Raw genomic sequence first — 56,989 nt, 5'->3', positions numbered from 1 at the left:
CAGATGATGGGCCCCCGCCCCTTCGCGTGGTGGCTTGGTCCTAACGGACCAAGCCACCACGCTCCGACAGGCCCGATGCCACTCCCGGGGCCCATCATCTGCTTCGCGCTGTTTCTCAACTCACTTTAGGCGAGCAACACGCTGGCGCGGAGGCCGGATAGGGGGCGGCGGTGTGGAGGGCACCGCGAAGCGGGCACCGCCCCCTATCCGGCGGAGCGCCAGAGGCAACCTACGCCGGTACCGCCACGATCACCTGGGCCGCGCGGAGGACTCGGTCGCCGGACTTGTAGCCCGAGCGGAGCACCTGGCTGACGGTGTCGATTTCGATGTCCGTGCCCGGCTGCTGGATGAGGGCCTCGTGGATGGTCGGATCGAACTCCACGCCGGTCTCGTCGATGCGGACCAGTCCGTACGTCTTCAGCGCAGCCTCCAGCTTGGCGGCGATCGCGGCGAACGGGCCGTCCGCGAGGTCACCGTGCTGGCGGGCGGCGTCGACGTCGTCCAGTACCGGCAGCAGGGCGTTCAGGACGCCGATGACGGCCATCTCGCCCGCCACGGCCCGGTCGCGCTCGACCCGCTTGCGGTAGTTGACGTACTCGGCCTGCAGGCGGCGGAGGTCATTCCTGAGCTCCTCCGCCTCGGCAGTGGGAGCGCCCTGGGCTACAGATTCCGCGGCGGGCACCTCAACACTGTTGAGGATGTCCTCCGCCTGGGACAGGGCATCCCCGGAGCCGGAGTCCGCCGCGGCGGCAGCGCGCTCCTGGTCAGGGTGGCGGGCCTGGCCGGTCTTCGGATCAACCTTGCGGTTGTCGTGGATCACCGGCTTCTGCGGGTCGTTCTCTTGCTCGTTCCCGCGGCTCGGGTTCCCGGAAGAACCGTGTTCTTCTTCGTTACCGTGGTGCGGCATGATTACTTCTTCTCGTCTTCGTCAACGATTTCGGCGTCGACGATGTCCTCGTCGGAGCCGGCTGCCGGCTCGCCTGCGGGGGCACCCTGAGCACCGGCGTGGCCGTCGGGGGAACCGGCCTGGGCGTAGATGGCTTCGCCGAGCTTGGTCTGGGAAGCCTGCAGCTTCTCGAACGCGGTCTTCACGGCGGCGTCATCGGTGCCTTCGAGGGCCTTCTTGAGGGCGTCGACGTCGGCCTTGACCTCGGTCTTGACCTCTTCGGGCAGCTTGTCGGCGTTGTCAGCGATCAGCTTGTCCACGGAGTAGGCGAGCTGCTCGGCCGTGTTGCGGGTGTCGGTTGCCTCGCGGCGGGCCTTGTCCTCGGCTGCGTGCTCTTCGGCGTCGCGGACCATGCGGTCGATGTCTTCCTTGGACAGCGCGGTGCCGCCGGTGATGGTCATGGACTGTTCCTTGCCGGTGCCCTTGTCCTTCGCCGAAACGTGCACGATGCCGTTGGCGTCGATGTCGAAGGTCACCTCGACCTGCGGAACGCCGCGGGGGGCCGGCGCGATGCCGGTCAGCTCGAACGTGCCCAGCGGCTTGTTGTCGCGGGTGAACTCACGCTCGCCCTGGAAGACCTGGATGGCCACGGACGGCTGGTTGTCATCCGCGGTGGTGAAGGTCTCGCTCCGCTTGGTGGGGATGGCGGTGTTGCGCTCGATCAGGTGCGTCATGATGCCGCCCTTGGTTTCGATGCCAAGGGACAACGGGGTGACGTCGATCAGCAGCACGTCCTTGCGCTCGCCCTTGAGGACACCGGCCTGCAGGGCTGCGCCGACGGCGACGACCTCATCGGGGTTGACGCCCTTGTTGGGCTCCTTGCCGCCGGCCAGTTCCTTCACGAGGTCGTAGACGGCCGGCATGCGGGTGGAGCCGCCGACGAGCACGATGTGGTCGATCTCGGAGAGCTTGATGCCGGCTTCCTTGATGACGTCCTGGAAGGGCTTCTTGGTGCGGTCCAGCAGGTCCTTGGTGAGGTCCTGGAACTTGGCGCGGGTCAGCTGCTCGTCCAGGTGGACCGGGCCGTCGGGGGTGACGGACAGGTACTGGAGGGAGACGTTGGTGCTGGAGGAGGAGGAGAGTTCCTTCTTGGCCTGCTCCGCGGCTTCGCGGAGACGCTGCAGGGCAATCTTGTCCTTCGTGAGGTCGATGCCCTTGACCTTGAGCTGGTTCAGCAGGTATTCCACGACGCGCTGGTCCCAGTCGTCGCCGCCGAGGTGGTTGTCACCGGCGGTGGCGCGGACCTGGATGGTGGAGAAGTTGTCCTCATCCTTGCCGACCTCGAGGAGGGAGACGTCGAAGGTTCCGCCACCGAGGTCGAAGACCAGGATGAGTTCGTCTTCCTTGCCCTTGTCCAGGCCGTAGGCCAGGGCGGCCGCGGTGGGCTCGTTGACGATGCGCAGGACGTTCAGGCCGGCGATTTCGCCGGCCTCCTTGGTGGCCTGGCGCTGGGCGTCGTTGAAGTAGGCCGGCACGGTGACGACGGCGTCGGTGACCTTTTCACCGAGGTAGGACTCGGCGTCGTTCTTGAGCTTCATGAGGATACGGGCGGAAATTTCCTGCGCCGTGTACTTCTTGTCGTCAATGGCGACGGTCCAGTCAGTGCCCATGTGGCGCTTGACGGACGCGATGGTGCGGTCAATGTTGTTGACCGCCTGGCGCTTGGCGATCTCGCCGACCAGGACCTCGCCGGACTTGGAGAAGGCAACAACCGACGGCGTGGTGCGGCCACCCTCGGCGTTGGCAATGACGGTGGGCTCGCCACCTTCGAGAACGGAGACGACGGAGTTAGTGGTTCCGAGGTCGATACCTACTGCACGTGACATGGATTGCTTCCTTACTTCCTTGGAATCTTGCGGAGATGGCCGCGGACCCGCAGTGGCTCTAAACCGCAGCCGGTCCGACCGTTATTGAGCGATCTACACTCAACTTTACCCAGAGGCGGACATAAGTCAATTCAAAGTTGAGCGACATTGACTCAACTTTGTTTTCCCGCCCGGGCCGCGGCAACTCATCGCCGCCTAAATCCCCCGGATTCCAGCCCTTCTAGCGCCTCCCGGGCAGCGTTTCGCCCTGCGCGAACCTTCACCGTGAGCGCCGGCGCGCAGACCCGGGCAGGGGACCAGCCGGCGCCCGCGCCGGCTGGTCCCGCCGTTTTCCTTGGCGTTAGTTGTCGTCCCGGGCGGCGTCGCCGTCGGCAGGCTCTCCCGCTGCCGGCCGGGCGGATCGCTCGGGACGGGACGTACCGGCGCTCCCGTAGTCCCCTTCGGGGTATTCACCTTCCTCGGCGACGTCGGCCGACTCACCGGCGACACCGGCGGGCTCAGCGGAGACCCCGCCCTCGCCGTAGTCACCCTCGGGATAGTCGCCTTCCACGTCGCCGACGACGGCTGCTCCGGCCACGCCGGCCTCGCCGTAGTCCCCCGCCGCGTACTCCCCCTCGACGGCCGTGGGCGGGACTTGGCCTGCCGCGCCGGCGGAGCCGTAGTCGCCCTCGACATACTGCCCCTCGGGCGCCGCGGCCTCTGCTTCACGTTCCGCGGGACCGGCATCGACGTTCTGGGGCGCTGCTTTTCCGGGGACGTTCTCTTCAGGCGTGTTCTCAGCAGGCCTGTTCTCTTCAGGCCTGTTCTCTTCAGACATGGATGGATCCTTCCTGGACGCATCTGGCGCGCCCGTGCGGGCGCAGGGGCAGTCTATCGAGCACCACGGCGGGGCAACAGGGGAAGCTCGTTTACGGGGCAGCGCCGGCCGCCGGCAGCCCCGCGACGTCCGCCAGCACCGCGAGGTGGTGGCCGAAGAGCTCCTCCGGGGCAGTGAATGTGCCGGCGCCGTACTGGCCGAAAACTTCGAAGCTGACGGCGCCGAAGAGTGCGGTCCAGGCAAGCGCGCCGCGGGCCAGGAGGTCATCCGGCACCGCCAGGCCAAACTCGGCGCGGATCTTCGCCAGGTCCCCGGCCAGTCCGGCGGCCACGGCAGGGCCCTGCCGGCCGGCCTCGGCCAGCCGCCCGGCCCGGAAGGCGCCGTCGAGGATGCCGATGAGGGCCGTAATCACCCTGGTTCCCGGGCCGGTGGTCCGCTCCGCCGGGGCCCGGTAACCAGGCACCGGACTGCCAAAGAGCAGGGCGTAGCGGGACGGCTCGCGCAGCGCCCAGCCCCGCACCGCGCCCCCCAGCGCCGCGAAGCGCCCGCCGAAGTCAGCCTCCGGCACGGCCCCGACGGCGGCATCCACCGCGTCGCCGAGGTCGTTGTACGCATCAATCAGCAGAAGGGTCAGCAGCTCCTCGCGGCTCTCCACGTAGCGGTACACCGCCGACGAGACGACGCCGAGATCACGGGCCACGGCACGGAGGGACAGCGCGGCGGCCCCGTGCAGCGCCAGATGCTCGCGGCCCAGCCGGACGATATCGGCGACGGTCTGGGCCCGGGCACGCTCGCGTGGGGTGCGCGGCCGCACAGCCGCGGCGGCCGCTCCGGCCTGGCTGGCTGCAACGCCGGCGCCTATCGCGCCCGCAGTCCTGTCCTCTGGCATGAGTCCAGCATTCCACATCCAAGAGCACTGTCAACAAATGTGAGCACCGCTCTTGACTTGGTGGACCCGGCGTCGCATCCTGAATGGGAGAGCACTGCTCTCGATAGTTCAAAGGAGATCGGAATGTCCCAACCTGCAGCCTCCGGGCACCAATCGTCCAGGCTCTATGTCGTCACAGGGGCCGGCCCGGTGGGCTGGACCGTCGCGGAACAGTTGGCTGCAGCGGGCCACCGGGTGCGCCTCCTGACGAGGTCCGGCAGCGGACCCGCCCATCCGCTGGTGGAAAAACTGTCCATCGACGTTTCCGAGCCCGCCCGGCTCGGCGAGGCCTTCCGGGGCGCCGCGGCCGTTTTTCACTGCATCCACGGCTCGCGGTACAACGCCGAAGTGTGGGCCAGGGAACTGCCGGCCGCCGAGCTGAACGTGCTCGCTGCGGCGGGCGCGGCGGGCGCCGTCGTCGTCTTTCCGGAAAGCCTGTACTCCTACAGCACCCCGGAAAACATCATGACCGAAGACAGCCCCCGGCAGGCGCAGGGCGGCAAGCGCGGCGTCCGGACCGCGCTGCTCGCTGCCCGCGCGGCGTCCCCCACCGCTACCGTGAGCATGGTGGCCGGCGACTTCTTCGGCCCGCGGGTCCGCAACTCGCACGCCGGCGAGCGCATGGTCCGGCCCGTCGCGGCCGGCAAGCCAATGCAGGTGATCGGGCGGACGGACCAGCCGCATTCCTTCACGTACGTCCCGGACCTCGCGGCCGCCATGATTGCCGCGGCAGGCAGGGCTGAGGTGTGGAACCGGGTGTGGCATGCGCCCACCGGACCTGCGCTTACCCAGCGCGAGATCGCGGGGGCATTCGCCAAGGCGGCCGGCGCCCGGGCACCGCGGGTCACCGGCGTACCCGGGTGGGCAGTGAAGGCAATGGGCTTCTTTTCCCCGGATATGCGGGAGCTGGCCGAGACCATGTACCAGTTCGAGCACCCCTTCGTCATGGATTCCACGGCGAGCCAGGCCGCCCTGGGGCTGACGCCAACCCCGCTGCATGAGGCAGCCGCCGCCACCGTCGCCTGGTGGGGCGACGGTGGACGGTGACTGGGGGACAGTGACGGCGGCCGCGGTGCTCGGTCCCGCCTAGCGGACCCCTGCCTCCTCATTTTCTGCCGGATTTTCGGCAGACAGAGAGGACCGGTCGCCGTCGCGGGCCGCGGCTCCGCTCCCGGGCCGGCCGAGCTTGCCGGGCCACCAAAGCCGCGGGCCGATGTCGTAGGCCAGCGCGGGCACCAGCAGGGAGCGGACCAGCACCGTGTCCAGCAAGACGCCGAACGCGACAATGAAGGCGAGCTGGACCAGGAACATGATCGGGATGACGCCGAGGGCCGCAAAGGTGGCCGCCAGGACCACCCCGGCAGAGGTGATGACCCCGCCCGTCACGCCGAGGCCGCGCAGGATGCCGGCCCGGGTGCCGTGCTTGAGGGATTCCTCCCGGACCCGGCTCATCAGGAAGATGTTGTAGTCGACGCCCAGTGCCACGAGGAACACGAAGCCGAACAGTGGCACTGTTGCGTCCGCTCCGGGGAAGCCGAAGACATTGTTCAACACGAAGGCGGAGACGCCCATCGCTGCGGCGTATGACAGGACCACGGAGGCGACCAGCAGGACCGGGGCGAGCACCGAGCGCAGCAGCAGCATGAGGATGACCAGGATGACACCCAGGACCACCGGGATGATGGTGACGAGGTCACGCTGGGCCGTGGTGTTCGTATCCAGGGCCGTGGCTGTCACTCCGCCGACCAAAACCCCGGCGTCGATCTTCTTCAGTTCCTGGCGGAGCGATAGCACGGCGTTTTCGGCGTCGGTGGAGTCGGCGGCGTGGTCCAGTGTCGCGTTGATCAGGACTTTCCCGTCCCTGACGGCCGGGGCAGCCGGCGCGCCCGGCGCGCCGGTGATGACCGGGGCACCGCCGTCGGCCAGCAGATAGGCGTCCCCGACGCCGTCGCTGGCCTTGACCTTCGCCAGCACGTTCTGGGCCTTTGCCTCGTCGGCCACGATCACCGCGGGGCTGCCGGACCCGGCGTCGAAGTGCCGGCCCAGGGCTTCTTGGCCGTCCACGGCGTTGGAGGCGGTGAGGATGACGTCAGTCTGGGCCACGCCGTTGGCCTTGAGCTGCAGGAGACCGGCACCGGCCACAAGGAGCAACAGGACGGAGGCGACCCAGACCGTGCGCGGCCGGCGGGCAACGAGCGATCCGGTGGCCCGCCACAGCCCCTTCTGGCCCTCCAGCCCGGTGACCAGTTCCGGTTCCCGCTGGGTTTCCGGCAGCAGCTTGGGCCGGAACGGCCAGAACGCCGCCCGGCCCAGCAGCGCCATCAGGGCCGGCAGCAGGGTCAGTGCCGCGAACAGCGCGCAAAGGATGCCCGCCGCCGCCACCGGGCCGAGGGCCTTGTTGGAGTTGAGGTCGGAGAAGAGCAGGCAGAGCAGTGCGATGATCACGGTGGCACCGGAGGCCAGGATCGGCTCCCAGGCGGCCTTCCACGCGGTGAGCGCGGCGGCCGTCCGGTCGGTGGTGTGGGTCAGGGCCTCGCGGAACCGTGCCACGTACAGCAGGGCGTAGTCGGTGGCAGCGCCGATCACCAGGATGGACAGGATGCCCTGGCTTTGGCCGTTCAGCTGGATCCAGCCGGCCTTGGCCATGCCGAACACCAGCAGGATCGCGGCGCACAGCGCGAAGACCGAAGTGAAGAGCACCATGACGGGCAGCAGCAGCGACCGGTAGACGATCAGCAGGATAAGGAACACAGCGCCGAGGGCCACGAGCAGCAGGATGCCGTCGATGCCGGCGAAGGCACTCACCAGGTCCGCTGTGAGTCCGGCCGGCCCGGTCACGAAAGTCCGCATTCCTGCCGGCGCGGACGCCTGGACCTCGTTGCGCAGTTCCTTGACCACCGTCTTCACTTCCGCCGAGGAATCGATGGGCACGACGAACTGGACCGCCTTGGCGTCCTCGGACGGGATGGGTCCGATCACCGTACTTCCGGCTTGCAGGGCCTCCAGCGTGCCCTTGAGGGCCGCGGCCTCGCGGAGCTGGGCCGGGGTGAAGGCGGAGTCGCTTTCCACCACGATCACGGCGGGGATCTCCTTGGAGTCCCTGAACTTGGCCTGCCAATCCGCGGCTTCGGTGGCCTCGGCACCGGCGGGAAGGAATGATGCCTGGTCGTTGGATGACACCTCGCTCAGGCGGCCGAATGTCGGGCCGCCGATGCCGGCGATCGCCAGCCAGGCCAGGACGAGCACTGCGGGAACCAGCCAGCGCAGCCAGAGGGGGGCGCGCGTCGTAGCGGGCGAAGTGGTTTTCATGTTTCCTTCCAGGGTGCGCTTCGGAGTAGGACCTGAGATAAACTCCATAGTAGACTATCTCCATCATAGAGATAAGACGGCGGCGCAAGCTACCGGAGGAGAATGGGAAGGACAACCGGCGTCGGGCCGCTCCGCAGACCCTGCAGTAGACTCCCGAAGGCGCCGTCGACAGCGCCGACCTGCCGCGGTCAGACCGCCGGGGCAGGATCAAGGGACGAAGGAGGTCTGCCGTGTCAGCCGAATCCCCGGGCCTATCCGATAACGCGGGCCCATCTGAAGACGCGGTCCCGCCCAAGAACACAGTCCCGCCCGAAGCCGCCGGCCCGCCGCCCCTGGTCCGGATCCTGCAGGAATTCACCCTCGAAGCCAACCGCTATGTGGACTCCGCCGGCGGCCGCAACGACATGCACCGCACGGACCTCAACGCCCTCGCCGTCATCATGCGGCACGCGGCGCGGGACCAGATTGTCACTCCAGGGGTGCTGAGGAAAGAGCTGAACCTCAGCTCTCCGGCCACTACGGCCCTGATCGACCGGCTCTACAGTTCCGGCCACGTGGTCCGTGAGCGCGAGGGCGCGGACCGCCGCCAGGTACAGCTGCGCATGACCCCCAAGGCCTACCGGGACGGCGGCGCAATGTTCCTCCCGCTGGCCCGCCACATGGGTGCAGCCATGGCGAACTTCACGCCGGAGGAATTGGAGATCGTCACCCGGTTCATGAACTCCATGATCGATGCCACCGTCCGGGCCGGTGAGGAAGCGGCCCGCGGGCCCGGGCCAGAGCAGGAGCCGGGGCAGCGCCCCGGCTGATTCGCGGCCCGTTGCGTCACGAATAAACGGCAGCCCGTTGCGTCACGGGTGGGCGGCGGCGCGTTGCGTCAGTACGGAAGGCGTCGTCTCCGGTTCCGGGGTCCGGCCAAAGCGCCTGCCGACGCCGACGGCGGCCGCTGCCAGTGCCAGCGGGACCCCCAGCGCCCAGCCGCTGAAAAGCAGCACCGCCACCATGACCCCGGCCGCCAGGATCACGCCGTACCAGGCCGCCGTGCGCGGCTGCAGCAGCCGGATGCCGGCAGCGAGCCCAAACGCGGTGACGGCCGTGAAACACGCCGAGGCGGCGCCGATCTGGAATTGCATGTCGGTGAGTCCGGCGATGGCCGCGGCGAAGGACAGCAGCGTCAGGACGGCCAGGGTTGCCAGGCTTCCGGCGGGCACCTGTCCCCGCCCGGCGCCGCGGGCAAGGGCGGGCGGCAGCACGCCGTCGGACGCCAGGGCGGCCCCGAGCCGGCTGGCTCCGGCCACGAAGGTGTTGATGGGGCCGAACGTCAACACGGCGGCGGCAACCGCGGTGAGCGGGGCCGCCAGTGAGCCCAATCCCTTCTCCAGCAACGCCGCGACGGGCACCGCCGTAGCAGGCAGCTCCGGGCCGAGGACGGCCACCGAGGCGGCCACAACGCCGATGTAGACCGCACCCACCACAATCAGCGTGAGCCACGTGGCCCGCCGGAGATCGCGCCCGGGATTCCGGAACTCCCCGGCAAGGTGGGAGACGGCTTCCCAGCCGGCGAAGCAGAAGAACAGCAGGCTCGCGGCGCCGCCGACCGACCAGTAGCCGTGCGGGGCGAAGGGCTGGAAATTCTCCGCCTTTGCGTGGGGCGCCGCGAGCACGACGGCGAGCGCGAGCAGTCCCACCAGCAGCACCATGAGCGCCAGCTGCACGCGGCTGGAAACCCTGATGCCGACGGCGTTGCTCGCGAAGGCGGCCAACAGGATCACTGCCGCCGCGAGGACCGCGGTGTTCCGGCCGCCGCCGACCGCGTAGGCGATGTAGTTGCCGCCGATCACTGCCGTTGCCGGGGCGCCGAAGGGGATCGAAAAGTAGAAGAGGTACCCGGCCACCACCGAGGCGCGGCGCCCGAAGGCACGCTTGACGAAGTGGGCGATCCCCCCGGCGTCGGGCTGCTGGCGGCTCATCTCGGCGAAGCTGAAGGCAACCGGAATGCAGAACACCAGCAGGACGGCCCAGGCCAGGAGCGACGCCGGGCCGGCCTCCTTGGCTGCGATGGCGGGGAGCACCAGGACGCCCGAGCCGAGGATCGCCCCGACATAGATTCCGGTGGCCCGGAAAAGGCCCAGTCCATTGCCGGCGGCGCTGTTGCTGTTGCTGTTGCCCTTGTTGATCTCCACCCCTCCATTCATCCGCAGAATCCCCGGCGCCGGAAGCGGCAAAACTGACGGCCAGCCGCAAAAAACTGCCTGCCGGCGCGAGCCTGCTGACCCGCAGTTGAGGGGTCCGCCCTTTTCCGGGCGCGGGAGGGTAGCGTTCCATTATGAGTGCGCAGCAGCCTGACGATGTGTACACGCACGGCCACCACGAGTCGGTGGTCCGTGCCCATGCCTCCCGTACGGCGGAAAACTCGGCAGCGTTCGTGATCCCGCATCTCACGCCCGGGACGTCCGTCCTCGACGTCGGCTGCGGGCCGGGCAGCATCACATGCGACTTCGCAGAGCTGGTGGCGCCGGGCAGGGTCACGGGCCTGGACCGCTCCCCCGACATCATCGCCCAGGCCGCGGCCCTCGGCGTCGAGCGCGGCGTGGACAATGTCAGCTTTGCCGCCGGCAACATCTACGACCTCGACTTCCCGGACGAATCCTTCGACGTCGTCCACGCCCATCAGGTCCTCCAGCACCTCACGGACCCGGTCGCGGCCCTGCGGGAGATGCGCCGGGCGGCCAAGGCCGGCGGGATCGTGGCGGTGCGCGACGCCGATTTCCACGGCATGAGCTGGTACCCGGCCATCCCCGAGCTCGACGACTGGATGGAGCTCTACCAGCGGATCGCCCGCCGCAACGGCGCCGAGCCCGACGCCGGCCGCCGGCTCGTGTCCTGGGCCCAGGCCGCCGGGTTCACGGACGTGGCGCCGTCCAGCAGCAACTGGCTCTACGCCACCGGGCATGAGCGGCGCTGGCAGGCCCGGGTATGGGGTGAGCGAGTGCTGCATTCATCCTTTGCCGACCAGGCGCTCGAGTACGGCTTGGCCAGCGAGGCGGACCTGGCCCGGATATCCGCGGGCTGGCACCGGTGGGGCTCCACCGACGACGGCTGGTTCCTGATTCCGAACGGAGAGGTCATCGCCCGGGCGTGAGCGGCGGCCAGCGGTCACAGCACCGGCACAGCCTGCCGAAAGTGCAGCCATAACTCCGCGCCTGAGGCTGGGTACAGGCCGAAACCTCGGCCGGCCCGGAAGCCCGGGCCCCAGCAAAGGAGTTTCACCATGGCAAAGATCAACAAGACCACCGCGGGCATCATGCTCGCTGCGGTGATCGGCGGCGGCGCCATTGGCGCGTCGGCCATCCCCGCGATGGCTGCCGATTCCACCGGCAGCTCGTCCTCGACCCAGGCCACCGACGGCTATGGCACCGGGGGCCAGCGCGGCCCGCATCAGGCGAACGGAAAGACGGAGGAGGTCCTCACCGGCGACACCGCCACGAAGGTCGAGGCGGCGGTAAAGGCCGCCCAGCCGGATGCGACGATCGAGCGGATGGAGACCGACGCCGACGGCGCCACCTACGAAGCCCACATCACGAAGGCGGACGGCACGCGCGCCACTGTCCTGCTGGATGCGAACTTCACGGTGACCGCAACCGAGGAAGGCCGGGGCGGACCCGGCGGCGGCCATGGCGGACCCGGTGACACCGCCACGGATGGCTACACGTCCAACGGCTAACCCTTAGCGGGTCTTGGGCGCGCCCCGGGCACGCCCAAGACCCGCGATCCTGGCGGCACAGCCGGCCTCCGGGGCGTTCGCCGTCGCGTTGCCGGCAGCCATTCCCTGCGGCCGGGTCTGCGGATAGGGTGCATTAGATATCTGCACCGGAGACCCACGGCAAGGAGAACCCCATGCGCAAATTGACGGCCGGCCTTTTCTGCTCTGTAGACGGCGTGGTTGAAGACCCGTTCAAGTGGCAGTTCGACAGCTTCGACGAAGAACTGGGTGCCGGGATGGGCGAGATGATGGGCCGGATCGACACCGCACTCCTCGGCCGCGTGGGCTACCAGCAATGGGCAGACTACTGGCCCAACGCCGAAAGCGACGCCGACTTCGCCGGATTCATCAATCCGCTGCCGAAATTTGTCGCGTCCCGGACCCTGACCGGGGAGCTGGAATGGCAAAATTCGCGCCTGATCGAGGGCCCGCTGGAGGACTTCGTCGCGGCCCTGAAGAACAGCGACGGCGGCGAGATTGGGATCTTCAGCAGCATTTCCTTGGTCCACCAATTGCTGTTCGCCGGGCTGCTCGACACCTTGATGCTGATCGTTCATCCCGTGATCGCGGGCAGCGGGCGGCGGCTGTTCAACGACGGCGATCCTCTCACCCGGCTGGAGCTGCAGCGGTCCCAGCAGACCAGCAAAGGCAACATGATTCTCAGCTACGGCCTCCGCGGCGACTGACTCCCGTCATCAAACCGGGCCGGCCACGGCCGGGACCGTAAACTTACCTGGTGCAACCTTCCCTTTGGCTCGCCCTGGCCGGCGCCGGCGTCCTGATCAGCTTCACTCCCGGCGCGGGCGCCATCAACACCATGAGCAACTCCCTGAACTCGGGATTCCGCCGGTCCCTCTGGGGCATCCTGGGCCAGCAGGCCGCCCTCGTGGTGCACATCCTGATCGTGGCCCTCGGCGTCGGGGTGCTCGTGGCGAGCTCACCGGTTGCCTTCAACGTGATCCGCTACGCCGGCGCCGCCTACCTGGTCTACCTTGGCATCCGGCAGTTCCTGCGCAAGCCGGACCTGGACCAGGAGAAGGCCGCCGCCCTGCGCAACGAGCCGGGCCTGTCCATGTTCCGCCGTGGCCTCTGGGTCAATCTGCTCAACCCCAAAGCCGTGGTCTTCTTCCTGGCCTTCATGCCGCAGTTCATCCGCCCGGAGCAGCCGCTGCTGCCGCAGTACGTGGTCCTGGCTGTCACCGTGATCGTGATCGACGTCCTGGTCATGTGGTTCTTCTTCGCGGCAGCGGCCAGGTCCTTCCAGCGCTTCACCCACGACGCCCGTGGACAAAAGGTTCTGAACCGGACGTTTGGCGGGCTCTTCGTCGGCGTCGGCGTCCTGCTGGCCGCGATCCACTAAGCGCCGCGGCCGCCGGCGTCCCGGCACCGGCGGAACGGTCAGCCGGGCCCCGGGCTGCGTGCTGGGCCATGTTGCAGGCTGGGGCTTCCGCGCTCCCCCGTCAGACGTGGCCGGACGTGAGCTTCCGCAGATCAGCCTTCCGGATCTTGCCGCTCGCGGTCCGGGGCATCTCGTCCACGAAGACGACGGATTTGGGGATCTTGTACCGCGCCAGCCGGCCCTCCAGGTGGGAGCGCAGCTGCTCTTCCGTGAGCCGGGCCCCGTCCCGCAGCAGCACCACGGCCCGCGGCACCTCGCCCCACTTCTCATCCGGCACGCCGATCACCGCGACGCTTCCGACGGCGTCGAGCTCGGCGATCGCCTGCTCCACCTCGGCCGGGTAGATATTCTCCCCGCCGGAGATGATCATGTCCTTGAGCCGGTCGGAGATGTACACGAAGCCGTCCGGGTCCTTGTAGCCCATGTCACCGGACTTGAACCAGCCGTCCCCTGTGTAGAAGTCCGCGGAGGCCTCGGGCCGGTTCCAGTACTGGTGGATGACGTTGGGACCCTTGATCTGGATCTCCCCCACCGTTCCGGGCGCGGCGGGCCCGGACGCCGGGTCGAGGGGATCGGCCACCCGGACATCGGTGAAGAAATGCGGCAGTCCCGAGGACCCGGCCTTGTCCCGGGACCGGGCCGCCGGCAGCGTCGTGGCGCCCGGGGCCGTCTCGGTCATGCCGTAGCCGTTGGAGAAGCGCAGACCGCGGCGTTCGTAGGCTTCCAGGACCCGCATCGGCACCGCGGACCCGCCGCACGTCAGTTTGTTCAACGAACTCAGGTCCGTGGCGTCCCAGTCCGGGTGCTCGCAGAGCATCTGGTAGGTGGTAGGCACCCCGCTGATGGTGGTTGCGCGGTGCTGCTGGATCAGCTCGAGCGTCCGGCGGGGATCGAACTTGGCCTCCAGGACCACGGTGCCGCCTTTGAGGAGCGTGGGCAGGACACCCATGTCCAGGGAGGCGACGTGGAACATCGGGGAGATCATGAGGGCCACGTCGGTGGAGGCGAAGTCGAAGTCGACCAGCACGTTGATGCAGTTCCACGTGATGTTGCCGTGGGTCAGGAGCGCGCCTTTGGGGTTTCCGGTGGTTCCGGAGGTGTAGAGGATCATGGCGCCGTCGTCCAGACCCACAGGTTCGTCCGGCGGCAGCGCCGCGCCGGAGGCGATCACGGCTTCAAACGCCTCCACGGCGCTTCCCCGGCCAGCACCGCCGCCGTCGGACACTGTTTTGGCTGGCGCTGGTGCTGTCGAATCGTCGACGACGATCCGCGACCCCACGGAGGTCTCCACAGAGCCAAGTTCCGCGAGCACCGCGAGCGCCGCCGAGTGGACCAGCACGACCGCGCCGCTGTCCCGGAGCTGGAACTGGATTTCGGGCGGGGCGAGCCGGGTGTTCAGTGGGACGAAGACCGCCCCGGCCAGGCCGGCGGCGAAGAGGGTCTCCAGGAAGGAGGGATCGTTTTCGCCCAGGTAGGCCACCCTGTCGCCTTTGACTACGCCGCGGTCCCGGAGTGCGTTGGCGAGCCGGGCGGAACGTTCCGAGAGCTCAATGTAGCTGAGCTCCCGGTCCCCTGCGATCACGGCGGTCTTGGTGTCCGACTTCGGGCGGCGCCGTTGCAGCCACGAGCCGATGCCAAAATTCTCCACGGAAAATCCTTTCTACTTAGACGGTAGCGCCAGCGGGCCGGGTTAGGACCCGACAGTCTGCAGATCGTTGTTCTTGGGCTCTCGGGTCAGCAGGATGAAGACGATCGACACGACCGACATGATGGCCAGGTACCAGACCACGGCGGCGGTGTCCTGTCCGGAATCCTTGAAGATCTGCGCCACGATGCCCGGGGTGAACCCCGCGCCGAGAAGGGTGGCGAGCTGGTAGCCCAGTGAGGCGCCGGTGTAGCGCGAGGTGGTGCCGAACTGCTCGGACACGAACGCAGCGAGCGGGCCGAACAGGGTGGAGTGGATCATGAGGCCGATTGCGAAGGCCACGAAGATCAGCCCGATGTTGTTGGAGGACAGGAGCTGGAACATCGGGGTGAGGTAAAGGATGAAGAGCACCAGGCCGCCGATCATGACGGGCCGCCGGCCCAGCTTGTCGGAGAGCCGGCCGCCCATGATCACGAAGGCGATGGACACGAAGGAGGCTGCCGCGAAGGCGTAGAGCACGCCCTGCCGGTCCGCCCCCTTGGACACGGCGTAGGTCACGGAGAACGTGGCCAGCACCACCTGGAGCGCGAACCCGGCCGCGCCGGCCAGCATGGTGAAGATCAGGGTCTTGGGCCGGCGCAGGACCTGCAGGAGCGGAATCTCGAGGCGCGCCGGCGCACTGCCCGGCACCGTCCGCCGGGTGTTGTCCCGTTCGGCCTGTTCCCGCTCGGCTTGCTCTTGTTCCAGTGCCGCCTTGAAGATGGGGCTTTCGGAGACCTTGAGTCGGACGAACATGCCGATGCCCAGGAGGACGAAGGACAGCAGGAAGGGCACGCGCCAGCCCCAGGCCAGGAACTGCTCGTTGGGCAGGGCCGCGAACGCGCCCATGACCAGGGTGCCCAGCACCGCTCCGGTGGGGGCGCCGGCGTTGACGAACGAGGCCGCGAAGCCGCGCTTGCCCGATTCGGAGTGTTCAAGCGCCATGAGGGCGGCGCCGCCCCACTCCCCACCCACGGCAATGCCCTGGCAGACGCGAAGGATCACCAGCATCACGGCGCCCCAGGCTCCGGCCACCGCGGCGCCGGGCACCAGCCCGATCAGGGTGGAGGCGATGCCCATCACCAGCATCGAGACAATCAGCATGTTCTTGCGTCCAAGCCTGTCGCCGAAGTGGCCGAAGATGATGCCGCCGAGGGGCCGCGCCACATAGCCGGCGGCGAATGTCCCGTACGCGGCCACCACCCCCACCCACTCGTCCGCGCCGGAGAAGAACACCTTGGGAAAGACCACGGCGGCGGCCGTTGCATAGAGCAGGAAGTCGTAATACTCGATGGTGCTGCCGAGATAGCTGGAGGCAATGACGGTCCGTGCTTCACGGCGACGCGTACCCGCGTCCATGGCCTGCAACTGCGAAATTTGGGACATCGTTGTTCCTTATGGCAGAAGGGATGGTGAAGGGGCTGTGGCGGTTTACTTGTAGAAGCGGGCGAGGAACTCGGCCACGACGGCGGGGCGTTCCTGGCCTTCGATCTCGATCGTGTTGGCCACCTTGATCTGGGCGCCGCCTTTGACCTCGGTGACCTCTGCAATGGTGGCCCGCATGCGGATGCGCGAACCCACTTTCACCGGGGAGGTGAAACGGACCTTGTCGAGGCCGTAGTTGACCTTGGTGGTTACGCCGTCGACGTCGAACAGTTCGCCCCAGAACGGGATGATGAGCGAGAGGGTCAGGAAGCCGTGGGCGATCGGGGCGCCGAAGGGACCGTCCTTGGCCCGTTCCGGGTCCACATGGATCCACTGGTCATCGCCCGTGGCATCGGCGAATTTGTTGATCTGCTCCTGGGTGATTTCGCGGTAGTCGGTGACACCGAGATCGGTGCCGGCGAGGGTAAGCAGTTTGTCGAAGTCGACGACGAGGTTGGGCATCTTTGGCTCCTGGAGTGGTCGGGTTGGGTTGAACGACGACGGCGGCGCGCCGTAGTCAGTGGGTGAAGGGCGTCAGTGGGTGAAGGCGCTGTGGCCAGTGAGGGCCCGGCCGACGATCAGGGCATTGATCTCATGGGTGCCCTCGTAGGAGTAGACGGCCTCGGCATCGGCGTGGAACCGGGCGACGTCGGAGTCCAGCGTGATCCCGTTCCCGCCCACCACTTCGCGGGCCTGTGCGACGGTCTCGCGCATCAGCAGGGACGTCTGCATCTTGGCCAGAGCCGAGTCCTGGTCCCGGTAGATGCCCTTCTCCTGCTGCTCGGTCAGCCGGACCACCAGGGACAGCGCCGCGGTGACGTTCCCGAGCATCCGGGCCAGCTTTTCCTGGACAAGCTGGAAGGACGCGAGCGGGCGGCCGAACTGCTGCCGCGCGGTGACATACTTCAGCGCCGCCTCAAAGGCCCCGGCCGCGATGCCCGTGGCGATCCACGCGACGTCCGAGCGCATGGCCCGCAGCATCGCGGCCACGTCCCGGAACGAGTTCACGTTGTGGAGCCGCCGGGATTCCGGCACCCGGACGGCGTCGAGCGTGATGTGGGCATTCTGCATCATCCGCAGGGCCGTCTTGCCGTGGATCTTCGCCAGGGTCACGCCCGCGGCCTCACGGTCCACGAGGAAGGCCTTGACCTGCCCGTCGGCCGTGTCGCGGGCGAATACGGCCAGGACGTCGGCCGTTGCCGCGCCGCCGATCCAGCGCTTTTCGCCGTCCAGGACCCAGGTGCCGCCGTCCGGGCCACCCTCAGGCCCCTTTTCCCTGCGGGCGGTGGTGGACAGGCCGCCGGCGATGTCCGAGCCGGACTCGGGTTCGGTCAGCGAAAAGACGCCCTTGAGTGAGAAGTCGATGACCCTGGGCATCCACTCGGCCTGCTGTTCCGCGGAGGCCCCGACCCGGATGGCGGTCCGGAACAGTCCGGCCTGGGCCGTGTACCAGGTGGCCAGCGAGGCGTCCGTGCGGGCGAGTTCGAAGATCCGGAACCCCTGGTAGATGCCCCGGGCCGGTGCCTGGCCCGCCCCCGGGGAGCCTGTCAGTTCCGCCGGTTCCATGAGGTCCAGATCGATCAGCGGCCGGGCGAGCTGGTCCGGGAACTCGCCGCGCTCCCAGTAGTCGGCCAGGAGCGGGCGGGCCTGGGTGTCCAGGAACTCCCGCAGCCGCCCCAGCACCCTCCGCTCCCCGCCGGTGAGGAGGGACTCGGCGTCGTAGTAGTCGCAGACGCTGTAGAGGCGCTCCTGCGTTGTTTTCTGGGTCGCGGTTTCAACGCTCACCTCAGCCACCGAGCCCGAGCAGGCGGACGGCGTTGTCCTTGAGGATCTTGGGCCGGACCTCGTCCTTCAGCGGCAGGTCCGCGAAGGCGCCCAGCCATTTCTGCGGGGTGATGAGCGGGAAGTCCGTGCCGAACAGCACCTTGTCCTGCAGCACCGAGTTGGCCATCCGGACCAGGGACTCCGGGAAGTACTTCGGGGACCAGCCGGAGAGGTCGATGAACACGTTGGACTTGTGCGTGGCGATCGAATTCGCCTCGTCCTGCCAGGGCACCGAGGGGTGGGCCATGATGATCTGCAGCTCCGGGAAGTCCGCGGCCACGGCGTCAAGCAGGAGCGGGTTGGAGTAGGCCAGCTTGATGCCGTACCCGCCTGGGAGCCCGGCCCCCATGCCGTTCTGTCCCGTGTGGAAGATGGCCGGCAGCCCCAGGTCCTGCAGTGTTTCCCAGAGCGGGTAGAACTGCTCGTTTGAGGGGTCGAAGCCCTGCAGGCTCGGGTGGAACTTGAACCCGCGCGCGCCGAGGTCGATCGCCTGGTGCTTGGCACCCTGGATGGCGTCGGCCCCGGTGCGGGGGTCCACGCTCCCGAAGGGGATCAGGACGTCGTTGTTTCGCGCCGCCCCGGCAATGAGGTCCGCGATGCTGTTGGGCTCGTGCTTGAGCTGGGTCCGGGCGTCGACTGTGAAGACGACGGCGGCCATGTTCAGCTCCCGGTAGATCTCGGCGATCCGGTCCAGCGACGGGCTGCGGTCCTCGGCCTTGAAGTACTTGGCTGAGGCCTCGGTCAGCGCCGCCGGTAGGGACTCATGGCCGTGGCCGTCCACTTCGAGGTGGACGTGCATGTCGATCGCATCGAGCGAGGCGGCGTCGATGCCGAGTTCGTAGCGCTGCGCGGACATGTCAGCGAACCTCCGCCGGTTCGGGCTGCAGTTCTTCCGGCAGCGGCAGGAAGTCCTCGCCTACACTTTGCAGCTTGTCCCCGAAGAGCGCGCCGAAGTCGTCCACGAGATCCTGGTAGCCCCAGCCGCCCTCGCGGTATTCGGTGGCGGCGGCCTCGGGGTGGGTCCAGAGCTGCAGCCGGTCACCGCCAGCGCCGATGGCCTGGCCGGTGACGCCGGCGGCAGCGTCGGAGGCGAGGAAGGCCACCAGTCCGGCGACGTCGTCGGCCGTACCAAAGCCGAGGTCGTGGCGGAAGAAGGCCGGCATGGCCTCGCCGCGCTCGTCGGCCTCGACGGCCTTCTGGAAGTACGGGACGGTCTTGGTCATGGCGGTGGCGGCCACGGGAATGACGGCGTTGGCGGTGACGCCGGCCTTCTTCATTTCCAGCGCCCAGGTGCGGACCATGCCCACGATTCCGGCCTTCGCGGCGGCGTAGTTGGTCTGGCCGAAGTTGCCGCACTGGCCGGTCGGGGAGCCGATGGTGATGATGCGGCCGGCAATGCCGTGCTCCTTGAAGTAGCCGAAGGCCTCCCGTGCACAGGTGAAGGTGCCGCGCAGGTGGACGTTGATCACGGCGTCGAAGTCCTCGTCCGTCATCTTCAGCAGGCTCTTGTCCCGCAGGATGCCGGCGTTGGTGACCAGAATGTCCAGCCGACCAAACTCCGTGACGGCTGCCTGCACGAGCTGCTTGGCGACGTCGGAGCTGCCCACCGGGGCAACGACGGCGGCTGCGCGGCCGCCGTCGGACTGAATCGTCCGGACGGCGTCTGCGGCGACCTCGGCGTCCACATCGTTGACGACGACGGCGGCGCCCTGCCGGGCCAGTTCCCGGGCGTAGGCCAGGCCGAGGCCCCGGCCGCTTCCGGTGACGATTGCTACTTTTCCTGACAGGCTCATTGCCGCTCCTTTGCTAGCTGCCGTGTGCATCCGTCCTTGCGGCATGGGATGCTGTTCTGCATCCATGAAAATATGGATAGTTGAAAAAGTCAATGATTTATTTTTTGGACTATTGGAGTTGGGCATGCCGACCGAAGCAGACGAACAGCTGGACATCGTGCCGACCGAGAAGCTTGTGGCGGCGACCATCAGCCAGGACGCGGGCTTCCTGCTGGCCAAACTTCATGCCTCCGGCTCGGTCCTGAACAACCGCGCGCTGGCCGACTTTGGCCTCAAGGAGCGCTCCTATTCGGTGCTGGCCCTGGCCAATAGCGAGCTGGAGCCCACCCAGCGGGAGATGGCTGAATTCCTCAGCCTGGACCCCAGCCAGATCGTCGCTCTGATTGACGAGCTCGAGAAGCGCGGACTGGTGATCCGCGCGCCCGGGAAGCAGGATCGTCGCGCCAAGATCGTCTCGGCGACCGCGGAAGGGGCAGCCGTCTTCCGGCAGGCCGAGGCCGCGGCGCGGGAAGCGGAAGCCGCAGCGCTGGCCGGCCTTAACGGCACCGAAATCGCGGCCCTCAAAGGACTGCTGCGCAAGGCACTGTGGGGACCGGCGGCTTGAATGCGGGGCAGCGGGGCATGGCCGCGGAATAGCCGCGGGAATTGGAGAAGGAGGAACCGTGACCGTTCGGAGCGCCGGCATTCTGCTGTACCGCCTGGGGAGCGCGTCCCCGCCCGTCGGGGCGCCCCAGTCGGGCAGCACACCGCAGCTTGAGGTCTGGATAGCCCACATGGGCGGACCGTTCTGGGCCCGCAAGGACGCCCACGGCTGGTCCATCCCCAAGGGTGAATACGCCGCCGACGAGGACCCCCTGGCGGCCGCGCACCGCGAGTTCGCGGAGGAAATCGGCACGCCGGCACCGGCCGCCGAGTACCACCGGCTCGGCGACTTCCGCCAGCCCTCCGGGAAGATCATCACGGTCTTCACGGCCGAAGCGGACTTTCAGCCCGAACGAATCCTGAGCAACACCTTCGAGCTGGAGTGGCCGAGGGGATCCGGTGCGGTCAGCAGCTTCCCGGAGATCGACCGCGCCGAATGGACCGCCGAGCCCGCAGCCCGGTCCAGGCTGGTCAAGGGCCAGCTGCCCGTCCTCGACGCGCTGGTCCGGCACCTTGGGCTAAACCCGGCCGCACCCAAGCCCGGGCATGACAATAACTAAGAATCGGTTGACACCTTTTGTCATACACGGCGGGGGTCAGCTAGCCAAGAGGGCCCGGATCGTTCATGCTTAGCTATGACCTCAATGTCGAGCCAGTACCGGATCATCGCGGTCTGCACCGGAAACATCTGCCGGTCGCCGATGGCCGAACTCATGCTGGCGGAGGCATTCCGGGCCGAGCGCCTGACTGGGGCCGTGATCGATTCCGCCGGCACCACCGCCTATGAGGCCGGCCGGCCCATCGATCCCCGGGCCGCGCGCAAACTCACGGCGCAGAACATCGCTTCGGACCGCCACGTGGCGCGCGAATGGCGGCCCGAATGGTTCGCCAGCCGGGAGCTGATCCTGGCCCTCGACGTGGACCACTACGGCTGGCTCCGGCAGGCAGCACCGGACCGGGAATCCCTGGCCAAGATCCGCATGCTCCGCAGCTTCGACCCCGCCGTGGCGGACAAGGACCCGCTGGAGCAGGGCATCGAGGACCCGTGGTATGGCGGCCACACCGACTTCGACACCACCTGGAACCTCATCCGGGCCTCCCTTCCGGGGATCGTGCAGCACGTGCGCACCGAGCTTGAGCGGCAGGACGGGCAACATCACGGCAGTGACCAACCCAAGGCACAGCAGCCGGTACGCTCTATTTCATGAGCCCCGCACCCGTCATCATCGCAATCGACGGGCGCTCCGGCTCCGGCAAGACCACCCTGGCCATCGAACTGGCGGCGCGGCTGAGGGAGCACCACAAGGTCTCGCTCTTCCACCTCGAGGACATCTATCCCGGCTGGAACGGGCTGGCGGCGGGGATCGAACGCTACGTCACCACCGTGCTTTCACCCTTGCGGCGCGGGGAGAATGCGGAATGGGTCAGCTGGGACTGGGAACGGCACTACGACGGCGAGGCCCGCACCACACGCCCGGCCGAAATCGTCCTCGTGGAGGGCGTCGGTGCCGCCGCGGCGGCCGCGGCACCCCTGCTGGACGCCGTGATCTGGGCGGACTCCTCCGACGCGGACCGCCGGGCCCGGGCGCTGGCCCGGGACGGCGACACCTACGAACCGTTTTGGGACCAGTGGGCTGCCCAGGAAGCGGAGTGGCTGGCGGCCGATGACGTCCCGGCCCGCGCGGATGTGCACGTGCTCAACCTGGCGGACGGCACCGCCCCGGACGACGTCCTGCAGGCCCTTCAGTACCTTCCCGCCGTCGCCTCCTCCCTGCTGCCCGAACTCGCCGCCCGGCGCGGGCTGCAATTGCTGGCAGAACGGGTCCAGGCCCAGCCCGAGCCCGCGCAACTGTTTGCGGCGCTCTTTGGCGGTTCAACCAACGCCGTGTGGCTCGACTCCTCCCTGGACCCGGCAGGCCTGGCCCCGGAGGCTGCGGAGCGCAGCCGCTTCAGCATCCTGGCCGACGACGGCGGCCGCTTCGGCCAGTCCGTCCAGCACAGTTCCGGACGGACCCGCGTCAGTACGGGCCAGGCCACCGTGACCACCGATGGCCCGTTCTTCCGCTGGCTCGACGGCGTGTGGGGCCGCCGCGCGCTCCGTGCACCCGAGGCCTACCCGTGCGAGTTCACCCTGGGCTGGCTCGGGTACCTCGGCTATGAGCTCAAACGCGAAACCGGCGGCAACGACGTCACCGCCGCCACCCCGGACGCCTGCCTGATCTTCGCCGGCCGCGCCGTGGTCCTCGACCATGCCGAGGGCACAGCCTGGCTGCTGACCCTGGACGCGCCCGACGCCGGGGCCTGGCTTGGGGCGGCCCGCACGGCCGTCACCGCGGCCGCGTCGGCGCCTGAGGCCGTGCCCGCGGCCCCGGCCCAGCGTGTCAGTGCCCCGCAGCCCGCCGCTCCGCGCTTCGCCGCCCGGGACACGGAAGCCGGTTACAAGGCCAAAGTCACCGAGGCCCAGCGTGAGATCGCGGAAGGAAACACCTATGAGGTCTGCCTGACCACGGCGCTTACCGCTGCCCCGCCCGCGGGGCCTCGGGGCATGGATCCGTGGCCGGCCTACCTGGACCTGCGGCGCCGCAACCCGGCCCCCTTCGCCAGTTTTCTGCGGTTCGGCGAGCTCGCCGTGGCCAGCACGTCGCCGGAGCGGTTCCTGCAGATTGCCGCGGACGGCAGGATGCGGGCAGAGCCGATCAAGGGCACCCGCCGCCGCGATCCGGAACCGGGGACGGATGCGGCCCTGCGGGAGGAGCTGGAATCGTCGGCCAAGGACCGCGCGGAAAACATCATGATCGTGGACCTGTTGCGCAATGACTTGAGCCATTTCGCCGTCCCGGGTTCGGTGGCCGTCAGCCGGCTGTGCGCGATCGAGAGCTACGCCACCGTGCACCAAATGGTGAGCACCATCGATGCCCGGCTGCGGCCCGGGATGCCGCGGGCCGAGGCTGTCGCGGCCTGCTTCCCCGCCGGTTCGATGACCGGCGCCCCGAAGGTCAGCACCATGGCCATCCTGGACCGGCTGGAGGCCGCACCGCGCGGCGTGTACTCCGGGGCGATCGGCTACTTCTCCCTGAACGGGGCCGCCGACCTCGCCGTGGCAATCCGGACCCTCGTGGTCAGGGCCCTGGGCGAGGGTGCCGCGGAACTGAGCCTCGGCGTCGGGGGAGCCGTCACCGCCGACTCGACGCCGCAGGAGGAGTACGAGGAAATCCGGACCAAAGCGTTCGGCGTCCTCTCGGCGCTCGGCGCCGAGTTTCCCCAAGGCTGAGCCGGCTCCCCCGCCGGTGCCCCCGGCTACTGCAGGGTGGCCGTCAGCCGTGCGACGTTGTCCACGTATTTGACCCCCATCGGACGTTTCATCCAGTCCTCGAGGGTAAGTTCGCGCGAAATGCCCCGGTAGGTGTCCTCCACGGCGCTGATCCGCCGCACGATGTCCTCCCCCAGGAGCATCACCGAGACCTCCAGGTTCAGCGAGAAGGAGCGCATGTCCATGTTGCTGGAACCCAGCACGGCAACGTCGTCGTCGATCGTGAAGTGCTTGGCGTGCAGCACGAAGGGGGCCTTGTAGAGGTAGATCCGCACCCCGGCTTCAAGCAGAGCCTCATAGTAGGACTGCTGGGCGTGGTGGACCAGGAACTGGTCGCCCTTTTCCGAGACGAAGAGTTCGACGTCGACGCCGCGCTGCGCCGCCGTCGTCACCGCATACAGCAGCGAGTCGTCCGGGACGAAGTACGGGCTGCAGATCGAGATCTTGCGCTGCGCCGAGTAGATCAGCGTGTTGAAGAGCCGCAGATTGTTTTCGGTGATGAAGCCGGGGCCGCTGGGCACCACCTGGGCGGTGATGTTGCCGGCGTGCAGTTCGGGCCGGTGCGCGAGCTGTTCCTCAATGGATTCGTCGGTCTCGCTGAGCCAGTCGGTGGCGAACACGACGTTGAGCGTGGTGACGATCGGTCCACGCAGGCAGGCCATCAGCTCGACCCATTCGCGGCCGATTTTGCGGTGCTTGGGGTTGTTGTAGGAGGGCTCGATCAGGTTCTGCGATCCGGTGAAGGCGATCTCGCCGTCGATCACCATGATCTTGCGGTGGTTGCGCAAGTCCGGCCGGCGCCACTGCCCCTGCATCGGGTTGAGCGGCAGCATGGGCCGCCAGCGGATCTTGCTGGCCTTGAGCCGGGCGATCAGCTTGCGATAGCCCTTGATGCGAAGCGTGCCAAGGTGATCGAACAGGACACGGACCTCGACGCCGCGCTCGGCGGCCTCTTCCAGCGCGGTCAGCAGATCGTCCGTGACGTGGTCCGAGCTCATGATGTAGAACTCGGCGTTGACGAAAGACTTTGCGCCGCGGACCGCCTTGGCCATCGCCTTGATGGAGTCGGGGTAGCCGGGCAGCAGTTCCACTTGGTTACCGTCCACCATCGGCAGCGAGCCGAGCGTCTTGTTCAGTTCCGCGGCGGAAGCCACCCATTCGGGTCCGGCGTAGCGGCTCTCCAGCATCGCCAGTTCCGAGGTCCCGGCGCGCACCCGGGTATTGACCGCGTCCTGCTGCGCGCGGCGCTTGCGGGAGAGCCGGAAATTGCCGAACAGCAGGAACAAGGCCAGGCCGATGATGGGCACAATGAAGATGCCCAGCAGCCACGCCATCGCGGTGGTGGGCCGCCGGTTTCCGGGGATGATGCCCAGGGCCAGCACGCGGATGGCGAAGTCGATCACGGTCAAAATCAGAATCGCCCAGGACGGTAAAGTTTCCGCCAGCGGAAATGGCCACAGCACAGGCGAACCCCTCAAGCTACAGGCCCGCGGAACAGTTCCGGAACGGGCAACGTGCAAATCCTATCCCGGGACCGCCGAGACTAAGCTGTAGCCATGACCACTCCTGCCCCCGTTCCTGCGCCCGCGACCGTGCTGGTCTTCCTCGACCCGGCATTCGACGGCGGCCGCGTTGCCGACGCGTCCCAGCCGCAACTGATGGCCACGGACCTGGGCGCCACCCGCGGCGACGGCGTATTCGAATCCCTGCTGGCCGTCGGCGGCCGGCCCCGCAAGATCCAGGCGCACCTGACCCGGCTGGCGGGCTCGGCCCGGCTGCTGGAGCTGGACATCCCGGCCGAGGACGCATGGCGGCGGGCGGTGGAAACCGCCATCCGCGAGTTCCGGGGGCAGGAACCTGCCGCGGCTGCAGCGGGCGGCACGGGGCAGGACGAGGTGGTGGTGAAGCTGATTGTCACCCGCGGGCCGGAGGGCGCGGCTTCGCCTACATGCTGGGTCCAGGCCTCCGCGCCAGCGGCCGCGGGCCGCCGGCAGCGCGAGACCGGGATCGACGTCATCCTGCTGGACCGCGGCTACGACAGTGAAGTCGGCGAGCGCGCCCCGTGGCTCCTGCTCGGCGCCAAGACCCTTTCCTACGCCGTGAACATGGCGGCGTTGCGCTACGCCCACCGGCAGGGCGCCGACGACGTCATCTTCACGTCCGCGGACGGCCGGGTGCTGGAGGGTCCGACGTCGACCGTTCTGCTGGCCCACCTGGAAACCTCGGACGACGGCGCCGGCGGCGTCCGCACCGTCCGGCGGCTCATCACCCCCCAGCTGGACAGCGGCATCCTGCCCGGCACGTCACAGGGCGCCCTGTTCACCGCCGCCAAGGCTGCCGGCTGGGAACTGGGCTACGGCCCGCTGGAGCCGAAGGACCTGCTGGACGCCGACGCGGTCTGGCTGATCTCCAGCATCCGGCTCCTGGCCCCGGTGAACCACATCGACGGCCAGGAAATCGGCACCCCGGAACTGCGGCGCCAGCTCACGGCCGAACTCAACGCCCTCTTCGCCACCATCGAATAGCAGCGCGGGATCACCCCAGGGCGTCCGCTGGCACCGCCGGGCACCGGCGGAAGGAGGCCGGGTTGAACGCCGGGAGCGTGAACGTTGCCAGCACGGCGTCGAGCATTTCCGGGGCCCACGTGCTGTTCTCCCCCAGGGTCGCGCAGACACCCAGCACCACGGGCGTTCCGTCGGTGCGGCGGCGGATCTGGACCTGGACCGGCCCGGTCAGCCCGAGCGTGCGGACGGCGGCCAGACCCAGCTTGCGCACATCCCCGGCCTGATCCGCCGGCACCCTCCGGCTGACTTCGTCGCTGCCGGCGCGTCCATACGGAGTCCTGGTCTTCTCGAGGACCACCGCCACCGGGGCCATCGCGTTGCGCGCCGGGGTACCGAACACCAGGCACACGTAGTCGGCGCCCGGGATGAATTCCTGGACCAGTTGCCCCGCCGGCAGGTTCTTCCAGCTAACGGAGGCGGTCCCGGCCAGCAAGTGGACACCATGGGAGCCTTTGAAGACCCGCGGCTTGACCACCACGGGACCGCTGAGGCCGGCGAGGGATGCCGGCGCGGCGGCGAGGTCGCCCGGAACCGCGAACCGGGGCACCGGAATGCCGGCTGCCTGCAGCGCCCAGGTGGTGAACAGCTGATCGTTGGCGAGGGCCACCGCGGCAGGATCACCCACGATGATCCGCACGTCCTGGGCGAATCCGGCGCGGGCCGCGGCCAGGACCGGGAGTTCCACGGTGAGGGTCGGAATGATGACGTTGATGGCTTCGCGGTCCACCAGCCGGCGCAGGTCCAGGATCATGTCCGGGTCCGTCGCCGGCAGGAGCCTGACCGCGGCGGCGGCGGGGGCCTCGCCGCCCTGGCGGGTGTCGGCGCGGGTGTCGGCGCGGGCATCGGAGCCGAGGTACGGGAGACCCCGGGCTTCGAGCTGGGCCGCGACGGCCCGTCCGGCGGCGCTGGTAATCCCGGTAACGAGTATGCGCGGGCCCACGATTGCTCCATTCCGCCGTCACCGGCCGGACCGCGGCTGCGGCTCCGACCGTTCCAGCCACCGATTCTCAGACAGCCTGTTGATGGACAGACGAGTCGTTTCACGGACTGCTCGATTCACAAACTGCCAGAATCACCTGCAGCGCCAGCCGACGCGTCGGACCTAATCCCTCCAGTAGACGGCGAAACGTCCCGGCAGACACGAGTGGGCAGTACCCGAAACTGCAGCCCGCCACTACTCGCCCGGGCCACGGTCCGGTTACGGAACATGACGAGGGCGGCGGTGCGGGCCGGCGTCGCAGGTGTTACGTTTTTGGGGAGTAATGAGAACCGGCGCCAAGCCCTGACTGGCCGGTCGGCAACCCTCCCTTTTCGCGGCGGGGTGCCTCAGGTGAATACTCGGCATATCGACCATTCGAGCTGCAAGCGTGAAAGAGGAGATCCGTCGTGCCCGACACGTCAACACCCACACCAGCCACCAGTACAGTCCCCGCCGCAGCCCCCAGCGCGGCCGCCGGCGAGGAAAGGCTGGCCTACCGCCTGTTCACCGGCGCGGATGACCGCGCCTTTTGCGAGCGGGTGTCAGCCGCCCTGGCCGAGGGCTATGTGCTGCACGGAAGCCCCGCCGCCAGCTTCAACGGAAGCACCGTGATCGTGGCGCAGGCGCTGGTCCTGCCGGCCGCGATTGCAAGTGCGGACGCCGCCGTGGCCAATGCGGTTGATGAGCTCGACGCCGACGAGTTTGGCGCCGACGGGGCCTTCGCGGGCCACGCATGAGCTACGCCGGAGACCTCAGCCCGGCTGAGGCGTGGGCCAAGCTGGAGGCCGGAGCCATCCTGGTGGATGTCCGAACCGAGGGCGAATGGGCCCACATCGGTATCCCGGACACCGCGGCTGCGGGCGAAAGCCGCAACGATCCGCTCTTCATCCAGTGGAACCTCGCCGGCGGCACGCCGAACCCGCACTTCGTGGAACAGCTAAGGCAGCAGGCGCCGGAGGACACCGCCGTCGAACTGGTGTTCCTTTGCCGCTCCGGTGCCCGGTCGATCGCCGCCGCGACGGCCGCGACGGCAGCCGGCTTCACCTCCTACAACGTCCTTGAGGGCTTCGAAGGCGAGACCGACCGCTTCGGCGAACGCACCGTCAACGGCTGGAAGAACCGCGGCCTGCCCACCAACCTCGGAAAGATTTAAGTGACTTTCAATCCCGACGCCGCCGGCTGGGCGGCCGACACCCAGGCTGTCCGCGGCGGCCTTGACCGCACCGGCTTCCAGGAAACCACCGAGCCGATCTTCCTCAACTCAGGATTCGTCTACGAGTCCGCGGCTGCCGCCGAGCGCGCCTTCACCGGGGAGGACGAGCGCTTCGTCTACTCCCGCTACGGCAACCCCTCCGTCGCCACCTTCCAGGAGCGGCTCCGGCTGCTCGAGGGAACGGAGGCGTGTTTTGCGACGGCGTCCGGCATGTCCGCCGTTTTCACCGCCCTGGGCGCGCTGTTGGCGGCCGGCGACCGGGTGGTCGCGGCCCGCTCGCTGTTCGGCTCGTGCTTCGTGATCCTCAACGAGATCCTGCCGCGCTGGGGTGTCGAGACGGTCTTCGTGGACGGCCCGGACCTGGAGCAGTGGCAAGCCGCGCTGTCCGAGCCGACCACCGCGGTGTTCTTCGAGTCGCCGTCGAACCCCATGCAGGAAATCGTGGACATCGCCGCCGTGAGCAAACTGGCGCATGCGGCCGGCGCCACGGTGGTGGTAGACAACGTCTTCGCCACCCCGCTGCTGCAGCGCTGCGGCGACCTCGGCGCGGACGTGGTGGTCTACTCCGGCACCAAGCACATCGACGGCCAGGGCCGGGTCCTGGGCGGGGCCATCCTGGGCACCAGGGAATTCATCGACGGGCCCGTCAAACAGCTCATGCGGCACACCGGTCCGGCGCTTTCGGCGTTCAATGCCTGGGTGCTCACCAAGGGCCTGGAGACCATGGCCTTGCGCGTCAACCATTCCTCGGCCTCGGCGCTGCGGCTGGCCGAATGGCTCGAGGAACAGCCTGCGGTCGGCTGGGTAAAGTACCCGCTGCTGCCGTCCCACCCGCAGTACCGGCTGGCGGTGCAGCAGATGAAGGCCGGCGGGACCGTGCTCACCCTGGAGCTGCAGCCCTCCCCCGGCCGCACGGCGAAGCAGGCCGCGTTCGCACTCCTGGACGCGCTGCGGATCATCGACATCTCCAACAACCTCGGCGACGCCAAGACGCTCATCACGCACCCGGCCACCACCACGCACCGCGCGATGGGTCCGGAAGGCCGCGCGGCGATCGGGCTCAGCGACGGTGTGGTCCGGCTTTCGGTGGGCCTGGAGGACGTCGAGGACCTCATCCGCGACCTCGGCCAGGCACTCAAGCAGGTCTAGGGCTCAAGCAGTTTAAGGCTGTTGCCGCTCAGGCCCACGCCGCCTTGAGCGACCGCCAGGCGTCGTCGTCGAGCATGCTGGATGGTGTGACGGCGACGGCGGCCGCCCCGCCGGAGACGGCCGCCTCCAGCCCGGCCGCCAGGTCCGCGGCGGAGATACGCCCCTCCTTGGCCCACATCCCGACCGAGATCGCGAACTTGCCGGACCGCTTCGCCATGGCCGCGGCCAGCTCGGCGGAGTAGGACGGAGCGGCGTCGTTGAGCCCAAAATAGTCCCATAAGACCAGCCGGTCCGCGGCCGCGGCGAGCAGCCCGTAGTCATGGCCGCTCTCCGGCCGGTCGCCGGCAGGATCGTGCCACGGCGCCCGGACGTCCATGTCGAGCGTGGCACCGTTCGCGTGCGCGGCCGCCGCCGCCCTGGCCACGACGGCTGCCACCGCCTTCGACCGCCAGGCCCCAAGACTGGGATGTCCGACGTCGATGTCCCCGTTCGCGAGCCGCGGCCAGTCCGTCCCGCCGCTGGCCAGCATGTACGAGTCGCGGTCGTCGCCGCCGTAGGTGTTGTTGTCGAACATCAGTTCCGTCAAGGCCACGGCGTCCGGCTGGTACCGCCTGGTCACTTCGGCCACGAAGTCGACGAGCCGCTCCCCGACGGGTCCCGTTGTGAGTGCGGTGACGCTGGCGAAGTCCGTGGAGCGGGTGCCGTCGAAGTTGATGCCGGCCAGGCCCGGGTTGGTGCTGATCCAGCCGGGGATCAGCAAGTCGATGGTCAGTGTGATCCTGCGTTTCCTGCCATCGCCGCCGGTCCCCAGTACCTTGACCGCTTCGGCCACGTGGTCGCGGCCCGGGACGGCCTCAATCCCGGGGTGGGCGTCCCAAGGGAACGCCGTCCAGTCCAGCCGCCCCACGCTGATGGTGACGCTGTTGGCGTTGACCTCATCGAGCCGTCTGGCCAGTTCCGGCAACGTCGAGGCGGCATCGACCACGGTTTCGTAGCCGACACCGACTGTGCGCTCCGCGGCGGGCGCCGTGGGGCCCTGCGGCCCGCCGCACCCAGAGGCAGCAAGCGCCAGCACCGACAGGAACACCAGAGCAGGGGAGGCAGCCGGTCTGCGCCTCAAACGCTGGCCTCCGGGCGCACCGCCGGGGCGGTGACGCTGACCACACCGGTCCGCGTCAGCTTATTCCAGTGCGCCTCCTTGCCGCGGAGTTCCTGCACCAGCGCCGCCACCATGGTCAGGCTCGTAAACACGGAATAGAGCGGGATGAGCGGGAGCGCCCAGAGGTGCCGCAGGTCCTTCCACGCCCTGTTCATGGCCAGGGCAAACACCGTGAGCAGCAAGGTGATGAACAGCCCCACCCAGCCAAGGATTGCCCAGACGTCCGCGCCGAACGGGCTGCGGCCCAGCGCCACGAGGAAGACCAGATCCACGAGCACGAGAATCTGGAGCACCGGGAGCACCACCATGGTGATGGTGTTGAACAGCAGGTACGCGCCGAACTGGCCGTGCCGCAGGTTGCCGATCATGCGCTTGTGCACACCCATGGTCTGCAGCAGCCCGCGGGCCCAGCGGACGCGCTGGCGCCAGAGCGCCCGGACGGTTGACGGCGACTCGGCATAGACCAGCGCCTCCGGGGCGAAGACCACCCGGTACCCTGCCTTGTGCACCCGCCAGGTGAGTTCCAGGTCCTCGCCTACCGTGTCTTCGCGGAACGGCCCGATCTCCTCCAGGACCCGGCGGGGGAACGCCCCAATGTTGCCGGAGACGATCGGGAGGCAGCCGATCATGGTCAGGGCGCGCCTGACCATCCCGGTGCCGACATGGCTGATGAAGGCCAGCATCCGGGTCTGGACCCGGTCCAGGTTTACCGGCCGGTCATCGCCGCACACGGCCCCGGTGCGCTGGTCGGTGAAACCCTGGAGCATCCGCTTGACCGTGTTCTGGGAGAAGATCCCGTCCGCGTCGACAAACATGAGGACCTCGCCCGTGGCCTGGCGGATGCCCAGATTCAGGGCCGCCCCCTTGCCGGCATTGGCCTGGGTCAGGACCGTGATCCGGGGATCCGACCCGGCGAGAGCATGCATGAGCGCGGCCGTGTTGTCAGTGGAACCGTCATCCACGAGCACCACCTCGTACCGGTCGTACAGGGTGAGCTGAATGGAGCGGACGCAGTTCTCGATGACGGTCGCCTCGTTGAAAGCCGGGACAATGATCGACACGCTGGGCCCCTCATCCAGCAGGGTGGGCGTTGCGCGGCGGCGGCGGCGCCCCGCCCGGAGTTCAAACCAGATGGACAGCGGCAGTACGAGCAGCTTCACGAGCCCGAACACCAGAATCGGCAGGCCGATCAGGAGCAGGAGGTACTCGGCCCCGGGGACGGCAGAGGCGGAGGCGGAACTAAACCAGGACATGGGCGTACGCTCCTGTGCTGTGCCGGAACGAGGCCGGGTTGAAGGAGGAAAGGTCAAACGACGCCAGGACGGCGTCGAGCAGTTCCGGGGCCCGCCCGCTGTTCGCGCCGAACCGTGCGTTCACTTCAAGGACCACCGGGGTCCCGTCGGCACGCCGGCGGACGTCGACGTCGACCGGGCCCGTGAGCCCCAGTGAGCGGACGGCGGCCATCGCCAGATTTCCGACGTCCATGGCCTCGCCGGCTTCGGCGCGGCGGGTGGTCACGGCGTTGCCCACGATGCCCTGCGCCAGTTCCGTCTTCTCCACGACGACGACGAACGGCGCGGCCCCGTTGTGCGCCGGGGTGCCGAAAACCATGGGGCCGTATTCGGTGCCCGGGATGAACTCCTGGACAATCTGGCCCTCCGGCAGGCGGTGCCAGTCCACCTGTTTGCTTCCGTCGATGACCATCACGCCGCGTCCGCCGCGGGAGACCCGCGGCTTGAGAACTATGGGGCCGCCGAGCGCGGCCATGGCGGCGCCGGCATTGGCGAAGTCCCTGGGCACGCCGAACCTCGGCACGGGGACCCCGGCCGTCTGCAGCTGCCAGGCCGTGAAGAGCTTGTCGTTGGCGAGAGCCACCGGACCGGGATCGCCGATGATGACCCGGACGTCGGTCCCGAAGGCGGCACGGTATCCCGCCAGCTGCGGGAGTTCCTCGCTCACCGTGGGAATGACCAGGTTGATGCCCTCCTGGACGACGAGCCGGCGCAGCGCCGAGACCATATCGGGGTCCGAGGCCGGCGGCACCGGAACGACGGTGACGCCCGCCCCGGCGGGCAGCTCGCGGATGTCCGTGCCCAGGACGGGAACGCCACGGGACTTCAGCTGGGCCGCTATGGCGCGGCCCGCGGGGCCTCCGGCACCGGTGACCAGCACCCGGGGCCTCACAGTTTTTCCATTTCCGTGCTCAGCAGACGGACGGGTTCGTAGGCTTCGGCGACCCGGCGCCTCGCCTGTCCGCCGCGGAACGAGGCGATGCCGCGTACCCGCTCGGGCGTCATGTACGGCTTGGCGCGCTGGTCGCTGTGCATCCTCACGGCCTGGACCTTGGCGTCAAGGTAGTCGTCGATGTCAATGAAGACGCTCGGGCTGAAGTCCCGCGTTGCCGACGGGCTCTCATAGCAGAGGATTGAGTGGTGCTGGCGGGCGGCCCGCAGCGTCGCCATGTGGACGGCCTGATGGTCCTGGTGCTGGTCGTGGTTGGAATGCGTGAGGATGATGTCCGGGTTGTACCGGGCAATCGCGGCTTCGATGACACCCACCATTTCCTGGCTGTGCCGGAACAGGTCCGTGTCTGTGAAGTTGTAGTGGGTCATTCCGGTGAGGCCCATGAACGCCGCGCCGCGCTGCGCGTCGAGGGAGCGTTCCAGGGGATCCCCGCCACGGGTGCCATCGCTCATGACGAGCCCCTGCACCTCATGTCCGGAGTCTACGAACTTCGCCAGGGTACCGCCGCAAGCAAGTTCAAGGTCGTCGGGGTGGGCGCCGATGGCCAGCACTCTGCGGGGCTGGCGGGCCGGGGCTCCCCCGGTGCGCAGGGCCGTCAAAGCAACGCCCAGGGACGCGAGCCCGCCCAGCGTAAGCGTGAGGTCGGCAGTCCGCCACAACTCGGGCGCCTCGAGGAAAACGCTGGCCAGATTTGCCACCAGCAGCGTTGAGCCGGCAACAAGGCAAATCCTGCGGAGCAGTTCGGGACGGCGCAAGCGGCGATGGAACCAGGACCGGCCAAGGGCGGCGGCGACCACAAAAGTAATCAGGAAAACGATGAGCAAGACATAAATCGAGACCATATGAATTCAATTCCTAGGTTGAAATTCGGCACCCCAGTGCCGGGCCGGATTAAGCGGTCTGATCTTCAGGCCCGTTCGCATAAGCGAACCGGGCTCTGGGAAGTGAGCGGGGCCATTTTCTGAATCTGCTCGCGGCACCCCCTGGCAGGGTGCCCGCCGGCGAAAGGTGCAGCCACTGCCGGCTGTACGAGCACTGCAGGACGTTGACCAGCGCGTATGTGGCACAGCACAACCGCCCCCCGGCGTGTTACGTGACATGGTGAGACCTTCTGGAAACCTTTGGAAAACCTTGAACCTGCTCCTCCAGTAAAGGCGAGCGGCCTATCAGGGCGCCCGAGTAGGCACTACCCGAACCTCAGTGAACTGAATTAATGGCGGCTACAGGTAGTACTCATATTTCTTGTGTCGACTACCCGGATCAGGCTTTCGCGGTCCGAACGGGGGCGTGCCGGGCCGAACGGAAACAATTTTTTTTGGAAAAGGCGGGGAGCCAATCATTAAACAACCGTGAATCCATATCAGCGTTCGGCAATGAATGCGGCGCCTCTTCGGCTCTTTTTCCTTTTGGCATCCCGCACCCGCAACTGATGCCGGCTCCCGGTCAGGCCGGGCGCAACCGGCCCAGGGGCGAACGATTATCGGCCGGCCCTTCGGTGACGGGCCCCTCGGTGGTCAGTTCGATGGCCCGCTCGACGACGGCGGGCAGGCCACCGGCCCGGAACGGGCCGCGCTGCAGCTGCGAACCGGTGCCCTCTGCCAGAATCCGCTCGACGCCCTCGCGCGCCAGCTCCAGCTCGCCCTGCTCCTCAAGCACCGGGGCCACGAAGTCCACTAGCGCCCTGACCACGTCCGCAGCCGGGGCAGGGGTGAAGGTTCCGAAGTCCAGGAGCTCCCCGCGCAGCCCGCAATTGCTGGCCTGCCAGGCGGCCATCCGCAGCAGCAGCGTGGGCACCGGGGCGGGATCGACGCCGTCGTTCCATTCCCGCGCCGCCGACTCCACGAGGGCGCGCACCAGCACGGCAATGAGGGCAGCGTCCTCGGCCCGCAGGCAGACATCCGCGACCCGGATCTCCACGGTGGGATGCTGACGGCACAGCCGCGCGTCGAAATAGACCATTCCCTCATCCATCAGGACGCCGCTTTCCACCAGCCGGGTGACCACGCGGCGGTAGACGGGGAGGCTGCCGAAGATCATCGTGGGACCCGAGCCCGGCCAGCGGTTCCAGGCCTGCGTGCGGTAGCTCTCGAATCCGGTCTCGGCCCCGTTCCAATAGGGGGAATTCGCGCTGAGCGCTATCAGCACGGCCAGTTTGTCGCGGATCCGGTCCATCACGGCCACGCCCTCCTCCGGGGACTCCACAAAGGTGTGGACGTGGAGGCCGCAGGTCAGCTGGTTCCGGACGGTGAGCCCGAAGCGCTGCTGCATGGTCATATAGCGGGGATTCGGCGTCAGGTGCGTGGCGGAGCCCTGGGGCGACGTAGCCAGGGCCGCGACGCGGCCGCCGTGCGCCCGGGCGGCCTGGTCCGCGAGGGCCCGGCCACGCCTGAGCTGCCGGAGCAGTTCCGTGTACTCCAGGCACGGATGCGTCTGGGTCTCAATCTGTTCGAGCTTGAGTTCGTAGCTGAAATCGGCGCCTTCGTGGACCGGCTTCTGGGCCGGGAGAACCCTGGCGGCTTCCTGCTGCGGCGGCACCAGACTCGGCAGCATGAGGTCAGCGAGGGCAAGCAGCATCCCCGATTCGGGGTCCACTATCAGCAGTTCTTCCTCCACGCCGAAGGTGCGCATGAATCTATTGTGCGTCAGGATCCGCCGAAACGCCCCACACCAACGCGGGGTCACTTCGCGCCCGTGTCATCCCTTCGGATGGGCGCGGAGTGACCCCGCGTTGCTTGGATTCAGTCCTGGAAGTACTCGATCTTCGCGCCGATGGTGTTCAGCCGCTCAGCCAGGTCCTCATAGCCGCGCTCAATGACGTAAATGTTCCTCAGCTCCGAGACGCCTCGGGCCGCCAGCATGGCCAGCAGCAGGCAGGCGGCGGGGCGGAGCGCCGGCGGGCAGCCCACCTCCGCCGCACGCCATTTGCTGGGCCCGTTGACGTAGATGCGGTGCGGATCGAGCAGCTGGACCTGGGCGCCGAGCTTGTTGAGTTCGGTCAGGTAAATGGCCCGGTTCTCGTAGACCCAGTCATGGATCATGGTCTGGCCGTGGGCGTTGGCGGCGATCACCGCGAAGAAGGGCAGGTTGTCGATGTTCAGGCCGGGGAAGGGCATGGGGTGGATCTTGTCCTCCGGCGCCCGCAGCTCCGAAGGCTTGGTGGTGACGTCCACCAGGCGGGTGCGGCCGTTCCGGGCAAAGTACTCCCCGGAAACCTCGAGCCGCTGGCCCATCTGTTCGAGCGTGGCCAGTTCGATTTCCATGAACTCGATCGGGACGCGGCGGATGGTGACTTCCGAGTTCGTCACGATGCCGGCGGTGATGAGGCTCATCGCCTCGATCGGGTCCTCGGACGGGAAGTATTCGACGTCGGCGTCAATCGACGGGCGTCCGGTGATCTTCAGCGTGGTGGTGCCAACCCCGGCGATGTCGACGCCGAGCATCTGCAGGTAGAAGCACAGATCCTGCACCATGTAGTTCGGGCTGGCATTGCGGATGATGGTGGTGCCACGGCGGTGGGCTGCGGCCATGATGGCGTTCTCGGTGACGGTGTCGCCGCGTTCGCTGAGCACGAAGGAGCGGTCGTGACCGTCCGCCGGCGGCGCCTGCACCGCATAGAACCCGGACTTCGCCTCCACGCTGAGGCCGAACTGGCGCAGCGCCTGCATGTGCGGCTGTACGGTGCGGGTGCCGAGGTCGCAGCCGCCGGCGTAGGGCAGCCGGTAGGTGTCGGCCTCGTCCAGCAGCGGGCCCAGGAGCATGATGACGCTGCGGGTCCGGCGGGCCGCCTCCACATCCATGGATGCCAGGTCCAGGACCGCGGGGCGGCGGATCTGGAGGTCGTTCGCGTTGAGCCAGGTGCATTCGACGCCGATGCTGGTCAGCACCTCCACAATCCGGTTCACTTCCTCGATCCGGGCCAGCCGGCGCAGGGTGGTGGTGCCGCGGTTGATGAGGCTGGCGCACAACAGCGCGACGCCGGCATTCTTGCTGCTGTTGACGTCCACCGCGCCGGCGAGCGTGCGGCCGCCCTCGACGCGCAGGTGGGTCATCTGGGGCCGGCCCACCTTGACGATGCTGTGCCCGACGATCGCCTCCAGGCGCTGGATCATCTTCAGGCTCAGGTTCTGCTTGCCCTGTTCCATCCGGGCGATGGCGCTCTGGCTGGTGCCGAGCTCGGCGGCGAGTTGTCCCTGGGTCCAGCCCTTGGCCCCGCGCGCCTCGCGGAGCAGGATGCCTACGTGTTCAGCAGTCGGTTGAGTCATGCCCCGAAAATATCACGCATGATTTATCAATCGCGGCAATTCCGGCCGGAATGGCGCCAATCTCACACGAATACCCGCACCATGCGATAACCGGGCGCGGCGCCGCAACTCCCCGGACCTCCGGCGGCGGCGCTGGTTACTGGCGGGTGAGGAAGACGAGGTTCCAGGTGCCCGCGCCGAGGGCCGCGGCGACGGCGGCAGCGGCGATGCCGAGTCCGCCCAGCAGCACCCAGGCGTCGAGTCCGCTGAACGTGGACGGCCGGGCCCAGGTCCGCTCGGCGCCGCCGAACCCGCGGGCCTCCATGGTCACCGCGAGCCGCGAGGCGCTCCGGATCGCCTGCACCAGCAGGCCGAAACTCTGGCCCAGCATGGCGCGGAACCGCTGGTAGGGGTTGCCGCTTGAGCCCACGCCGCGGGCCCGCCGGGCCATGCCGATGGTCTGCCATTGCTCGGCCATGATCCCGACGAGCCGCATGGCGGCCAGGGTTCCCAGGACGAACCGGTGCGGCAGTTTTGCGTTCTGGGCCAGGGCGTCGGCCAGGTCCGTGGGGTCGGTGCAGCTCATCAGCAGCACCGCAGGCAATGCGATCGCGAGCCCGCGGAGCATGAAGCCGATCCCCAGCTGCAGGGAACCGGCACTGATGGACCAGATCCCGGCATCGAGCAGGACGGATCCGGAGTCAGGCGCCAGGATGGCCGTGCTCCAGCCGCCCAGCGCCGCCGCGAGGATCAGCGGCCAGCCGCGCTGCCACAGCAAGGCCACGGTCAGGCCCGCCAGCGGCAGGAGCAGCAGTTCGAAGGCGAGCGCCACCGACGCCGAAACCCAGTCAATGGACAGCGCCAGGACCAGGGTGATCAGGGTGACCGCCGTGAACTTGGCGAGCGGGTTGGCGCGGGTCAGCAGCGCATGGTTGCCGCGCAGGCTCAGTGCGTCCCCCATGGCGAGGCCCCCTCCGGCAGCTGAAGATCCGGGCCGGGAGCATCCGCGGCGGCGGCTTCCCGTGGCCGGAGGCGCAGTTCGGTGCCACCGAGGACGGCGCTGAATTCGGCGTCGTGCGTCACGGACACGACGGCGGTGCCGGCGTCGAGCAGCTCGGACAGGAACGAGGCGAGTTCGGCCCAGGTATTGGCATCCTGGCCGAAGGTGGGCTCATCCAGGATCAGCACCTGGGGGTGCGCCGCCAGCACGGTTGCTACCGAAAGGCGCCGCTTCTCGCCGCCGGAGAGCGTGTAGGGGTTGGCGTCCACAAGCTCCGTCAACCGCAGCCGCTCCAGCAGTTCGTCCACGCGGTCTTCGCCGTAACCGAGGTGGCGCGGGCCGAACATGAGCTCGTCGAGGACCTTGCCGGTGACGAACTGGTGCTCGGGTTCCTGGAAGACGGTTCCGATCCTGGCGATCAGCTGCTGGGCCTTCCACCGGTAGGGATCGGGCCCGGCGCCCCTGCTTAACCGATCAGCGGAGCGACCACTGGAGTGACCAGCGGCGGGACTGCTCAGCTCCGCCGCGGCCGCGACCGTTCCCGCAACGGGCCGCAGGAGCCCGGCCAGCGTCAGCGCCAGGGTGGACTTCCCCGTGCCGTTCGCTCCGGTGATGGTCAGGGCCTCGCCGGCGCGGACCTGGACCGAGACCCCGGACTGGACCGGGCGCGGCGCGATGGTGCGGAACCCGTCGCGCAGCCCGGCCCGCCGCGGCCGCTCGCGGGACACTGCGAGCCCTTCGGCCGCGAGCAGAACGTGTCCCGCGCCCCGCGCCGGCAGCCGCATCCGCGTCGCCGGGACGTGGCCCGGCACCCAGACACCCGCACCGATGAGCATGTCCCGCGCCTCGGCCAGGACCCGGTCCGGGGGCCCATCGATGAGGACCGCGGAGTCCGTGGCGGACCCTGGCTGCAGCACCACGATCCTGTCCACAAGGTCTTTCCAGACCCCCACCCGGTGCTCCACGACCACCAGCGTGGCGCCCGTCTTGTCCAGGCAGCGGCCGACGGCGTCGCGGACCTCCAGGACGCCCGCGGGGTCGAGGTTGGCGGTCGGCTCGTCCAGCAGCAGCAGCCCTGGCCGCATCGCGAGGATCCCGGCGAGCGCCAGCCGTTGCTTTTGTCCGCCGGAGAGGGCCGACGTCGGATGGTCCAGCGGCAGCCGGCCCAGCCCGACGTCGTCGAGCGCCTCGCGCACGCGCGGCCAGATCTCCGCTGCCGGGACGGCCAGGTTCTCCGCCCCGAAGGCGACGTCGTCGCCGAGACGGGACAGCACCACCTGTGTTTCCGGGTCCTGCTGCACCAGCCCGGCGCGGCCGCGCTGCGCCCGTGGCGCGGCGCCGTCGATCAGCAGGCTGCCGGTCTCGTCTGTGTTCTCGGCTTCGCCGGAGTCGCCGGAGTCGCCGGCCGCGCCGTCGCCCAGCACGCCGGCCAGGGCGTGGAGCAGCGTCGACTTGCCGGCGCCGGAAGGCCCCAGCAGGAGCACGCGCTCCCCCGGCCGGATGTCCAGGTCAAGGCCGCTGACCGCGGGCCGGGTCCGTCCGGCGTGCCGCCAGCCCCAGCCGCGGGCCGTGACGGCGGCCGGCCGGACGCCCGGTGAAGATTTCATGGTTCTCTGCAGGATTCAGCGACGGGGCTCAGGAGAAGACGGGCTCCGTGGCGGCCTTGCGGGAGGCAAAGGAGCCCAGCACCCCGGTCTTCGCCAGGCCGCGGGTGGCGAGCCAGGCCAGTCCGCCGGCAATCACTGCGCCGGAGATCGTGGTGAAGACGATGTAGGCGAGCTTGTCGCCGGCTTCGTAGGCGATGTTCCAGCCCCACGGCAGGAAGGAGTCGTTCAGGCCGCAGAAGAGGCCCGCGCCGGCGCCGGCCAGCACGGAGACGGGCAGGTTGAACTTCTTGTAGAGGAAGGCCGCGAAGACCAGTTCGGCGCCGAGGCCCTGCAGGATGCCGGAAATCAGCACCGTGGTGCCGTACTGCGAGCCCATGATGAGCTCGCCCGTGGCCGCGACGGTTTCGCAGAAGAGCGCGGCGCCGGGCTTGCGGATGATGAGCATCCCCAGCACCGCCGGGATCATCCACCCGCCGGCGTAGAGTCCGCTCAGCGGCGGGTAGACCGCGTTGACCGGAGTCGAGATCAGGTTCGCGCCCTGGGACCAGGCCCAGAAAATGACGCCGCCGGCTACGGCGATCAACGCGGCCACCACAATGTCCACCACGCGCCAACTGAAGTTGCGCCGGGCGGATGAACGGCTGGCGGAACCATGCTGTGCTGAAATATCTGTCATGTCGTCCTCCTGAGGAACAGGAGGGGAGGGTGCTCCGGCCGGTCTCGGCTTCCGCCGCCGTCCGCGCACCCTGAGAACTCGACTCCCTTGCGCCGGTACTAACCGGATCAGGTTCGAGGGTCTGCGGCTGTCCGCACTCTCAGCGCCCACCATAGGTTTCCCCGGATTTTTCCGGCGATGCCCGACGGCGGCGCTCCCCTGTCGTAATTATTTTCGCCCTTGTGGGCTGGCTCAGTTTACACCCGGACGGCCGGGTTTTCAGTGGTGTGCCGTCACAATCGTGGACCGGACTGCGGCGGTCCCGGCGGCCGGGAAAACCCTCTTGGTAGAGTCGTCGTGTCGGACACCCGGACCCGCCAGCGGGCGGCCTCGTCACCCACCGGAAAGCTGGAATATTTTGTCGCACTCACCGGCCACACAAGGTCCCTCCGGGGAATACGATCCCGATTCGAGCGAGCCGCAGCCGCAGGGTTCCCTGGCGGCGCTCATCGGCCGCGTGCTGGCCGAGATGGAGGCGCTCCAGTTTGCATCGTTCAGCAAGGATGACGCCCTGGACCTCGGGCTCCTCCTTGTCGAGCTGGGCAGGCAACGCTCGCTGCCCATCGCCGTCGACATCACCAAAGGCGAGCAGGTGCTCTTCCACGCCGCGCTGGACGGCGCCACACCGGACAACGAACGCTGGATCAACGCCAAGAAGCGCACCGCCATGCGGTACGAGGTCCCGTCCCTGCTGGTGGGCCTCCGGGCCCGCGCGGCAGGCGGAAGGATCGAGGACAACGCCTGGTGGGACCAGTCGGAGTTCGCCGCCCACGGCGGGGCGTTCCCCATCTACGTGCGCGGCACGGGTGCCGTTGCCGTCGTCACCGTCTCCGGCCTGCCCCAGAAGACGGATCACGAACTGGTGGTCGAGGCCCTGCGGATGGTCCTCACCCCGGAACGCTAGGCTAGGGGAAAACCGTTCCCGTCCAAGGAGACCGAAGAATGAACATCCTCATCAAGCTGCTCGGCACCGGCGTCAGCCTCCTCGCCGGCTTTGCCGGCACCAAGCTGGTGGACACCATGTGGGAGAAGTCCACGGGCAACAAGCCGCCCAAGGGCCAGGAGGACGACGTCCCCACCACCCTGCGCTCGGCCCTGACCTTCGCCCTGATCTCCGCATCGGTCAGCGCCATCATCCAGGTGCTCGCCAACCGCGGCACCCAGCGCGCGATCACCCGCTTCGCGAAGACCCAGGACATCGTCTGACCGGACCCGACTAGCCGCGGCCGTTGCGGTCGAAGCGCCGGCCACGGCGCCGGCCAAGGGGCTCAGCGGCCGGCTTCGTCGTCGTCCGCCCCGTGCGTGGCCGCCTGCCGGGCGGCCTTCTGGGCGGCCCTCTGGACTATGGCCTCAAGCTCGTCGGAGCTCAGCAGCTCCGGGTGCAGGTGCTTGGTCCGGTAGCCGGCCCGGCCCACCATGTGGGCGGACACGGGGACGGTGAGCAGCTGGAAGAGCCAGGCCACCAGCAGGACGGGCCACACCGACCAGGTGCGCATCTGCAGGCCGAGGGCCGCCAGCAGCAGGAACAGGCCGAGGACCTGCGGTTTGGTGGCCGCGTGCATCCTGCTCATGAGGTCCGGGAACCGCAGCAGCCCGATGGCGGCGGCGAGGGACATCAGGGCACCGGTCACCATGAACACGCCGGAGACGGCGTCGATCACTGTGTCAGGATTCACGGACGCCCTCCCGCCTGTCGGCCACGAACCGGGCCACGGTGACCGAGCCGACGAAACCGATCAGCGAAATCGCAACGAGCAGCATGAGGTTGTTGAGGTGCCGGTTGGCGGCCATGTCGATGCACAGGGCTGCGCCGAAGATGGCCAGCAGCACGTCGGCGGCGAGAACCCGGTCCAGCAGCGAGGGCCCCCGCGCGATCCGGACGATCGCCCCCGCAGCGGCCAGGGACAGGACGACGGCGGTCACCGTCAGGACTGTCTGCATCATGCGGCGATCTCCTGTGTCAGTGCGGAAAGTTCGTCTCTGGTCCCCATGATCCGGATCAGCCCGGCCTCGGTGTCCCGGACCTCTTTGCGCAGCTTGGCCGCGTCCTCGGCATTGCGGACGTTGATGCCGTGGATGTAGAGCGTGGACGTTGACCTGTCCACCTCCACCACGAGGGACCCGGGAATCAGCGAGATCACATGCCCGGTGGCCGTGACCAGAAGGTCCGAATGGCTCCGGAGCGGCACGGCGACGATTGCGCTGACCACGTCCGGGCCGCGGACCACGGCCAGGTACATGACCTGGAAGCTTGCCGCGACGACTTTTCCAAGGAAGACGAGGGCGAAGGGCACGGCGCGGAGCACGTTGAAGCGGCCGCCGAGTTCCACCGGGGGCAGATAGAAAATGCGCGCCACGAGCACCGCGATGAGGGCTCCGAAGAGGAGATTGCCCGGGCTGAAGTTCTGCCAGAGTGCGCCCCAGACAAAGACGAGCCACACCAGCAGCGGCAGTTCCTGGCGCAGGGAGATCCTTTTCCGGTTCATTTCCCGCTGCCCTCCTGGATCTGCACCGGATGGACCGACGGAGGCACCGGCGGCACGGGCGCGTCCTGGCCGAGCACGGCATGGATGTAGGAGGTCCGGTCCAGCATCTCCTGGGCGGACTGGTCTGCCACCCTGAACAGCGGTCCGGCAAAGACGGTCAGGGCCACCCCAAAAACCACCAGGCCAAGGGTGGAGCCCACCATGGTGCGGGGCAGCAGGGTCACATTCGTCTTGCCGGCCCGGTCACCTGTGGCGGAGTCGGCCGGCGCTGCCAGGAGCACCGGATCGGGGTGTTCGGCGTCCTCGGGCTTGCGCCAGAACGCCCGGTTCCAGACCCTCGCGATCGCCAGCAGGGTCAGCAGGCTCGTCAGCACGCCGCCGATCACCAGGGCGTAGGCCAGCGGCGTTCCCAGTTCCACGCCTGCCTGAAGCAGCCCCAGCTTGCCCAGGAAACCCGAGAACGGCGGGATTCCGGCGAGGTTCATGGCGGGAATGAAGAACAGGACCCCCAAGACCGGGGAGAGCTTGGCCAGCCCCGCCACGCGGTCCACGGACGAGCTGCCGCCACGGCGTTCAATCAGGCCGGTCACCAGGAACAGGCTGGTCTGGACGGTGATGTGGTGGGCCACGTAGAACACCGCGGCGCCCAGGCCGGCCACCGTGGACATGGCCAGGCCGAACACCATGTAGCCAATATGGCTGACCAGCGTGAAGGACAGGAGCCTCTTGATGTCGCTTTGGGCCAGGGCGCCGAGGATGCCAACGACCATGGTCAGCAGCGCGGCGACCATGAGCGGGCCGTTGAGCGCATCCCCCGGGAAGAGCAGCGTTTCCGTGCGGACCATCGCATAGACGCCCACCTTGGTGAGCAGCCCGGCAAACACCGCCGTGACCGGGGCCGGCGCGGTGGGGTACGAGTCAGGGAGCCAGAAGGACAGCGGGAACACGGCGGCCTTGATGCCGAAGGCCACCAGCAGCATGACGTGCAGCAGCGTCCGCGTGCCCTGGTCGAGTTCCCCGAGCTTGATGGCGAGGTCCGCCATGTTGATGGTTCCGGTGGCACCGTAGATCATGGCGATCGCGATCAGGAACAGCACTGAGGACACGACGGAGACCACCACGTAGGTCACGCCGGCCCGGATGCGCGGGCCTGTCCCGCCGAGGGTGATGAGCACGTAGCTGGCCGTCAGCAGGATCTCGAAGCCGACGTAGAGGTTGAACAGGTCCCCGGTGAGGAAGGCGTTGGACACCCCGGCTACGAGGATCAGGTAGGTCGGGTGGAAGATCGAGACCGGCGCGTCGCGGTCGCCGTCGGCCATGCCCTGTCCCGTTGCGTAGATCAGCACCGCGAGGCTCACGGCCGAGGACACCACGAGCATGAGCGAGGAGAACTGGTCCACCACCAGCACGACGCCCCAGGGCGGCAGCCAGCCGCCGATGTTCACCGCGGCCGTCCCGCCATCCCAGACGGAGGCCAGCAGCCAGCATTCCAGCAGCAGGGTCAGGGTCAGCACGGCGATGCTGACCGCGCGCTGGACCCGGGGGTGATGGATGAGCAGGAACGTCAGGGCGGCGCCCAGGATGGGGAGTACGACGGCGAGCGGGGCAAGGCTGGTGATGTTCACTCTCCGCCTCCTTCCGGGCTGGGGTCAACGTTGAGGGAACCGGGCTGTTCTTCAGAGGCGGCCTTGTCGGCCCGCACGGCGCGGTCACCGGACATGACCGTGGCCAGCGGGAACTCTGAAGTCTCGACCGGGATCACGGAGTCGTCCTCGGCATCGAAGCTTGGCGTCTGCGCGACGCGGCGGTCCTCGGCGTCGTCCTGGATTTCATCCTGGCGGGCCAGGACCCAGGTGCGGTAGATGATGCCCAGCATGAACGCCGTGACGGCGAAGGAGATCACGATCGAGGTCAGGATCAGGGCCTGCGGCAGGGGGTCGTTATAGTCCCCCGCCGCGGTGTCCTTGTCGAAGAGCGGCGCCAGGCCGGAGTAGCCGCCGGTGGCGAGGATCAGCAGGTTGGTGGCGTTGGCCAGCAGCATGAGGCCCAGCAGGACCCGGGTGAGGCTGCGTTCCAGGAGCAGGTAGATGCCACAGGCGTAGAGGGCGCCCATGACCGTCAGCAGGGTCAGGTTGACGCTCATGTTCTCCCCTTGGCGGTGGTTTCGGCGTCATCCGCCTCGGCGGGGACTCCGCCGGGGACTCCGGCGTCGTCCTCTTCGGAACGCGCCTCTTCGGCGGTCACCTCTTCGGACGGCTCGGGTTGTTCTTCGAAGTGCTCGTCGATCTCCGCACCGAGGCTGCGCAGCACGTCCAGGGCGAGCCCGACGACCACGACGTAGACACCGATGTCGAAGATGGTCGAGGTGACGAACTTGATGTCGCCGAAGACGGGGAGCCACAGCTCCACGATGGCGCTCTGGAACACCTGGCCGCCCAGCAGCAACGGCGTCATTCCGGCGGCCGCCGCCGTGGCCAGTCCGATCCCCAGCAAGGTGCCGGCGCCGACGGGGGTGGCTTCGCGGAGTTCGAAGCGGCCGCCGGCCAGGTAGCGGATGGTCAGGGCGAGGCCGGCGGTGAGGCCGCCGGCGAAGCCGCCACCGGGCAGGTTGTGGCCGGCGAGCAGCAGATAAATGGAGAACACGATCATCGAGTGGAAGATGAGCCGGGTGACCACCTCGAAAATGATCGAGCGGCGTTCGGGGGCCAGGGTCCGGCCGGCCACCAGCCAGGCGTCACGCGTGGCGGCAGCGAACCGCCGGTTCATCGCCAGGGCGGCATCCTCCCTGCTGCTGCCCCTGGCCCCGGTCCGCCGGCCCACCGTGCCTTCCTCGACGGTCGCGGCTGTCCGGATGCGGTCGCCGCGGCCGCGGACGAAGATGAGGCTGGCCACGCCGGTGGCGGCCAGGGCCAGGACGGAGATCTCGCCAAAGGTGTCCCAGGCCCGGATGTCCACCAGGGTCACGTTGACGACGTTGAGGCCGCCGCCGCCCTCATAGGCCAGTTGCGGGAACTGCAGGGAGACCGGCGGTGCCACCCGGGCGCCGAGGGCGTGGATGGCCACGAAAATCATGGTGACGCCGAATGCCAGGCCGATCACCACGCGGATCACCCGGTATTTGCCGCCGGTGCGGTCCCGCAGCCCCGGCGGAAGGCTCCGCATGGCCAGCACGAACGCCACCAGGATCATGGTTTCGACGAGCATCTGGGTCAGGGCAAGGTCCGGGGCTCCCTGCAGGGCGAACATCATGGCAATCCCGTAGCCGGTGACGGACACCATCAGGACGGCAAGGAACCGCTTGTTGGCGCGCACCGCTGCCAGCGCCCCGATCACGATCCCGGCGCCGGCCACCAACTGCAGCGGCGAGCCGGGATCGATGACATAGAGGCCTGGCGGCAGGGGTTTGTTGGCCAGCAGCAGCGCCGTCAGCGGCAGGACGAAGGCCACGGTCAGGATGACGGACAGGTAGAAGAACAGCGAACCCCGCTGGGTCCGGCCGGTGACCCAGACCGCGGTGTCGTCCAGGGCGCCGATGGTTTGCTGGTACGCACGGTCGCTGTCGATCCAGCCCGGCACCAGCGCCTGCAGCCGGGCCACGGCATTGCGGCCGTAGAACATGGCCAGGCCCAGGACGAACGTCACTGCGGTCAGCCCGAGGGCAGGGGTGATGCCGTGCCACAGCGCCAGGTGCCCGGGCGGGGCCTCGGAGCCGTGCACAAAAAGCTCCGCATAGGGCTGGATCCAGGCATCAACGGGGGCCGGCCACAGTCCGTAAAGGATCGTGAGGAGGCTCAGGATCGCCGGTGCGGCGAGGAAGGCGGGTTTGACCGGTTTGAAGGTCGTGGGCTCGACACCGGGTTTGAGGGCGAAGGCGCCCCACATGAACCGGGCGCTGTAGGCGAAGGTCAGGATGGAGCCCAGGACCACCCCCGCCAGCAGCCAGGGCCCTGTCCCGGTCTCCGTCTTGTATTGAAGGAAGGCCTCGAACACCGATTCCTTGGCGACGAAGCCGGCCAGCGGGGGCACGCCCGCCATCGAGGCCGCGCCGATCGCCGCTACGACCGCCAGTGCCCTGGCCGAGCCGTAGACGCCGGAGAGCTCGCGGATGTCCCGGGTCCCGGACTGGTGGTCGATGATGCCCACCACCAGGAAGAGCGTGGCCTTGAACAGCCCGTGCGCCAGGAGCAGGGCTATTCCGGCGAGGGCCGCGTCGGGGGTGCCGAGGCCCACCACCATGGTCATGAAGCCCAGCTGGCTCACGGTGCCATAGGCGAGGATGAGCTTGATGTCGGTCTGCCGGAGGGCCCGGTAGCCGCCCACCAGCATGGTGGCCAGGCCCAGGCCGAGCACGATCGGCAGCCACGGCGCGGTGTCCGCGAATCCGGGGGCCAGCCGTGCCACAAGGTAGATCCCGGCCTTCACCATGGCCGCGGCGTGCAGGTAGGCGCTCACGGGGGTGGGGGCAGCCATCGCGCCCGGGAGCCAGAAGTGGAAGGGCACCAGGGCGGATTTGGTGATCGCACCGATCAGGATGAGGACGACGGCGGCGTTCACGGCCCCGCCCGCGGGGCCGGCGACCAGGGTGGGAGCCAGGTCCATGATGGCCTGGATCCGGTAGGTCCCGGCCGTCGAACCGAGCATGATGAGCCCCACGAGCATGGCCAGGCCGCCGGCGGTGGTCACCACGAGTGCCTGCAACGCCGAGCGCCGCGCGGACAGCCGGGTGCGGGCGTAGCCGATCAGCAGGTAGGACAGCACCGTTGTCAGTTCCCAGAAGATGAACAGCAGCAGGAGGTCATCAGCGGTGACGAGGCCGAACATCGCCCCGGCGAAGGCCAGGAGCTGGGCGCCGAAACCGCCGAGGTAGTCGTCCTTGTCCTTGAAGTAGCGGGCGCAATAGACCAGCACCAGCGCACCCACGCCCAGCACCAGCAGGGACATGACCCACGCCAGGGCGTCCATCCGGAACGCGAGTTCGAGCTGCAGCCCGGGAATCCAGGGGATCACTTCGGTAATCGCGCCGTCAGAACCTGAATAGACTGCGTCGTGCTGCAGCAGCAGCCAGATAAAGGAGGCCGCGGGGACCGCGGCCAGGGCGAAGAACGAATTCCTGCCCAACTTTCGGAACAGCAGCGGGGCCACAGCAGCCACCGCAAAGTGCACGGCAAGGACTGTGATCACTGGTATCTCCGCAACGTCAGAAAGTCGATTGTCAGCAAGTTGGAGCAGGCGGGTCATTTGTTAGGTTCGGTGCCGACAGTTTACCAAGCGTGTACAAATTCTTTTGGCTGGGACACCGGCCGCTGAACAATTCGACGCAAATGTGAAGCCGGGGCCAAACTCTGCCTGGCAAAACCCGCTGCCGGCTGCCCCTCGGAGGACCCCCGGGGCGGCTACGATTCTGGCTATGAACACTGCCGCCGCCCCAGAGGACATGCGCCCCTCGGAACTGGAATCGGGAAGTCCTGTCCCGCACCGGGGCTGGATCCTCGCGTGGGCCTCGTGGGACTGGGGCTCGTCAGCCTTCAACGCCGTCATGACAACGTTTGTTTTCACCGTCTACCTGACCTCCAAGGCATTCGGCGGGGAGGACCAGGCCTCGGCAGTCCTGGGCGCCGCGCTGGCCGTCGCCGGGTTGGCCGTTGCCCTCCTGGCCCCGGTCACCGGGCAGCGCTCGGACACGGGCGGCCGGCGGAAACTGTGGCTGGGGGTCAACACGGCCGCCGTCGTGGTCCTGACCGGGCTGTGCTTCTTTGTCTTCCCACGGCCGGACTTCCTGATCCTGGGCGTCACGCTCATAGCGCTGGGCAACGTCTTCTTCGAGTTTGCCGGGGTCAACTACAACGCCATGCTCACCCAGATCTCCACCCCGCGGAACATCGGCAAAGTGAGCGGCTTCGGCTGGGGAATGGGGTATCTCGGTGGCATCGTGGCGTTGCTGGTGGTGCTCCAGCTCTTCGTCCAGCCCAGCCTGAACTGGTTTGGCGCCTCCACCGCGGACAGCCTGAACATCCGGCTGGTGGCGGTGTTCTCGGCGCTGTGGTTCCTCGTCTTTGCCTTGCCCGTGCTGTTCGCGGTCCCGGAGCTGCCACGCTCGGACCGGGGCGCGGGCCTGGGGTTCCTCGCCTCCTACGGCCTGCTCGTCCGGCGCATCAAGGCGATCTACCGGACCAGCCCGCACACGATCTACTTCCTCCTCGCGAGCGCCATCTTCCGGGACGGGCTGGCAGCGGTTTTCACCTTTGGCGGGGTGATCGCGGCCGGCACCTTTGGCTTCGAGCTCAAGGACGTCATCTTCTTCGCGATCTTCGGAAATGTCGTGGCGGCCGTCGGCGCCATCCTCGGCGGCTTCCTGGATGACCGGATCGGGCCGAAGGCCGTGATTATCGGGTCCCTCGCCGGCCTGCTGGTCGCGGGTACCGCGATCCTGGTCCTCGGCAACGGGAGTTACGAGTTCGTTGGGATGGCCTGGGCCGGGACCACCACGTTCTGGGTCTTTGGCCTGCTGCTGTGCCTCTTCGTGGGACCGGCCCAGTCCTCCTCCCGCGCCTACCTCGCCCGGCTCGCCCCGCACGGCGAATCCGGTGAGCTGTTCGGCCTCTACGCCACCACCGGCCGGGCCGTGAGCTTCCTCGCCCCTGCCCTCTTCACGCTGTGCATCGCCGCCGCCGCCCCCTTTGTGGCCACCGGTGAGGCCCAGCGCTGGGGCATCCTGGGCATCATGGTGGTGCTGCTCGTGGGCCTGCTCGTGCTCCTGCCGGTCAAGGCCCCGGACCAGACCGAAATCGCGGTCGTCCCCGAGTCCTGAGACGGCCGAATCACCGGTTCGCGCACTAGGCTGATGTTATGAACGTGGATGAGACGGACCTCCCCGGCCTCGGCCGGCGCAAGGACTTTATGACTGCCTCCGGACGCCGGATCGGCGTGGTCGAATATCGCGAGGGCCAGACGGAACTCATCGTCTCGACCTGGGACGATCCTGACACCTGCCAGGCCTCCGTCCCGCTGACCGCGGACGAGGCCGCCGCCCTGGGCAACCTCTTGGGCGGCCAGCGCATCGCCATGCAGCTCTCGGAAGCCCACCGGGAAATCCCGGGCATTGTCACGCGCCAGTTTTCGATCAGCGCTGAGTCCCCCTTCCAGAACCAGCCGATGGGGAAGGCCTGCATCCGGACCCGCAGCGGGGTCTCGATCGTGGCCATCATGCGCGAAGGCGAGGTCCTGCCCTCCCCGGGACCCGACGTCGTCCTTCATCCCGGTGACCTCCTCGTTGCGGTGGGCACGCAAGAAGGCCTGGACACGGCGGCCGGCATCCTGCGCAACGGATAAGCGGCATGGATCCGCTCGCGCTGACCCTGATCGAGCTGGGGGCCGTCGTCTTCTGCCTCGGCCTGCTGGCCAGACTGGCCGGGCGGATCGGCATGTCCCCCATCCCGCTCTATCTGGTGGGCGGGCTGTTCTTCGGGGCCGGGGGCCTGGTCAAGCTCGAAGGCATGCACGAGTTCGCGCACCTTTCCGGCGAGATCGGCGTAATTCTCCTGCTGCTTATGCTTGGCCTGGAATATACGGCGTCCGAGCTCGTCACTGGCCTGCGGCGGTCCTGGCAGGCCGGCGTCCTGGACCTGCTGCTCAATTTCCTGCCCGGTGCCGGGCTCGCCCTGATGCTGGGATGGGGCGTCGTGGGGGCCATGGTGATGGGGGGCGTCACCTACATTTCCTCGTCCGGCATCGCCGCCAAGGTCATCACGGATCTTGGCCGGATCGGCAACCGGGAAACCCCGGTGGTCCTGTCCATCCTGGTCTTTGAGGACCTCGCCATGGCCGTGTACCTGCCGGTCCTGACCGCCACGCTGGCCGGCGTCAGCTTCCTGCTGGGGCTGCAGACGGTGGGGATCTCCCTGGCCGTCGTCAGCCTGGTCCTGGTGGTGGCCCTGCGGCATGGACACCACGTGTCCAAGGCCGTGCACAGCGAAAACTCCGAGGTTTTCCTGCTCAACCTGCTGGGCGCGGCGCTTCTGGTCGCGGGGCTCGCCGCAGCGATGCAGGTTTCGGCGGCCGTGGGCGCGTTCATGCTCGGCATCGCGATTTCCGGCGCCACGGCCCACAGCGCCACCCGTGTCCTGGAACCGCTCCGTGACCTCTTCGCGGCCCTCTTCTTTGTGGTTTTTGGCCTCAACACCGACCCCCGGTCCATCCCCCCGGTCCTGGGCTGGGCCCTGCTGCTGGCCCTGGTGACGGCAGCCACCAAGATGGTCACCGGGTACTGGGCGGCAAAACGGGCCGGGATTGGCATTCCCGGCCGCTACCGCGCGGGCGCCGCCCTGATCGCACGCGGCGAGTTCTCGATTGTCATCGCCGGCCTGGCCGTTGCCTCCGGCGTGGTGCCCGCGGATCTGGCAGCCCTCGCCACCGCCTACGTTCTGATCATGGCGATCGCGGGGCCGCTGGCCGCCCGCTTCGTGGAGCCGCTGGTCCGGCTCCTGCGCCGTCCCGTGCGGCGGCCCGCGTTCCGGACCTCCGGCCCGGCGTAAGGCTGCCCCCGCTGCGAGTCAGCGCGCCGGCGGCCTGGCGTGGTTGCCGCGCCGGCGGCCTGGCGTGGTTGCCGCGCCGGCGGCCGCGCCGGCTGCCTGGTGTGGATGCCTGGCCGGATGCCTGGCGTAGCGGCCCGGGGCTAGATGTTGGTGAGGTGGAAATTCAGGTGGCTGCGGCTGGCCGTGGGGCCGCGCTGGCCCTGGTAGCGGTTGCCGTATTCCCCCGAACCGTACGGGTGCTCCGCCGCCGAGGACAGCCGGAAGAAGCACAGCTGGCCGATCTTCATGCCGGGCCAGAGCTTGATGGGCAGCGTGGCCATGTTGGACAGTTCCAGCGTGACGTGGCCGGAGAACCCGGGGTCGATGAAACCCGCCGTCGAGTGCGTCAGCAGGCCGAGCCGGCCGAGCGAGGACTTGCCCTCGAGGCGGGCCGCGATGTCATCCGGCAGCGTCACGGTCTCGTAGGTGGAGCCAAGGACGAACTCCCCCGGGTGCAGGATAAACGGCTCGCCGGACTCCACTTCCACCAGGCGGGTCAGCTCGGGCTGCTCCTCGGCCGGGTCAATGTGGGCGTATTTGTGGTTGTCGAACAGCCGGAAGAACTTATCGATCCTGACGTCCACCGAGGACGGCTGGACCATCTCGGGGTCGAAGGGCTCGAGGACAATCCGCTGGGAGTCAATTTCGGTTCGAATGTCGCGGTCAGAGATCAGCACAGGTTCAAAAATACCGCACGGCGCCCTGCCCGGCTTCACGGGCGGGTGCAGCCACCCAGTGTTACTTCACCGGTCTGTCTATTCCGTGGCGGGCATATCTTCGAGGAGGGACTTGAGCCGCTCGAGCTGGCAGACCTCGGCCTTCATCCGCCTGCGGAAGGGGTTCCTCATCCGAACCACGAACCCCCTGGGCTCGTACTTCAGGGCGAACCGGACGCGGGTGCTGGGACCCTCCGTGCTCAGGTAGTAGCCGCCGTGCGGCCGGGCCGGCCCGACGATGACCTGGTACTGGATCTCCGCCCCCGTCCGGGCTTCGACGATTTCGAAGTCCGCGGCCACGGGTCGTCCGCCGGGTCCGGCGACCGTCTGCCGGTACACGGCACCTTTGGCACCGGCGGCACCGGAGAGGAGCTCCACGCTCCGGACCCCTTCCCGCCAGAGCGGCAGGTGGGCCGGGTCCAGGAGGAAGTTGTACACGCTCATGGCGTCACGGTGGATAACGACGTCGTACTCTGCGAATGCCACAAAAATCCTTGCTCGGCGGACGGCGATAGGCGTAGCCCGCTTCCCCCGAACTGCAGCTAACCACTTCAGGATATTCGCCAGGGCCACCAGTACCGCGGCGGCTCCGGGTCCTTTACCGAACAGTTACGGAGGCCACCGAAGGCGATCGTCGCTGGCCGCCCCGCCAAGGAGCCCCACCAAGGGCAGGGCTCCGGAAAACCTGGCAGTCATCTTTACGTTTCCACACTCGCGAACTTGCCGCGGCGAACGTGGGCGGGGCGGAAGGAACCGTCGTCGCGGTTGTCGACGGGAGGGATGCGATCGGGATGTTCGGCGCCGTATCCGGCAACGTACGCCGTGTTGGCGTCGGGGCCCCGCCGGGGGATCCTGTTTTGGACAACGCCCAGAATATTGGCGTCAACAAAATTGAGCTGGTCAATTGCCTTGGCCAAGCTGTGTTGACTCACCCTCTTCGTTCCGACCACCAGCAACACGCTGTCGGTGCTCTTGGTCAGCACACTGGCGTCAGTGACGGGGAGGATCGGCGGGGAATCAACGACGATCACGTCGAACTTCTTCTGGAGCTCCTCCAGAAGACGGCTCATGGCTGCCGAACCGAGCAGTTCACTGGGATTGGGCGGCAAGGGTCCCGAGGCCAGCAATGCCAAGCCGTCGTCGGACCAGTACTGGATGCTGTCTTCGAGGGTGGACGTTCCGACAAGGACAGTGGTGAGGCCGATTCCCCCCTCGATTCCAGTCGCTGCAGCAACTGAAGGAAGACGAAGATCCGCATCGACGAGAATGACCTTCTGGCCGCCCTTGGCGATGGTGACGGCAAGGTTCAGCGCGACCGTGCTCTTCCCTTCCCCGGCTGACGCCGAAGTGACAACGATCGAGCGCATCGGCCGGTTCACACCTGCGAACTGGAGGTTCGTTCGGAGCTTGCGGAACGCCTCCGCGCCCGAACCGCCCAGGACCGACGGAGCCGCACCGGGCAGACGACCGGCAGTCTGTTCGGTGATTCCTGCCAGGAGCGGCAGGTCAGTCATCTTGCGCAAATCCGATTCGGTCCGGATGTTGCGGTCCAGGACATGGCGCAGTACGGCCGCCGCGATTCCGGCTGCGAGCCCGTACAGAAGGCCCAGGGCAAGGTCCAGCTTCGCGTTGGGGCTCGACGGCTCGGTCGGCGTGGTGGCGTGATCCACCGGGCTGAGCCGGACCGGAGTCGGCGTTCCGTTCGTGGGCCGCTCCAGGTCAGCGACAGCCGTAATGAGGCTGGCAGCGACGGCGTTGGCGATGTCGGCGCTCCGCTGGGCGGAGCCGTCCCTGGCTTCGATTTCGATGATCACCGTGTTGCGTGCGGTGGATGTCTTGATCTTGGCGGCCAAGGCCTCCGGGGTCATGCCGAGATTGAGCTTGTCGATGACAGGTTGGAGAACGGTCGGTTTCGAGGTGACGTCCACATACGATTGGACGCGCGCCAGTGCGAAGACGCTGCCCTGTTGCAATTCCGCGGACGTTTCCGAGTTCTGCGTCGAGACGAAAAGGCTCGTCGACGCCGTGTAGGACGTGGGAGTAAGCAAGGATGCCACGCCCGCGAGAATCGTTCCCAGCAACGCCAGGACAGTGATCAGGCGCCAGCTTCGGCGCAATATGAGCAATTGTTCACGGACGTCCATTGCGGGTCCTTTCACGGGCGGTGGTTGCTGCATTCCAGACGAAGCGGCGCGGTTTCATGCGGCCAGCCAGGTGTAGCATCCATCCGACACGACGCGGGCCGTGCCGGCCGGGATGGTGAAGGCCGACGTACCGTTCGATTGCGCAATCGCCCCGCCTGCTGCATCGTAGGCCACCAGTGTGCAGCTCGGAGAGGGATTCCATGCCTCGTACTTACCCGCGGAGATTGACCCGCCGCCTTCCTTGGGCGCTGCCGCACCGATGGTGAAGTCGCCGTCGGTGAAGCCGCGGCGGGCGGCATCGAGCTCAGGCTGGAGCCCGGGACAGAGATCAGTAATGGCAGCGACCACCTCCGCGTCCACCTTCTCGATCAGGTGGGACACCACGGCCTTCTGGTCCGTGGCTTTCACGTTTTCCAATTGGGTGCAGCTTTCCTGTCCGACTTGAAGGACCGCGTTCGGGTCGGTGCCCTGGGGGACCCGTGATGAGAGATACCGCTGCTCGGGAGGCGCAAAGGTGGGCTCCGGTGCAGCCTGCGGGGCTTGCGCCTCGCCGGAGGAGGTGGGGGTAGCAGCAGGTGCCGCTGTCTTGGCTCCCGTGGCGGGAGCCGAGGGGGAAGACCCCCGGGGAGCGGCCGCAGCCTCAGAAGCTGAGGCGGCCGGGGAGGATGAGTTGGCGGACGTGGACGTGGCGTTTGGGTTTCCGGGGGAGGTGCAACCGGCGGCTGCGAAGACCGCAGCCGCCAGAAGCACCGTTCCCAGGGATTTCGAGAGACCGTTATACATGGGATGTTTTCTTTCGAGAGCTATTCTTACCTAGGGATTCGGCTCGAAGTTCAGGACCAGGGCCGGACGTTTGACAGCAGTGGCTTCCCGCGAGAAGAACCACATGTTGTCGGTTCCTGCGCTCTGCATCGAGAAGTTGATGTCACCTGCGAGTGCTGCCGAGATTGCGGCCGCGTCGAGTGAAATGGAGTACGACGCGTTCGGTGCCGTCGGACCGTCCAGCGTTCCCAGCAAGGTGCTGCTGGTTTGCGGGCGGTTGTTGTAGGTCGTCGTCGCCTCGGACCAGTCACCGGCCATCGCCACCGTCTGCTGCGGATCGGCGGACCCTGCAAACGAATCCGCCGTAGTTGAGAACCTCAAGGTCGCCGACACGAGGTGCTGGCCCGCAGGAACCTGCGAGGACGCATTGAACCTCATGTAGGTGATGTAGGCCGACGTACCCCTGGTGGCCAGGGTCGTGAAGGACCCTGTTGCGGTATTCGGCGCTCCCGCGTTCACGTAGGTGTCGGCGGTCGGTGTCAGCGTGAGCGAGACCGGCTGCGGTAACGGAACCACCGTTGCGGAGGCTTCGTTGGACGGGCCGCTTACATTGGCGGCCTCGTCGGCGGCGAGAACCTGGTAGTACGACGTTCCGGCCGGGCGGCCCGCGTCGGTCCAGCTGAGCGTGCTCCCGTTCACGGTAGCGACGAGGGTGGCAGCTGACGGGGTGAACCCGCTGGTATCGGAACGGTGGACCTGGTACTCAGTAACTCCGACGTTGTCAGTGGTTTCGTTCCAGGAAACCGCCACATCACTGGCATGTACCGCGGCCGCAACTCCTGTCACGGCCGCGGGAGCTTGTGTGTCGGGGATCGGCTGTCCTATTCCCTTGCCGATGTTGAAGTGGTCGGTGACCTGCGCTGCCGAAAGTACCGTCGGGTACACGGCGAACTCGTCGATGGAGCCGGCGAAGTAGTTGCTCAAGGGCCGCAACGGCCAGCTGTTCAGCTGGTCTCCGCCAATCTTCCACGAACCCCAGTAGCTTTGCGCTGCAGTCTGATTCGGCAGCGCGCCGATCTGGGTTCCGTCAACGTACAGCCGCATGCCGTCGCTGCCCTGCGTCGCCACCGCGTGGTGCCAGGCGTTGTCGTTGTAGGGCAGAGCCGTGCTGACCGTCCTTGTGCCGTTGACATAGACACCGAAGATCAGCGTGCCCGCGTTCGTCATGTAGAGGTTCCGGTCGTAACTGCTGCTGAGTCCGGGATTGGTACCGTGCCGGTTCGGCTGGCCATTGCCGAAGCCGAAGATCTTCCCGCCCCTGGTCGTGTTCGTCTTGAACCAGACCTCCGCGCTGTAGACGGTGGGCGCATTGCCCCGATTCTGGCCGTAGGCGTATGCGCCCGTGCCGTTGAACGTCGTCGAGCGGCTGGTGTCATTGGCAATGGCTCCTGTGTCGCCGGCAAATGCCGGTCCGCCATAGCTCAGTTCCAGGTTGTTGCCCGCAGAGCTGTCGGCGCCGACCGTCGGACCGTTGCCGTCAAGCCGCCAGTACGTGCTGGCACCTGCCCCAAGGACAGCGGCCGGGTAGGCTGCGGTGTTCCGTGCTGTTGTGACGGCCACCGAGGCCGAGAGCGGACCGGTATTGGTGCCGTCAGTCGCCCGGACGCGGTAGCTGTACTGCGTTCCGGGTACGGCTGTCTTGTCCGTGAAGGACACCTGGCCGGTCGACCACCACAGCGAGTTGGCGTTGACAGTTCCCAGCGGTGTCGTCGAG

Annotated in this window: 53 protein-coding genes and 2 riboswitches (1 of these 55 running past the window's edge); of the genes, 19 read left to right on the top strand and 34 right to left on the bottom strand. The window is 68.0% G+C overall.

What is annotated here, in order from left to right:
• Positions 1-229: 229 nt before the first annotated feature.
• From C566_RS0109405 to C566_RS0109390, 4 genes are all read right to left on the bottom strand, one after another.
• On the bottom strand, positions 230-907 hold the full coding sequence (locus C566_RS0109405; RefSeq protein ID WP_018774083.1) for a nucleotide exchange factor GrpE: 678 nt from the start codon (positions 905-907) through the stop codon (positions 230-232).
• Between the two features lie 2 nt (positions 908-909).
• On the bottom strand, positions 910-2,772 hold the full coding sequence (gene dnaK, locus C566_RS0109400) for a molecular chaperone DnaK (protein ID WP_018774082.1): 1,863 nt from the start codon (positions 2,770-2,772) through the stop codon (positions 910-912).
• A 340-nt stretch (positions 2,773-3,112) separates the two neighbouring features.
• Positions 3,113-3,589, bottom strand: a complete 477-nt coding sequence (locus C566_RS22105) for a hypothetical protein (RefSeq protein WP_018774081.1) — start codon at positions 3,587-3,589, stop codon at positions 3,113-3,115.
• Between the two features lie 91 nt (positions 3,590-3,680).
• A complete protein-coding gene (locus C566_RS0109390) occupies positions 3,681-4,478 on the bottom strand; it encodes a TetR/AcrR family transcriptional regulator (RefSeq protein ID WP_018774080.1) in 798 nt (265 codons plus the stop codon).
• A gap of 123 nt (positions 4,479-4,601) precedes the next feature.
• Here C566_RS0109390 and C566_RS0109385 point away from each other — a divergent pair, with 123 nt between their 5' ends.
• The gene (locus C566_RS0109385; protein WP_018774079.1) at positions 4,602-5,564 is read left to right on the top strand and encodes an NAD-dependent epimerase/dehydratase family protein; all 963 of its coding nucleotides are present in this window, start codon (positions 4,602-4,604) and stop codon (positions 5,562-5,564) included.
• 39 nt (positions 5,565-5,603) lie between these two features.
• On the opposite strand, the gene C566_RS21245 is transcribed toward C566_RS0109385, so the two are convergent.
• Entirely contained in the window at positions 5,604-7,826 is a 2,223-nt protein-coding gene (locus C566_RS21245) for an MMPL family transporter (RefSeq protein WP_018774078.1), read from the bottom strand.
• 230 nt (positions 7,827-8,056) lie between these two features.
• Between C566_RS21245 and C566_RS0109375 the strand changes: the two genes are divergently transcribed.
• Positions 8,057-8,635: a MarR family transcriptional regulator gene (locus C566_RS0109375; protein WP_018774077.1), complete on the top strand. Its 579-nt coding sequence runs from the start codon at positions 8,057-8,059 to the stop codon at positions 8,633-8,635.
• A gap of 42 nt (positions 8,636-8,677) precedes the next feature.
• Here C566_RS0109375 and C566_RS0109370 read toward each other — a convergent pair whose 3' ends face one another.
• Positions 8,678-10,009 (bottom strand): APC family permease, encoded by a 1,332-nt coding sequence (locus tag C566_RS0109370; RefSeq protein ID WP_018774076.1) that lies wholly within the window; start codon positions 10,007-10,009, stop codon positions 8,678-8,680.
• A gap of 143 nt (positions 10,010-10,152) precedes the next feature.
• Between C566_RS0109370 and C566_RS0109365 the strand changes: the two genes are divergently transcribed.
• The 4 genes from C566_RS0109365 (at position 10,153) to C566_RS0109350 (ending at position 12,949) form a co-directional block, all read left to right on the top strand.
• Positions 10,153-10,968: a methyltransferase domain-containing protein gene (locus tag C566_RS0109365; RefSeq protein ID WP_018774075.1), complete on the top strand. Its 816-nt coding sequence runs from the start codon at positions 10,153-10,155 to the stop codon at positions 10,966-10,968.
• Positions 10,969-11,097: 129 nt separating this feature from the next.
• Complete coding sequence (locus C566_RS0109360; protein WP_018774074.1) at positions 11,098-11,550, top strand: hypothetical protein; 453 nt, start codon at positions 11,098-11,100, stop codon at positions 11,548-11,550.
• A gap of 173 nt (positions 11,551-11,723) precedes the next feature.
• A complete protein-coding gene (locus C566_RS0109355; protein WP_018774073.1) occupies positions 11,724-12,275 on the top strand; it encodes a dihydrofolate reductase family protein in 552 nt (183 codons plus the stop codon).
• Between the two features lie 50 nt (positions 12,276-12,325).
• Positions 12,326-12,949, top strand: coding sequence for a LysE family transporter (locus C566_RS0109350; protein WP_018774072.1), 624 nt, complete (start codon positions 12,326-12,328; stop codon positions 12,947-12,949).
• Between the two features lie 100 nt (positions 12,950-13,049).
• Here the strand turns inward: C566_RS0109350 and C566_RS0109345 are convergent, their stop codons facing one another.
• The 6 genes from C566_RS0109345 to C566_RS0109320 form a co-directional block, all read right to left on the bottom strand.
• Positions 13,050-14,636 (bottom strand): acyl-CoA synthetase, encoded by a 1,587-nt coding sequence (locus C566_RS0109345; protein ID WP_018774071.1) that lies wholly within the window; start codon positions 14,634-14,636, stop codon positions 13,050-13,052.
• A gap of 42 nt (positions 14,637-14,678) precedes the next feature.
• Entirely contained in the window at positions 14,679-16,058 is a 1,380-nt protein-coding gene (locus C566_RS0109340) for an MFS transporter (RefSeq protein ID WP_018774070.1), read from the bottom strand.
• A 45-nt stretch (positions 16,059-16,103) separates the two neighbouring features.
• Complete coding sequence (locus C566_RS0109335) at positions 16,104-16,559, bottom strand: MaoC family dehydratase (RefSeq protein WP_018774069.1); 456 nt, start codon at positions 16,557-16,559, stop codon at positions 16,104-16,106.
• A 72-nt stretch (positions 16,560-16,631) separates the two neighbouring features.
• On the bottom strand, positions 16,632-17,891 hold the full coding sequence (locus tag C566_RS0109330; RefSeq protein WP_018774068.1) for an acyl-CoA dehydrogenase family protein: 1,260 nt from the start codon (positions 17,889-17,891) through the stop codon (positions 16,632-16,634).
• Positions 17,884-18,777, bottom strand: coding sequence for a 4-hydroxyphenyl-beta-ketoacyl-CoA hydrolase (locus tag C566_RS0109325; protein ID WP_018774067.1), 894 nt, complete (start codon positions 18,775-18,777; stop codon positions 17,884-17,886). Before C566_RS0109325 ends, C566_RS0109330 begins: the two co-directional genes overlap by 8 nt.
• A 1-nt stretch (position 18,778) precedes the next feature.
• Entirely contained in the window at positions 18,779-19,714 is a 936-nt protein-coding gene (locus tag C566_RS0109320; RefSeq protein ID WP_018774066.1) for an SDR family NAD(P)-dependent oxidoreductase, read from the bottom strand.
• 124 nt (positions 19,715-19,838) lie between these two features.
• On the opposite strand from C566_RS0109320, the gene C566_RS0109315 reads away from it, so the two are divergent.
• The 4 genes from C566_RS0109315 (at position 19,839) to pabB (ending at position 23,627) form a co-directional block, all read left to right on the top strand.
• Entirely contained in the window at positions 19,839-20,318 is a 480-nt protein-coding gene (locus C566_RS0109315; protein WP_018774065.1) for a MarR family winged helix-turn-helix transcriptional regulator, read from the top strand.
• A gap of 58 nt (positions 20,319-20,376) precedes the next feature.
• Positions 20,377-20,916 (top strand): NUDIX domain-containing protein, encoded by a 540-nt coding sequence (locus C566_RS0109310; protein WP_018774064.1) that lies wholly within the window; start codon positions 20,377-20,379, stop codon positions 20,914-20,916.
• A gap of 75 nt (positions 20,917-20,991) precedes the next feature.
• Positions 20,992-21,564 carry a low molecular weight protein-tyrosine-phosphatase gene (locus C566_RS0109305; RefSeq protein WP_026266540.1) on the top strand — a complete coding sequence of 191 codons (573 nt, stop codon included), beginning with the start codon at positions 20,992-20,994 and terminating at the stop codon, positions 21,562-21,564.
• Positions 21,561-23,627: an aminodeoxychorismate synthase component I gene (gene pabB, locus C566_RS0109300; RefSeq protein WP_018774062.1), complete on the top strand. Its 2,067-nt coding sequence runs from the start codon at positions 21,561-21,563 to the stop codon at positions 23,625-23,627. The genes C566_RS0109305 and pabB overlap by 4 nt, the downstream gene beginning before the upstream one ends.
• Before the next feature lie 26 nt (positions 23,628-23,653).
• Here the strand turns inward: pabB and cls are convergent, their stop codons facing one another.
• Positions 23,654-25,129, bottom strand: a complete 1,476-nt coding sequence (gene cls, locus C566_RS0109295) for a cardiolipin synthase (protein ID WP_026266539.1) — start codon at positions 25,127-25,129, stop codon at positions 23,654-23,656.
• Between the two features lie 93 nt (positions 25,130-25,222).
• Here cls and C566_RS0109290 point away from each other — a divergent pair, with 93 nt between their 5' ends.
• Positions 25,223-26,191, top strand: coding sequence for an aminodeoxychorismate lyase (locus tag C566_RS0109290; RefSeq protein ID WP_018774060.1), 969 nt, complete (start codon positions 25,223-25,225; stop codon positions 26,189-26,191).
• A 10-nt stretch (positions 26,192-26,201) separates the two neighbouring features.
• Here the strand turns inward: C566_RS0109290 and C566_RS21240 are convergent, their stop codons facing one another.
• Positions 26,202-27,170 carry a hypothetical protein gene (locus C566_RS21240; RefSeq protein ID WP_018774059.1) on the bottom strand — a complete coding sequence of 323 codons (969 nt, stop codon included), beginning with the start codon at positions 27,168-27,170 and terminating at the stop codon, positions 26,202-26,204.
• 318 nt (positions 27,171-27,488) lie between these two features.
• A riboswitch (SAM riboswitch) is annotated at positions 27,489-27,604 on the top strand.
• A 12-nt stretch (positions 27,605-27,616) separates the two neighbouring features.
• Between C566_RS21240 and C566_RS0109280 the strand changes: the two genes are divergently transcribed.
• From C566_RS0109280 to C566_RS0109270, 3 genes are read left to right on the top strand one after another with little or no spacing between them, the layout of a single operon-like run.
• Positions 27,617-27,946, top strand: a complete 330-nt coding sequence (locus tag C566_RS0109280) for a DUF1737 domain-containing protein (RefSeq protein WP_018774058.1) — start codon at positions 27,617-27,619, stop codon at positions 27,944-27,946.
• Positions 27,943-28,362: a rhodanese-like domain-containing protein gene (locus C566_RS0109275; protein ID WP_018774057.1), complete on the top strand. Its 420-nt coding sequence runs from the start codon at positions 27,943-27,945 to the stop codon at positions 28,360-28,362. Before C566_RS0109280 ends, C566_RS0109275 begins: the two co-directional genes overlap by 4 nt.
• Positions 28,363-29,571, top strand: a complete 1,209-nt coding sequence (locus tag C566_RS0109270) for an O-succinylhomoserine sulfhydrylase (protein ID WP_018774056.1) — start codon at positions 28,363-28,365, stop codon at positions 29,569-29,571.
• 28 nt (positions 29,572-29,599) lie between these two features.
• Here C566_RS0109270 and C566_RS21235 read toward each other — a convergent pair whose 3' ends face one another.
• From C566_RS21235 to C566_RS0109225, 9 genes are all read right to left on the bottom strand, one after another.
• Positions 29,600-30,691 carry a hypothetical protein gene (locus C566_RS21235; RefSeq protein WP_155846833.1) on the bottom strand — a complete coding sequence of 364 codons (1,092 nt, stop codon included), beginning with the start codon at positions 30,689-30,691 and terminating at the stop codon, positions 29,600-29,602.
• On the bottom strand, positions 30,688-31,983 hold the full coding sequence (locus C566_RS0109260; RefSeq protein ID WP_018774054.1) for a glycosyltransferase: 1,296 nt from the start codon (positions 31,981-31,983) through the stop codon (positions 30,688-30,690). The genes C566_RS21235 and C566_RS0109260 overlap by 4 nt, the downstream gene beginning before the upstream one ends.
• Positions 31,970-32,914, bottom strand: coding sequence for an ATP-grasp domain-containing protein (locus tag C566_RS21230; RefSeq protein WP_155846832.1), 945 nt, complete (start codon positions 32,912-32,914; stop codon positions 31,970-31,972). Before C566_RS21230 ends, C566_RS0109260 begins: the two co-directional genes overlap by 14 nt.
• Positions 32,911-33,816, bottom strand: a complete 906-nt coding sequence (locus tag C566_RS0109250) for a PIG-L deacetylase family protein (RefSeq protein ID WP_018774052.1) — start codon at positions 33,814-33,816, stop codon at positions 32,911-32,913. Before C566_RS0109250 ends, C566_RS21230 begins: the two co-directional genes overlap by 4 nt.
• Positions 33,817-34,417: 601 nt before the next feature.
• Positions 34,418-35,602: a glutamate--cysteine ligase 2 gene (locus C566_RS0109245; RefSeq protein WP_018774051.1), complete on the bottom strand. Its 1,185-nt coding sequence runs from the start codon at positions 35,600-35,602 to the stop codon at positions 34,418-34,420.
• 110 nt (positions 35,603-35,712) lie between these two features.
• Complete coding sequence (locus C566_RS0109240) at positions 35,713-37,236, bottom strand: UDP-N-acetylglucosamine 1-carboxyvinyltransferase (protein ID WP_018774050.1); 1,524 nt, start codon at positions 37,234-37,236, stop codon at positions 35,713-35,715.
• A 136-nt stretch (positions 37,237-37,372) separates the two neighbouring features.
• Positions 37,373-38,176: an energy-coupling factor transporter transmembrane component T family protein gene (locus tag C566_RS0109235; RefSeq protein WP_018774049.1), complete on the bottom strand. Its 804-nt coding sequence runs from the start codon at positions 38,174-38,176 to the stop codon at positions 37,373-37,375.
• Positions 38,161-39,822, bottom strand: a complete 1,662-nt coding sequence (locus C566_RS0109230; protein WP_018774048.1) for an ABC transporter ATP-binding protein — start codon at positions 39,820-39,822, stop codon at positions 38,161-38,163. Before C566_RS0109230 ends, C566_RS0109235 begins: the two co-directional genes overlap by 16 nt.
• Positions 39,823-39,850: 28 nt before the next feature.
• The gene (locus C566_RS0109225) at positions 39,851-40,498 is read right to left on the bottom strand and encodes an ECF transporter S component (RefSeq protein ID WP_018774047.1); all 648 of its coding nucleotides are present in this window, start codon (positions 40,496-40,498) and stop codon (positions 39,851-39,853) included.
• Between the two features lie 66 nt (positions 40,499-40,564).
• A riboswitch (TPP riboswitch) is annotated at positions 40,565-40,708 on the bottom strand.
• Between the two features lie 187 nt (positions 40,709-40,895).
• Here C566_RS0109225 and C566_RS0109220 point away from each other — a divergent pair.
• Together C566_RS0109220 and C566_RS0109215 are read left to right on the top strand one after the other, a co-directional pair.
• Positions 40,896-41,441 carry a heme-degrading domain-containing protein gene (locus C566_RS0109220; RefSeq protein ID WP_018774046.1) on the top strand — a complete coding sequence of 182 codons (546 nt, stop codon included), beginning with the start codon at positions 40,896-40,898 and terminating at the stop codon, positions 41,439-41,441.
• A gap of 38 nt (positions 41,442-41,479) precedes the next feature.
• Positions 41,480-41,743 (top strand): DUF4235 domain-containing protein, encoded by a 264-nt coding sequence (locus tag C566_RS0109215; RefSeq protein WP_018774045.1) that lies wholly within the window; start codon positions 41,480-41,482, stop codon positions 41,741-41,743.
• 62 nt (positions 41,744-41,805) lie between these two features.
• Here the strand turns inward: C566_RS0109215 and mnhG are convergent, their stop codons facing one another.
• The 6 genes from mnhG to C566_RS0109185 are packed head-to-tail and all read right to left on the bottom strand — an operon-like array spanning position 41,806 to position 48,204.
• The gene (gene mnhG / locus C566_RS0109210; protein ID WP_269210541.1) at positions 41,806-42,213 is read right to left on the bottom strand and encodes a monovalent cation/H(+) antiporter subunit G; all 408 of its coding nucleotides are present in this window, start codon (positions 42,211-42,213) and stop codon (positions 41,806-41,808) included.
• The gene (locus tag C566_RS0109205; RefSeq protein WP_018774043.1) at positions 42,203-42,481 is read right to left on the bottom strand and encodes a monovalent cation/H+ antiporter complex subunit F; all 279 of its coding nucleotides are present in this window, start codon (positions 42,479-42,481) and stop codon (positions 42,203-42,205) included. The genes mnhG and C566_RS0109205 overlap by 11 nt, the downstream gene beginning before the upstream one ends.
• Positions 42,478-43,023, bottom strand: a complete 546-nt coding sequence (locus tag C566_RS0109200; protein WP_018774042.1) for a Na+/H+ antiporter subunit E — start codon at positions 43,021-43,023, stop codon at positions 42,478-42,480. The genes C566_RS0109205 and C566_RS0109200 overlap by 4 nt, the downstream gene beginning before the upstream one ends.
• Positions 43,020-44,648 carry a Na+/H+ antiporter subunit D gene (locus C566_RS0109195; protein ID WP_018774041.1) on the bottom strand — a complete coding sequence of 543 codons (1,629 nt, stop codon included), beginning with the start codon at positions 44,646-44,648 and terminating at the stop codon, positions 43,020-43,022. Before C566_RS0109195 ends, C566_RS0109200 begins: the two co-directional genes overlap by 4 nt.
• Positions 44,645-45,166: a Na(+)/H(+) antiporter subunit C gene (locus C566_RS0109190; RefSeq protein ID WP_018774040.1), complete on the bottom strand. Its 522-nt coding sequence runs from the start codon at positions 45,164-45,166 to the stop codon at positions 44,645-44,647. The genes C566_RS0109195 and C566_RS0109190 overlap by 4 nt, the downstream gene beginning before the upstream one ends.
• Positions 45,163-48,204, bottom strand: coding sequence for a Na+/H+ antiporter subunit A (locus C566_RS0109185; RefSeq protein ID WP_018774039.1), 3,042 nt, complete (start codon positions 48,202-48,204; stop codon positions 45,163-45,165). Before C566_RS0109185 ends, C566_RS0109190 begins: the two co-directional genes overlap by 4 nt.
• A 226-nt stretch (positions 48,205-48,430) precedes the next feature.
• Here C566_RS0109185 and C566_RS0109180 point away from each other — a divergent pair, with 226 nt between their 5' ends.
• From C566_RS0109180 to C566_RS0109170, 3 genes are read left to right on the top strand one after another with little or no spacing between them, the layout of a single operon-like run.
• Positions 48,431-49,831, top strand: a complete 1,401-nt coding sequence (locus C566_RS0109180) for an MFS transporter (protein ID WP_018774038.1) — start codon at positions 48,431-48,433, stop codon at positions 49,829-49,831.
• A 38-nt stretch (positions 49,832-49,869) separates the two neighbouring features.
• Positions 49,870-50,352, top strand: coding sequence for a cation:proton antiporter regulatory subunit (locus C566_RS0109175; protein WP_018774037.1), 483 nt, complete (start codon positions 49,870-49,872; stop codon positions 50,350-50,352).
• A gap of 5 nt (positions 50,353-50,357) precedes the next feature.
• The gene (locus tag C566_RS0109170; protein WP_018774036.1) at positions 50,358-51,554 is read left to right on the top strand and encodes a cation:proton antiporter; all 1,197 of its coding nucleotides are present in this window, start codon (positions 50,358-50,360) and stop codon (positions 51,552-51,554) included.
• A 140-nt stretch (positions 51,555-51,694) separates the two neighbouring features.
• On the opposite strand, the gene dcd is transcribed toward C566_RS0109170, so the two are convergent.
• The 5 genes from dcd to C566_RS0109145 all read right to left on the bottom strand — a co-directional run.
• Positions 51,695-52,270 (bottom strand): dCTP deaminase, encoded by a 576-nt coding sequence (gene dcd, locus C566_RS0109165; protein WP_018774035.1) that lies wholly within the window; start codon positions 52,268-52,270, stop codon positions 51,695-51,697.
• 78 nt (positions 52,271-52,348) lie between these two features.
• Positions 52,349-52,795 carry an SRPBCC family protein gene (locus C566_RS0109160; protein ID WP_018774034.1) on the bottom strand — a complete coding sequence of 149 codons (447 nt, stop codon included), beginning with the start codon at positions 52,793-52,795 and terminating at the stop codon, positions 52,349-52,351.
• A gap of 212 nt (positions 52,796-53,007) precedes the next feature.
• Positions 53,008-54,453, bottom strand: coding sequence for a polysaccharide biosynthesis tyrosine autokinase (locus C566_RS21225; RefSeq protein ID WP_018774033.1), 1,446 nt, complete (start codon positions 54,451-54,453; stop codon positions 53,008-53,010).
• 54 nt (positions 54,454-54,507) lie between these two features.
• Positions 54,508-54,870, bottom strand: a complete 363-nt coding sequence (locus C566_RS22100; protein WP_018774032.1) for a hypothetical protein — start codon at positions 54,868-54,870, stop codon at positions 54,508-54,510.
• Between the two features lie 396 nt (positions 54,871-55,266).
• Positions 55,267-56,989, bottom strand: the 3' portion of a protein-coding gene (locus C566_RS0109145) for a CBM96 family carbohydrate-binding protein (RefSeq protein ID WP_018774031.1). The gene runs 1,106 nt beyond the window's last position; 1,723 of the gene's 2,829 nt are visible here — the last part of the coding sequence; the start codon falls outside the window, past its right edge — the gene reads right to left on this strand; its stop codon occupies positions 55,267-55,269.

The sequence above is a fragment of the Arthrobacter sp. 131MFCol6.1 genome (genome assembly GCF_000374925.1).
In the GTDB taxonomy this organism is placed as follows: Bacteria; Actinomycetota; Actinomycetes; order Actinomycetales; family Micrococcaceae; genus Arthrobacter.
Note: the sequence above shows the minus strand (reverse complement) of the source record. Positions and strands in the feature narration are given on the sequence as shown.

Bases quoted from the DNA above. Each gene is read 5' to 3' on its own strand.
- C566_RS21245 (WP_018774078.1), bottom strand. From the start codon at position 7,826: ATGAAAACCACTTCGCCCGCTACGACGCGCGCCCCCCTCTGGCTGCGC.
- C566_RS0109355 (WP_018774073.1), top strand. From the start codon at position 11,724: ATGCGCAAATTGACGGCCGGCCTTTTCTGCTCTGTAGACGGCGTGGTT.
- C566_RS0109390 (WP_018774080.1), bottom strand. From the start codon at position 4,478: ATGCCAGAGGACAGGACTGCGGGCGCGATAGGCGCCGGCGTTGCAGCC.
- C566_RS22105 (WP_018774081.1), bottom strand. From the start codon at position 3,589: ATGTCTGAAGAGAACAGGCCTGAAGAGAACAGGCCTGCTGAGAACACG.
- pabB (WP_018774062.1), top strand. From the start codon at position 21,561: ATGAGCCCCGCACCCGTCATCATCGCAATCGACGGGCGCTCCGGCTCC.
- C566_RS0109230 (WP_018774048.1), bottom strand. From the start codon at position 39,822: ATGAAATCTTCACCGGGCGTCCGGCCGGCCGCCGTCACGGCCCGCGGC.
- C566_RS0109215 (WP_018774045.1), top strand. From the start codon at position 41,480: ATGAACATCCTCATCAAGCTGCTCGGCACCGGCGTCAGCCTCCTCGCC.
- dnaK (WP_018774082.1), bottom strand. From the start codon at position 2,772: ATGTCACGTGCAGTAGGTATCGACCTCGGAACCACTAACTCCGTCGTC.
- C566_RS0109205 (WP_018774043.1), bottom strand. From the start codon at position 42,481: ATGATGCAGACAGTCCTGACGGTGACCGCCGTCGTCCTGTCCCTGGCC.
- C566_RS21225 (WP_018774033.1), bottom strand. From the start codon at position 54,453: ATGGACGTCCGTGAACAATTGCTCATATTGCGCCGAAGCTGGCGCCTG.
- C566_RS0109245 (WP_018774051.1), bottom strand. From the start codon at position 35,602: ATGCGCACCTTCGGCGTGGAGGAAGAACTGCTGATAGTGGACCCCGAA.
- C566_RS0109325 (WP_018774067.1), bottom strand. From the start codon at position 18,777: ATGTCCGCGCAGCGCTACGAACTCGGCATCGACGCCGCCTCGCTCGAT.
- C566_RS0109365 (WP_018774075.1), top strand. From the start codon at position 10,153: ATGAGTGCGCAGCAGCCTGACGATGTGTACACGCACGGCCACCACGAG.
- C566_RS0109260 (WP_018774054.1), bottom strand. From the start codon at position 31,983: ATGTCCTGGTTTAGTTCCGCCTCCGCCTCTGCCGTCCCCGGGGCCGAG.
- C566_RS0109315 (WP_018774065.1), top strand. From the start codon at position 19,839: ATGCCGACCGAAGCAGACGAACAGCTGGACATCGTGCCGACCGAGAAG.
- C566_RS0109240 (WP_018774050.1), bottom strand. From the start codon at position 37,236: ATGACTCAACCGACTGCTGAACACGTAGGCATCCTGCTCCGCGAGGCG.
- C566_RS0109225 (WP_018774047.1), bottom strand. From the start codon at position 40,498: ATGACAGATATTTCAGCACAGCATGGTTCCGCCAGCCGTTCATCCGCC.
- C566_RS0109180 (WP_018774038.1), top strand. From the start codon at position 48,431: ATGAACACTGCCGCCGCCCCAGAGGACATGCGCCCCTCGGAACTGGAA.
- C566_RS0109290 (WP_018774060.1), top strand. From the start codon at position 25,223: ATGACCACTCCTGCCCCCGTTCCTGCGCCCGCGACCGTGCTGGTCTTC.
- C566_RS0109235 (WP_018774049.1), bottom strand. From the start codon at position 38,176: ATGGGGGACGCACTGAGCCTGCGCGGCAACCATGCGCTGCTGACCCGC.
- C566_RS0109405 (WP_018774083.1), bottom strand. From the start codon at position 907: ATGCCGCACCACGGTAACGAAGAAGAACACGGTTCTTCCGGGAACCCG.
- C566_RS0109335 (WP_018774069.1), bottom strand. From the start codon at position 16,559: ATGCCCAACCTCGTCGTCGACTTCGACAAACTGCTTACCCTCGCCGGC.
- C566_RS0109340 (WP_018774070.1), bottom strand. From the start codon at position 16,058: ATGTCCCAAATTTCGCAGTTGCAGGCCATGGACGCGGGTACGCGTCGC.
- C566_RS0109200 (WP_018774042.1), bottom strand. From the start codon at position 43,023: ATGAACCGGAAAAGGATCTCCCTGCGCCAGGAACTGCCGCTGCTGGTG.
- C566_RS0109385 (WP_018774079.1), top strand. From the start codon at position 4,602: ATGTCCCAACCTGCAGCCTCCGGGCACCAATCGTCCAGGCTCTATGTC.
- C566_RS0109175 (WP_018774037.1), top strand. From the start codon at position 49,870: ATGAACGTGGATGAGACGGACCTCCCCGGCCTCGGCCGGCGCAAGGAC.
- C566_RS0109320 (WP_018774066.1), bottom strand. From the start codon at position 19,714: ATGAGCCTGTCAGGAAAAGTAGCAATCGTCACCGGAAGCGGCCGGGGC.
- C566_RS0109360 (WP_018774074.1), top strand. From the start codon at position 11,098: ATGGCAAAGATCAACAAGACCACCGCGGGCATCATGCTCGCTGCGGTG.
- C566_RS0109275 (WP_018774057.1), top strand. From the start codon at position 27,943: ATGAGCTACGCCGGAGACCTCAGCCCGGCTGAGGCGTGGGCCAAGCTG.
- C566_RS0109305 (WP_026266540.1), top strand. From the start codon at position 20,992: ATGACCTCAATGTCGAGCCAGTACCGGATCATCGCGGTCTGCACCGGA.
- C566_RS0109170 (WP_018774036.1), top strand. From the start codon at position 50,358: ATGGATCCGCTCGCGCTGACCCTGATCGAGCTGGGGGCCGTCGTCTTC.
- C566_RS0109190 (WP_018774040.1), bottom strand. From the start codon at position 45,166: ATGAGCGTCAACCTGACCCTGCTGACGGTCATGGGCGCCCTCTACGCC.
- C566_RS0109250 (WP_018774052.1), bottom strand. From the start codon at position 33,816: ATGGTCTCGATTTATGTCTTGCTCATCGTTTTCCTGATTACTTTTGTG.